This window comes from Fredinandcohnia onubensis, from assembly GCF_002734285.1.
In the GTDB taxonomy this organism is placed as follows: Bacteria; Bacillota; Bacilli; order Bacillales; family Bacillaceae_L; genus Ferdinandcohnia; species Ferdinandcohnia onubensis_A.
In genome coordinates this window covers 1-57,671 of sequence record NZ_NSEA01000020.1, presented here as the reverse complement: position 1 = coordinate 57,671, position 57,671 = coordinate 1, and the positions used below count along the sequence as shown (strand labels likewise).

55 protein-coding genes and 1 riboswitch (1 of these 56 running past the window's edge) are annotated in these 57,671 nt (G+C 39.1%); of the genes, 11 read left to right on the top strand and 44 right to left on the bottom strand.

Annotated features, from left to right (window positions below; all coding sequences use genetic code 11):
* The 4 genes in view from CKJ95_RS18860 to CKJ95_RS18845 are tightly spaced (each overlapping or abutting the next) and all read left to right on the top strand, a layout consistent with a single transcriptional unit that may run on beyond the window.
* Positions 1 to 233 carry the 3' portion of an ABC transporter ATP-binding protein gene (locus CKJ95_RS18860; RefSeq protein ID WP_099354996.1) on the top strand. The gene continues 877 nt to the left of window position 1, outside the view, so only the last 233 of its 1,110 coding nucleotides appear in the window; its start codon lies beyond the left edge, outside the window; its stop codon occupies positions 231 to 233.
* Positions 223 to 1,041: an ABC transporter permease gene (locus CKJ95_RS18855; RefSeq protein ID WP_099354995.1), complete on the top strand. Its 819-nt coding sequence runs from the start codon at positions 223 to 225 to the stop codon at positions 1,039 to 1,041. The genes CKJ95_RS18860 and CKJ95_RS18855 overlap by 11 nt, the downstream gene beginning before the upstream one ends.
* Positions 1,031 to 1,834: an ABC transporter permease gene (locus CKJ95_RS18850; RefSeq protein WP_099354994.1), complete on the top strand. Its 804-nt coding sequence runs from the start codon at positions 1,031 to 1,033 to the stop codon at positions 1,832 to 1,834. The genes CKJ95_RS18855 and CKJ95_RS18850 overlap by 11 nt, the downstream gene beginning before the upstream one ends.
* Positions 1,831 to 2,904, top strand: a complete 1,074-nt coding sequence (locus CKJ95_RS18845) for an ABC transporter substrate-binding protein (RefSeq protein WP_099354993.1) — start codon at positions 1,831 to 1,833, stop codon at positions 2,902 to 2,904. The genes CKJ95_RS18850 and CKJ95_RS18845 overlap by 4 nt, the downstream gene beginning before the upstream one ends.
* 1,242 nt (positions 2,905 to 4,146) lie before the next feature.
* On the opposite strand, the gene CKJ95_RS18840 is transcribed toward CKJ95_RS18845, so the two are convergent.
* From CKJ95_RS18840 to CKJ95_RS18820, 5 genes are all read right to left on the bottom strand, one after another.
* Entirely contained in the window at positions 4,147 to 5,067 is a 921-nt protein-coding gene (locus CKJ95_RS18840) for a nuclease-related domain-containing protein (protein WP_099354992.1), read from the bottom strand.
* A gap of 141 nt (positions 5,068 to 5,208) precedes the next feature.
* Positions 5,209 to 7,317 (bottom strand): MMPL family transporter, encoded by a 2,109-nt coding sequence (locus CKJ95_RS18835; RefSeq protein ID WP_099354991.1) that lies wholly within the window; start codon positions 7,315 to 7,317, stop codon positions 5,209 to 5,211.
* A gap of 106 nt (positions 7,318 to 7,423) precedes the next feature.
* A complete protein-coding gene (locus CKJ95_RS18830; RefSeq protein ID WP_099355017.1) occupies positions 7,424 to 7,999 on the bottom strand; it encodes a TetR/AcrR family transcriptional regulator in 576 nt (191 codons plus the stop codon).
* A gap of 256 nt (positions 8,000 to 8,255) precedes the next feature.
* Positions 8,256 to 9,317 (bottom strand): LLM class flavin-dependent oxidoreductase, encoded by a 1,062-nt coding sequence (locus tag CKJ95_RS18825; RefSeq protein ID WP_099354990.1) that lies wholly within the window; start codon positions 9,315 to 9,317, stop codon positions 8,256 to 8,258.
* A gap of 18 nt (positions 9,318 to 9,335) precedes the next feature.
* Entirely contained in the window at positions 9,336 to 10,187 is an 852-nt protein-coding gene (locus tag CKJ95_RS18820) for a VOC family protein (RefSeq protein WP_099354989.1), read from the bottom strand.
* 193 nt (positions 10,188 to 10,380) lie between these two features.
* Here CKJ95_RS18820 and CKJ95_RS18815 point away from each other — a divergent pair, with 193 nt between their 5' ends.
* The gene (locus CKJ95_RS18815; RefSeq protein WP_099354988.1) at positions 10,381 to 10,695 is read left to right on the top strand and encodes a winged helix-turn-helix transcriptional regulator; all 315 of its coding nucleotides are present in this window, start codon (positions 10,381 to 10,383) and stop codon (positions 10,693 to 10,695) included.
* Between the two features lie 67 nt (positions 10,696 to 10,762).
* On the opposite strand, the gene CKJ95_RS18810 is transcribed toward CKJ95_RS18815, so the two are convergent.
* Positions 10,763 to 11,626, bottom strand: a complete 864-nt coding sequence (locus tag CKJ95_RS18810) for a LysR family transcriptional regulator (protein WP_099354987.1) — start codon at positions 11,624 to 11,626, stop codon at positions 10,763 to 10,765.
* A 146-nt stretch (positions 11,627 to 11,772) separates the two neighbouring features.
* Between CKJ95_RS18810 and CKJ95_RS18805 the strand changes: the two genes are divergently transcribed.
* A complete protein-coding gene (locus tag CKJ95_RS18805; RefSeq protein ID WP_099354986.1) occupies positions 11,773 to 12,744 on the top strand; it encodes a DMT family transporter in 972 nt (323 codons plus the stop codon).
* 60 nt (positions 12,745 to 12,804) lie between these two features.
* On the opposite strand, the gene CKJ95_RS18800 is transcribed toward CKJ95_RS18805, so the two are convergent.
* The 13 genes from CKJ95_RS18800 to gatC form a co-directional block, all read right to left on the bottom strand.
* Positions 12,805 to 13,992 (bottom strand): amidohydrolase, encoded by a 1,188-nt coding sequence (locus CKJ95_RS18800; RefSeq protein ID WP_099354985.1) that lies wholly within the window; start codon positions 13,990 to 13,992, stop codon positions 12,805 to 12,807.
* 61 nt (positions 13,993 to 14,053) lie between these two features.
* Positions 14,054 to 15,493 (bottom strand): MFS transporter, encoded by a 1,440-nt coding sequence (locus CKJ95_RS18795; RefSeq protein WP_099354984.1) that lies wholly within the window; start codon positions 15,491 to 15,493, stop codon positions 14,054 to 14,056.
* A 349-nt stretch (positions 15,494 to 15,842) separates the two neighbouring features.
* Positions 15,843 to 16,079, bottom strand: a complete 237-nt coding sequence (locus CKJ95_RS18790) for a hypothetical protein (RefSeq protein WP_099354983.1) — start codon at positions 16,077 to 16,079, stop codon at positions 15,843 to 15,845.
* A 40-nt stretch (positions 16,080 to 16,119) separates the two neighbouring features.
* Positions 16,120 to 17,493 carry a 23S rRNA (uracil(1939)-C(5))-methyltransferase RlmD gene (gene rlmD / locus CKJ95_RS18785; RefSeq protein ID WP_099354982.1) on the bottom strand — a complete coding sequence of 458 codons (1,374 nt, stop codon included), beginning with the start codon at positions 17,491 to 17,493 and terminating at the stop codon, positions 16,120 to 16,122.
* Positions 17,494 to 17,864: 371 nt separating this feature from the next.
* Positions 17,865 to 18,770, bottom strand: coding sequence for a diacylglycerol kinase (locus tag CKJ95_RS18780; protein WP_099354981.1), 906 nt, complete (start codon positions 18,768 to 18,770; stop codon positions 17,865 to 17,867).
* 218 nt (positions 18,771 to 18,988) lie between these two features.
* Positions 18,989 to 19,942, bottom strand: a complete 954-nt coding sequence (locus tag CKJ95_RS18775) for a hypothetical protein (RefSeq protein ID WP_099354980.1) — start codon at positions 19,940 to 19,942, stop codon at positions 18,989 to 18,991.
* Positions 19,942 to 21,036 (bottom strand): hypothetical protein, encoded by a 1,095-nt coding sequence (locus CKJ95_RS18770; RefSeq protein ID WP_099354979.1) that lies wholly within the window; start codon positions 21,034 to 21,036, stop codon positions 19,942 to 19,944. Before CKJ95_RS18770 ends, CKJ95_RS18775 begins: the two co-directional genes overlap by 1 nt.
* A complete protein-coding gene (locus CKJ95_RS18765) occupies positions 21,033 to 21,476 on the bottom strand; it encodes an anti-sigma factor family protein (protein WP_099354978.1) in 444 nt (147 codons plus the stop codon). Before CKJ95_RS18765 ends, CKJ95_RS18770 begins: the two co-directional genes overlap by 4 nt.
* Entirely contained in the window at positions 21,473 to 22,018 is a 546-nt protein-coding gene (locus tag CKJ95_RS18760) for an RNA polymerase sigma factor (protein ID WP_099354977.1), read from the bottom strand. Before CKJ95_RS18760 ends, CKJ95_RS18765 begins: the two co-directional genes overlap by 4 nt.
* A 140-nt stretch (positions 22,019 to 22,158) precedes the next feature.
* Positions 22,159 to 22,410, bottom strand: a complete 252-nt coding sequence (locus tag CKJ95_RS18755; RefSeq protein ID WP_099354976.1) for a DUF3949 domain-containing protein — start codon at positions 22,408 to 22,410, stop codon at positions 22,159 to 22,161.
* 661 nt (positions 22,411 to 23,071) lie between these two features.
* The gene (gatB, locus tag CKJ95_RS18750) at positions 23,072 to 24,502 is read right to left on the bottom strand and encodes an Asp-tRNA(Asn)/Glu-tRNA(Gln) amidotransferase subunit GatB (RefSeq protein ID WP_099354975.1); all 1,431 of its coding nucleotides are present in this window, start codon (positions 24,500 to 24,502) and stop codon (positions 23,072 to 23,074) included.
* Positions 24,503 to 24,517: 15 nt separating this feature from the next.
* Positions 24,518 to 25,975, bottom strand: a complete 1,458-nt coding sequence (gene gatA, locus CKJ95_RS18745; protein ID WP_099354974.1) for an Asp-tRNA(Asn)/Glu-tRNA(Gln) amidotransferase subunit GatA — start codon at positions 25,973 to 25,975, stop codon at positions 24,518 to 24,520.
* Positions 25,976 to 25,989: 14 nt separating this feature from the next.
* A complete protein-coding gene (gene gatC / locus CKJ95_RS18740) occupies positions 25,990 to 26,280 on the bottom strand; it encodes an Asp-tRNA(Asn)/Glu-tRNA(Gln) amidotransferase subunit GatC (RefSeq protein WP_099354973.1) in 291 nt (96 codons plus the stop codon).
* A 365-nt stretch (positions 26,281 to 26,645) separates the two neighbouring features.
* Here gatC and CKJ95_RS18735 point away from each other — a divergent pair, with 365 nt between their 5' ends.
* Positions 26,646 to 26,963, top strand: coding sequence for a thioredoxin family protein (locus CKJ95_RS18735; RefSeq protein WP_099354972.1), 318 nt, complete (start codon positions 26,646 to 26,648; stop codon positions 26,961 to 26,963).
* Positions 26,964 to 27,019: 56 nt separating this feature from the next.
* On the opposite strand, the gene CKJ95_RS18730 is transcribed toward CKJ95_RS18735, so the two are convergent.
* Both CKJ95_RS18730 and putP read right to left on the bottom strand, forming a co-directional pair.
* Positions 27,020 to 27,475: a GNAT family N-acetyltransferase gene (locus tag CKJ95_RS18730; protein ID WP_099354971.1), complete on the bottom strand. Its 456-nt coding sequence runs from the start codon at positions 27,473 to 27,475 to the stop codon at positions 27,020 to 27,022.
* A 329-nt stretch (positions 27,476 to 27,804) separates the two neighbouring features.
* Positions 27,805 to 29,319, bottom strand: coding sequence for a sodium/proline symporter PutP (putP, locus tag CKJ95_RS18725; protein WP_099354970.1), 1,515 nt, complete (start codon positions 29,317 to 29,319; stop codon positions 27,805 to 27,807).
* A 464-nt stretch (positions 29,320 to 29,783) separates the two neighbouring features.
* Between putP and CKJ95_RS18720 the strand changes: the two genes are divergently transcribed.
* Positions 29,784 to 30,086: a heme biosynthesis protein HemY gene (locus CKJ95_RS18720; protein ID WP_099354969.1), complete on the top strand. Its 303-nt coding sequence runs from the start codon at positions 29,784 to 29,786 to the stop codon at positions 30,084 to 30,086.
* 192 nt (positions 30,087 to 30,278) lie between these two features.
* The gene (locus CKJ95_RS23540) at positions 30,279 to 30,443 is read left to right on the top strand and encodes a hypothetical protein (protein ID WP_180271581.1); all 165 of its coding nucleotides are present in this window, start codon (positions 30,279 to 30,281) and stop codon (positions 30,441 to 30,443) included.
* Positions 30,444 to 30,503: 60 nt separating this feature from the next.
* On the opposite strand, the gene pruA is transcribed toward CKJ95_RS23540, so the two are convergent.
* From pruA to CKJ95_RS18680, 8 genes are all read right to left on the bottom strand, one after another.
* Complete coding sequence (pruA, locus tag CKJ95_RS18715) at positions 30,504 to 32,051, bottom strand: L-glutamate gamma-semialdehyde dehydrogenase (RefSeq protein ID WP_099354968.1); 1,548 nt, start codon at positions 32,049 to 32,051, stop codon at positions 30,504 to 30,506.
* Positions 32,052 to 32,243: 192 nt separating this feature from the next.
* A complete protein-coding gene (locus CKJ95_RS18710) occupies positions 32,244 to 33,449 on the bottom strand; it encodes a CamS family sex pheromone protein (protein ID WP_099354967.1) in 1,206 nt (401 codons plus the stop codon).
* Positions 33,450 to 33,462: 13 nt separating this feature from the next.
* Complete coding sequence (gene ligA, locus CKJ95_RS18705; RefSeq protein WP_099354966.1) at positions 33,463 to 35,469, bottom strand: NAD-dependent DNA ligase LigA; 2,007 nt, start codon at positions 35,467 to 35,469, stop codon at positions 33,463 to 33,465.
* A gap of 18 nt (positions 35,470 to 35,487) precedes the next feature.
* Positions 35,488 to 37,722, bottom strand: a complete 2,235-nt coding sequence (gene pcrA / locus CKJ95_RS18700) for a DNA helicase PcrA (RefSeq protein WP_099354965.1) — start codon at positions 37,720 to 37,722, stop codon at positions 35,488 to 35,490.
* Positions 37,723 to 37,793: 71 nt separating this feature from the next.
* A complete protein-coding gene (locus tag CKJ95_RS18695; RefSeq protein ID WP_099354964.1) occupies positions 37,794 to 38,480 on the bottom strand; it encodes a heptaprenylglyceryl phosphate synthase in 687 nt (228 codons plus the stop codon).
* Between the two features lie 187 nt (positions 38,481 to 38,667).
* Entirely contained in the window at positions 38,668 to 38,970 is a 303-nt protein-coding gene (locus tag CKJ95_RS18690) for a YerC/YecD family TrpR-related protein (RefSeq protein ID WP_099354963.1), read from the bottom strand.
* 28 nt (positions 38,971 to 38,998) lie between these two features.
* On the bottom strand, positions 38,999 to 40,048 hold the full coding sequence (locus CKJ95_RS18685; protein ID WP_099354962.1) for a DUF3048 domain-containing protein: 1,050 nt from the start codon (positions 40,046 to 40,048) through the stop codon (positions 38,999 to 39,001).
* Positions 40,049 to 40,103: 55 nt separating this feature from the next.
* Positions 40,104 to 41,846 carry an adenine deaminase C-terminal domain-containing protein gene (locus tag CKJ95_RS18680; RefSeq protein WP_099354961.1) on the bottom strand — a complete coding sequence of 581 codons (1,743 nt, stop codon included), beginning with the start codon at positions 41,844 to 41,846 and terminating at the stop codon, positions 40,104 to 40,106.
* Between the two features lie 156 nt (positions 41,847 to 42,002).
* On the opposite strand from CKJ95_RS18680, the gene CKJ95_RS18675 reads away from it, so the two are divergent.
* Positions 42,003 to 42,260 carry a YgaP family membrane protein gene (locus CKJ95_RS18675; RefSeq protein ID WP_099354960.1) on the top strand — a complete coding sequence of 86 codons (258 nt, stop codon included), beginning with the start codon at positions 42,003 to 42,005 and terminating at the stop codon, positions 42,258 to 42,260.
* Positions 42,261 to 42,356: 96 nt separating this feature from the next.
* Here the strand turns inward: CKJ95_RS18675 and purD are convergent, their stop codons facing one another.
* The 14 genes from purD to CKJ95_RS18605 all read right to left on the bottom strand — a co-directional run bounded on the left by purD (position 42,357) and on the right by CKJ95_RS18605 (position 56,193).
* The gene (gene purD, locus CKJ95_RS18670; protein ID WP_099354959.1) at positions 42,357 to 43,649 is read right to left on the bottom strand and encodes a phosphoribosylamine--glycine ligase; all 1,293 of its coding nucleotides are present in this window, start codon (positions 43,647 to 43,649) and stop codon (positions 42,357 to 42,359) included.
* A 97-nt stretch (positions 43,650 to 43,746) separates the two neighbouring features.
* Complete coding sequence (gene purH / locus CKJ95_RS18665) at positions 43,747 to 45,285, bottom strand: bifunctional phosphoribosylaminoimidazolecarboxamide formyltransferase/IMP cyclohydrolase (protein ID WP_099354958.1); 1,539 nt, start codon at positions 45,283 to 45,285, stop codon at positions 43,747 to 43,749.
* The gene (gene purN, locus CKJ95_RS18660) at positions 45,282 to 45,878 is read right to left on the bottom strand and encodes a phosphoribosylglycinamide formyltransferase (RefSeq protein ID WP_099354957.1); all 597 of its coding nucleotides are present in this window, start codon (positions 45,876 to 45,878) and stop codon (positions 45,282 to 45,284) included. The genes purH and purN overlap by 4 nt, the downstream gene beginning before the upstream one ends.
* Positions 45,875 to 46,915 (bottom strand): phosphoribosylformylglycinamidine cyclo-ligase, encoded by a 1,041-nt coding sequence (purM, locus tag CKJ95_RS18655; RefSeq protein ID WP_099354956.1) that lies wholly within the window; start codon positions 46,913 to 46,915, stop codon positions 45,875 to 45,877. The genes purN and purM overlap by 4 nt, the downstream gene beginning before the upstream one ends.
* A 23-nt stretch (positions 46,916 to 46,938) precedes the next feature.
* Entirely contained in the window at positions 46,939 to 48,357 is a 1,419-nt protein-coding gene (gene purF, locus CKJ95_RS18650; protein ID WP_099354955.1) for an amidophosphoribosyltransferase, read from the bottom strand.
* Complete coding sequence (gene purL / locus CKJ95_RS18645) at positions 48,333 to 50,561, bottom strand: phosphoribosylformylglycinamidine synthase subunit PurL (protein WP_099354954.1); 2,229 nt, start codon at positions 50,559 to 50,561, stop codon at positions 48,333 to 48,335. Before purL ends, purF begins: the two co-directional genes overlap by 25 nt.
* Complete coding sequence (gene purQ / locus CKJ95_RS18640) at positions 50,545 to 51,234, bottom strand: phosphoribosylformylglycinamidine synthase subunit PurQ (protein ID WP_099354953.1); 690 nt, start codon at positions 51,232 to 51,234, stop codon at positions 50,545 to 50,547. Before purQ ends, purL begins: the two co-directional genes overlap by 17 nt.
* Positions 51,231 to 51,485: a phosphoribosylformylglycinamidine synthase subunit PurS gene (gene purS, locus CKJ95_RS18635; RefSeq protein WP_099355016.1), complete on the bottom strand. Its 255-nt coding sequence runs from the start codon at positions 51,483 to 51,485 to the stop codon at positions 51,231 to 51,233. Before purS ends, purQ begins: the two co-directional genes overlap by 4 nt.
* The gene (gene purC / locus CKJ95_RS18630; protein ID WP_142353962.1) at positions 51,485 to 52,201 is read right to left on the bottom strand and encodes a phosphoribosylaminoimidazolesuccinocarboxamide synthase; all 717 of its coding nucleotides are present in this window, start codon (positions 52,199 to 52,201) and stop codon (positions 51,485 to 51,487) included. Before purC ends, purS begins: the two co-directional genes overlap by 1 nt.
* A 54-nt stretch (positions 52,202 to 52,255) precedes the next feature.
* Positions 52,256 to 53,548 (bottom strand): adenylosuccinate lyase, encoded by a 1,293-nt coding sequence (gene purB / locus CKJ95_RS18625; protein WP_099354951.1) that lies wholly within the window; start codon positions 53,546 to 53,548, stop codon positions 52,256 to 52,258.
* 12 nt (positions 53,549 to 53,560) lie between these two features.
* The gene (purK, locus tag CKJ95_RS18620; RefSeq protein WP_142353961.1) at positions 53,561 to 54,700 is read right to left on the bottom strand and encodes a 5-(carboxyamino)imidazole ribonucleotide synthase; all 1,140 of its coding nucleotides are present in this window, start codon (positions 54,698 to 54,700) and stop codon (positions 53,561 to 53,563) included.
* Positions 54,693 to 55,181: a 5-(carboxyamino)imidazole ribonucleotide mutase gene (purE, locus tag CKJ95_RS18615; protein WP_099354949.1), complete on the bottom strand. Its 489-nt coding sequence runs from the start codon at positions 55,179 to 55,181 to the stop codon at positions 54,693 to 54,695. Before purE ends, purK begins: the two co-directional genes overlap by 8 nt.
* Before the next feature lie 99 nt (positions 55,182 to 55,280).
* Positions 55,281 to 55,382: riboswitch (purine riboswitch) on the bottom strand.
* A gap of 74 nt (positions 55,383 to 55,456) precedes the next feature.
* Positions 55,457 to 55,654 carry an NETI motif-containing protein gene (locus CKJ95_RS18610; protein WP_099354948.1) on the bottom strand — a complete coding sequence of 66 codons (198 nt, stop codon included), beginning with the start codon at positions 55,652 to 55,654 and terminating at the stop codon, positions 55,457 to 55,459.
* The gene (locus tag CKJ95_RS18605; protein WP_099354947.1) at positions 55,651 to 56,193 is read right to left on the bottom strand and encodes a DUF2179 domain-containing protein; all 543 of its coding nucleotides are present in this window, start codon (positions 56,191 to 56,193) and stop codon (positions 55,651 to 55,653) included. Before CKJ95_RS18605 ends, CKJ95_RS18610 begins: the two co-directional genes overlap by 4 nt.
* 187 nt (positions 56,194 to 56,380) lie before the next feature.
* Here CKJ95_RS18605 and CKJ95_RS18600 point away from each other — a divergent pair, with 187 nt between their 5' ends.
* Positions 56,381 to 56,815, top strand: a complete 435-nt coding sequence (locus CKJ95_RS18600) for an Hsp20/alpha crystallin family protein (protein ID WP_099354946.1) — start codon at positions 56,381 to 56,383, stop codon at positions 56,813 to 56,815.
* A 36-nt stretch (positions 56,816 to 56,851) separates the two neighbouring features.
* Here the strand turns inward: CKJ95_RS18600 and CKJ95_RS18595 are convergent, their stop codons facing one another.
* Positions 56,852 to 57,157, bottom strand: coding sequence for a DUF3784 domain-containing protein (locus CKJ95_RS18595; RefSeq protein WP_099354945.1), 306 nt, complete (start codon positions 57,155 to 57,157; stop codon positions 56,852 to 56,854).
* Positions 57,158 to 57,671 lie beyond the last annotated feature (514 nt).

The window sequence follows — 57,671 nt, the reverse complement described above, 5'->3', positions numbered from 1 at the left end:
TACAAGTTGTAGTGGATTCCCAGTTATTTAGAGGGGTACACTATGAAATTTGTGGTTTGGATAAGGATGGAAACGAGTGGCTTGTGCATTCAACAAAGAAGGCTAAAGTTGGCGAAGAAATTGGACTTTATTTTGACCCAGAGGCAATCCATGTTATGCGTCTTGGTGAAACAGAAGAAGAATATGATCGTCGCTTAGAGGCATATGTGGACGGGGAAAGCCATGGAAAATAAGGTATCCCGTAATCTTGTTTTTATTCCTTATGCTTTATGGATTCTCATATTTGTTATCGCTCCAGTTACACTTGTTCTCTATTATTCTTTTTTTGATATTGAGGGAAATTTATCTTTAGTAAACTATAAAACATTTTTTACACCCGTTTACTTAAAAATGACGCTAAGTTCTTTTTGGTATGCGTTCTTAATTACAGCTGTAACTCTATTGGTTGCATATCCTACAGCATATCTAATTACAAGAACAAAGCATAAACATCTTTGGTTATTATTAATCATTGCTCCATCTTGGATTAATCTACTCTTAAAAGCCTATGCTTTTATCGGGATTTTTGGAACGTATGGAACAGCAAACGCTATTCTTGAAGTGTTTGGTATTGGCTCTAAACAATTATTATTTACAGATTTTAGCTTTGTGTTTGTATCTGTTTATATTTTTATTCCGTTTATGATTTTACCCATCTTCAACTCACTAAATGAATTGAATCCTAGTCTGCTAGATGCTTCTCGCGACCTTGGGGCATCTAAATGGACTACGTTTCGTCGTGTAATTTTTCCACTTACGATTCAAGGGGTAAAATCAGGCTGTCAGGTTGTATTTATTCCTGCTCTATCACTATTCATGCTGACACGACTAATTGCAGGAAACAAAGTGATTACACTTGGTACTGCTATTGAACAGCAGTTTCTAGTCACTCAGGATTGGGGCATGGGTTCTACAATAGCTGTCTTCCTGATTATTTTTATGGTATTAATTATGGTCGCAACAGGAAACCGCAAGAAACGAGGTGCTAAAAATGAGAGATAAACTGGCTATTTCTTCTAAGGCGTATCTATTTATTATTTTCTTCATTTTATATGCACCGATTTTCTATCTCGTGTATTACTCATTCAATAGTGGTGGCACGATGAGCAATTTTGAGGGCTTTACCTTGGATTGGTATAAGGAGCTATTCGGGGATACTAGGCTTCTAATCATCGTGTTAAATACAATTGTGATTGCCTTGCTTTCAGCTCTTGTTTCAACCATTATTGGTGTGCTCGGAGCCATTTGGATTCATTCTATTAAACAAAGACGGACTCAAAATACTTTACTATCTTTAAATAACGTCTTGATTGTAAGTCCTGATGTCATTATCGGTGCTTCCTTTTTGATTTTATTAACAATGGCTGGAATTAAATTAGGTTTTTATTCTGTGCTACTCTCACATATTGCCTTCAGTATTCCAATCGTTGTACTTATGGTACTGCCAAAATTAAAAGAGATGAGTCCTTCTCTAATTGATGCAGCGAAAGATCTTGGAGCAAGCCACTGGCAGGTTCTAACAAAGGTAATTATTCCTTACATCACACCTGGAATCTTTGCTGGATTTTTCATGGCCCTTACGTATTCCTTCGATGATTTCGCTGTTACATTTTTCGTAACAGGAAATGGATTCTCAACCCTATCTGTTGAAATCTACTCCCTTGCACGGCGCGGAATCTCGTTAAATATTAATGCATTGTCAACTCTACTCTTTATCTTTACAATGCTGCTTGTTGTCGGTTATTACTTTATCGCACAACGAGGAAACACACGTGGATTGGGGGTTCGAAAATGACGAAACTCATCCGTGCCTTTATCGCAATTGCACTAGTATCAGGTGGGTTACTCTACCTTATCCACCATTTAAATTCATCTCAGGGTCTCGCTGGTGGGAACACCTTAACGATTTACAACTGGGGCGACTATATTGACGAAGAACTGATCGGTCGTTTTGAAGAAGAAACTGGAATCAAGGTTATTTATGAAACCTTCGACTCGAATGAAGCGATGATGACAAAAATCGAACAAGGTGGAACCACCTACGATATCGCAGTTCCATCTGAATATATGATTGATAAAATGCGCCAAGAGGACCTACTCATCCCTCTTGACCATTCAAAACTATCAAATTTAAAAAACATTGATGAACGATTTATGGATCTTCCTTTTGATCCAGGTAATCAATACTCTGTCCCCTATTTTTGGGGAACAGTTGGCATTGTCTATAATCCAACTATGCTTGATGGAAGAGAATTTACAAGTTGGAACGATCTCTGGGATCCTTCCCTAAAAAATGAAATCATCTTGGTTGATGGCGCTAGAGAAATCATTGGAATGGGGCTTAACTCTCTTGGTTATTCTTTGAATGATACCAATCTTGACCACTTAATCGAAGCAAAGGAAAAACTGATTAAGCTTACACCTAATGTAAAAGCCATAGTTGGCGACGAGGGAAAAGTACTTATTCAAAATCGCGAGGCTGCAATTGGAATTGTTTGGTCTGGTGATGCAGCCGATATCATGTGGGAAAATGAGGATTTAAACTATGTGGTGCCAAGCGAAGGCTCTAACCTCTGGTTTGATAATATGGTCATTCCGAAGACAGCCAAAAATGTTGATGGCGCACATCAGTTTATTAATTTTATGTTGGATGCGGAAGTAGCAGCGCAAAACACAGAATACGTCAGCTACTCCACTCCAAACAAAGAGGCTCTTCAATATATGCCTGAAGATATGGTGTCAGATGAGCGTTTCTATCCATCTCCGGAGCTAACCGAAAAGCTTGAGGTGTATGAAAACCTAGGGAAAAAGAACCTCGCCATTTATAACCAGCTTTTCCTAGAATTTAAGATGGGCCAGAACTAACAGTAAAGCTCAAGGTGCCCTTAATTCAACTGAAGACAGGCGTTATTGTGCCTAACTCCGGCATCCCTAGCCGTCCTGTCGTGGTAAGAACAACACTGAAAGAAGGTGTGTTTTGCCTTCAGGAGCGATTGGCTACAAGGTCCGTATCATAACCGATACGGGCCTTTTTTTACGTTGAGCAGTTTTTTCCTTTTGTTGGATGTTGCGAATGGTTTTGTGTTGCCAATCCTCAAAAAAGCATTCGTATCCCCTTTTTGCGTATGCCTTTTTGTGCTTCTCGCTTAAAAACGATACGGAAGTGGAATTTAATTACAGTTCTAATCGATTCTAAAGTGACTTTTTCCTTTTATTGGATCTTGCGAATGGTTTTCTGTTATCTATCCTCAAAAAGGCATTCGTATTCCTGATTTGCGTATGCTTTTTTATCATTTTCGCTTTAAAACCATACGGAAGTGGAACTTAATTACAATTCCAATCGATTCTAAAGTGACTTATTCCCTTTTATTGGATTTTACGAATGATTTTGTTTCACCCTTCCTCAAAAAAGCATTCGTATTCCTGATTTGCGTATGCTTTTTTATCATTTTCGCTTTAAAAGCATACAGAAGTGGAATTTAATTACAATTAATTCCGATTCTAAAGTTACCTTTTCCTTTTATTGGATTTTGCGAATGGTTTTGTGTTGCCCATCCTCAAAAAAGCATTCGTATTCCTGATTTACGTATGCTTTTTTATCATTTTCGCTTTAAAACCATACGGAAGTGGAACTTAATTACAATACCGATCGATTCTAAAGTGACCTTTTCCTTTTATTGGATCTTGTGAATGGTTTTCTGTTATCTATCCTCAAAAAAGCATTCGTATTCCTGATTTGCGTATGCTTTTTTATCATTTTCGCTTTAAAAGTATACAGAAGTGGAATTTAATTACAATTCCAACCGAATCCAAAGTGACTTTTTCCTTTTATTGGATTTTGCGAATGGCTTTCTGTCATCTATCCGCAAAAAGCATTCGCATCCCATACTTCCGTATGCTTTTTAAGCATTTTCGCTTTAAAACCATTCGGAAGTGGAATTTAATTACAAATAATACCTATTCTAAAGTGACTTTTTCCTTTTCCTGGATCTTGCGAATGCATTTTTCTAGCCTATCCTCAAAAAAGCATTCGTACCCCATATTTACGAATGCTTTTTTTATCCTTCTCGCTTAAAAATAATACGGTAGCGGAATTCCACTACTACTTTACTTAAAACGGTAATACGTTGATTTTCCTCCCTCAACCATTACAAGATGCTCCTTCAATATTTTCTGCATTCTAAGTCTATTTATATCAAGCCCACACCAATCATTGGCCTCAGAAACGGTTAGTAACCTATTTGGAAAGAGCACTCTATATTCTTCAAGTGTTCTTATAATACCTATATGTAAATCTTCCTTTGCCTCGCATCTCTCACACATTAGGCATCTTCCATTCAAACGAACCGATAGTGACCCACAATCAACGCAAGCGATTCCCTTTTTCACAGATTCATAGGTATATTCAGGGATAAGCCTATCATTGAATGGAGAAGTTTCACTGTGAAGTAAGGCTAGTTCTTTTGCCGAACCTATTAAAGATCCACTAGTCTTCATAGAAACCGAACCTAACTTCTTTAACAGAGAATTAATTTGAGTGGGTAGGATGATTGGAAGGTGTCTATCTGCCTGAAATAGAGTAAAGTCGGGATTAACAAAAATGATATTCGCTTCAATGGGAAGATTAATACCTAATGATTGCATGAGTGGTCTTAGAAGAGCTTCAGAGCGCTCAAGTTGAGGAATTGGGTTCTTTATTTCATAACCAGACGAAAAGTACCATCGGTTACCCTCAATATAAAATTCTCCTTCAAAGTTTTTAACTTCGAAAAGATAAATTTTGTATGGACATATTAGGAGTGAGTCAATTTGAAAAGTTGCGTTTCGCCATTCAAGGAGGAGGTCATTGAGTTGAAGATAGGTGGATGCAGGGGATTTAGCTATTAGTTCATCGAAATTGCATTCGCCTTCGAAACCTTTTTCGTCAGTTAGTAACTTTTTTAATTGCCCATCAGTAAACACGATTCGGGGCTTTAAGAATCGCCGTATTTGAAGGTGAAGAGGAATCTTTCTTGCTTTAAGTATCATCTTTTAGCCTTCCTTTTCTAAATTTTTTCAATTTAATAGTTTCATAATTCAAAAATCTTGTCAACCACCTTTTCGAGTGTGCGATACCATATACTATTTACAAAGGCCTGTATCAAAAACGATACAGGCCCTTTTCTATCACTAATTTTCTTTACTTACCGCCTTATCCTTCTCTAAAAGTACAATTAACCCAGGTAACAATACTCCGCGGATTAAGAATGTGTCTAACAAAATTCCTACTGCTACAATAAAGCCGAAGACAAATAATAATTGAACCGGCTGTGTCATGAGAACCGCAAATGTGGCAGCTAAAATGACACCAGCAGATGAGATGACTCCGCCTGTTTTTGCGACAGCAATTTGTACCGCTTCTTTTACTGAATGGTTTCTTCTTTCTTCCTGGAATCTTGAGATAAGCATAATATTATAATCAATTCCAAGTGCAACTAGGAACACAAATGCGTACAATGGAACACGATTCGCGATCGTGTCGATATCAAAGAATAAGTTTGTTAAAAACATACCTAATCCTAATGCTGCTAAAAATGAAACTAAGATTGTACCCATCATATAAATTGGCATTTTAAATGATTTTGTAAGGACAATTAGCATAGCAAAAATTAAAATCGTTTCAAGTATGACGATCAAAATAACATCTCGATTATTTGTTGATCGATCATCCACTTTAGTTGCCGTTTCACCTGCAAAGTAGAGTTCCCCATCTATATTTGCATCTGTCAAAATTGTTTCAGAGTTCGAAATCATCTTCTCCATTGCGTCAATTGTTTTAATATCATATGGTCCTTCCTCAAACGTTAAAGAGAAGTTTAGAACCCGATTTTCTTCAGCAGTTCCGTTGATTCTAACTTCACTTACAAGATTTTGAGCTAGTAATTCATCGCGTAGTGCATCCTGCTCTTCCTTTGTAACAGCCTCTTTCCCTTCAAACAAGACTGTTGAAGGTGCAAGCTCACCTTTTGCAAATTTCTCCTCGATGAGTTCATATCCTTGTCGTGATGGCATATCCTCTGGAAATGACTTCATCGTATCGAATTCGTAATTTAAGTTAAACATATTGGCTGCAGAAATAAGAAGAAAAATCCCTACAATTGCGACATACAAACCTGGTTTTTTAACAACCATTCTTCCGATTTTGCTCCAGATGGAGTTATCTTTTACTTTCGCTTCACCTACTTTTGGTACTTTTGGCCAGAATGACTTTCTACCGAAAAGTGTAAATAGTGCTGGCACGAGTGTAACAGATGCAATCATGATGATCACCATTGTTGTGCCGAAGGTTGGTGCAAAGTTACGATAATCCCCAAGGTCTGCGAAGAATAAGACTAGCATCGCTGCTAATACAGTCCCACCTGAGAAAAAGACAGGCATGCCTACCTCTTTCATGGCAGCTCTCATCGCATCATATTTATTTTCATAATTCTTAAGCTCCTCACGAAATCGAGAGAATACAAATAACGAATAATCAATAACAGCCGCAAATAAAAGAATCGACATAATCGAGATTGTCTGATTGCTTAATTGTAAACCAGCTTTTCCTAGTATACCTAATGATTGCATAGTTACTTCATAGACAAAAACTGCTGCTAATAACGGTATTAATGCTAACAATGGTGAACGATAAATCACAATTAATAAGATAAGGATTAACCCTACCGTAGAGAGTATTAACACTAGATCTGCCCTTGAAAATAAATCCAGTGAATCTGTTGCAATTCCCGCTGGACCCGTTACATACAAAGTTAAATCTGAGTTATCTTCAACAACCTTTAAAATCTCATCCTTGGAATCGCGGATTTCTGTTGTTTCTAACGATGAATCAAACATGATTGGGAGGATAGCAGTTGATTGATCTTCTGAAAAGAATCCTGCAGCAGCCTGCGGTGGTAAGGTTGATAAAGGAACTACCTGCTCTACCCCAGGAATTTCCGCATTCTGAATTTGGCTAGATACATCTACAAGATCTTGAAATGAGAATTGTTCTTCATTTGATTGAAAGACCAAGATTGCTGGAGTCCCATTACTATCCTTGAAATACTCATCCACCTTACTTTGGGCAATTACCGACTGTGCATCATCAGGAAGTGAGTCAATCCTCGAGACCTCATAATCCTTTGCGTTTGGCGCAAAAACTGCTAATAATATCGTGATAATAAGCCAAGTTACTAATGTAATCCACATTCCTTTTTTTGTGGTGACTCTATCTGTAATGGCTTGTAACATGTTTTTCAAATTTTATCCCACCTCTTCTTTCAAAAGTAACACTCGTGTCACTTTCCTCAAAAAAAATTGACACTGTTGTCACGATAATTATCTTTTAAAGTGACACCCGTGTCAATTATAAGTCTTTGACGATTCCGTGACAAATCATTTCTTTAATCGACTGAACCCACTTATCATGAGGAATGCCAAAATGATTTGGAATCGCGACTGATTGAAAAATATAACCTAAAACGACAGGGTCAGGGATATTCGGATTCAATTGTTGTTCCCTTTTACCCGATTCAATTAAGCCCTGCACACAACGGTACATCTCAATGTGGTAGTTTCCAAGTTTTTCCTTGTTTTCTTTTACCTTTTCATTTATATGGACCGGAACACGCTTCCCAATTTCTATAAGTTGATAAAGTTCCGGATTCTTAAACATGAGGTTTAGAAGAAAATCAAATTGAGCATGAAAGCCTTCAATTGAATTAATTTCCTTTAGCTCATGGAGAAATTGCTCCATTTTAAAAAGCATATATTCCGTAATCAATTCTTCCTTGTTTTCAAAGTACTTATAGATTGCTCCTCGAGAAACATGCAAATGATCCGCAACCAAACTAAACTGGAACCCTTCATAATGATGTGTTAGAAGTAGTTCCTCAGTTGTCCTATATAATTCCTCAGTTGTAAATTTACGTTCACGCGCCATGTCTTTCACCCCACCACCATTATAGAACAAGATATTAGGAAAGAGAAAGAGTTGACTTCGAATTGACACATTACTATTAATAATGGACTAGTACAGCCCACCTTTTAACCTGCTCAACAATACGAAATACATTCAAACAAACGTTTAATTGAATTCGCAAGTTATTGATACAAAAGGAAAAACCCATTAAACAAACGATTGTTTGAAAATGGGTTTTCTCGAAAATAGCCGATTAGTACAGATTGTTTCGTATCCATTACTTACTTGTTTCTCTTACAACGATTGGAGCAACCTCCGTTGCTAACAATTCAATCCCTTTTGCTACATTTTTAAAAGGTTGTCCACCTATATCTAACTGGGCAAGAAATCGTTTGTGCCCAAAGAGCTCGTATTGTGTGAGGATTTTTTCAGCGACTTGCTGTGGACTTCCTACGAACAAAGCTGTGTCTGGACTAGCCATATGTTCAAAGTCATTCCTTGACATCCTTGTTCCCATTCCACGCTGACGGTTTACATATTCCCAGTAATTGGAGTAATAAGGGTAAAACTCATCCTTTGCTTGCTGAGTTGTTTCAGCTAGATACGCATGGCCTGTTACACCAACCTTCAAGTCATGAGGGTTATGTCCAGCCTCTACTCCTGCTTGACGATAAAGATCGACAAGTGGCTTAAATCGTTTTGGATGACCTCCTAAAATTGCTAAAGCCATCCCCACCCCAAATCTTCCAGCACGAACAGCACTTTCAGGTGTACCACCCACTCCAATCCAAACCGGTAGATTTTCCTGCACTGGTCTTGGGGAAATTTCAGCATTCCTTAAAGAAGAACGAAACTTTCCCGACCAAGTGACAGTCTCACTTTGAGTTAGTTGTAATAATAAGTCCATATGTTCTTCAAACAACTCATCATAATCATTTGTGCTATAACCGAAAAGAGGAAATGATTCGATAAAGGCTCCTCTACCGGCCAGTATTTCTGCACGACCATCCGAAAGTAAGTCCAATGTGGCAAAATCCTCAAATAGTCGAACAGGATCAAGCGTACTTAATACACTCGTTGTACTCGTTAATCTAATTTGTTTAGTGCCTTGTGCAATAGCAGCCAATATAACCGCAGGAGATGAAGAAGCATAGTCTAGACGATGATGTTCTCCTATTCCAAAAACATCAAGTCCTGCCTCATCCGCAAGTTTTGCAGCTTGTATAATTTCTTTCACTCTTTCTTTAGCGGTAATGGTCTTACCGGTAAGGGGATCTGGCCCAATATCAGCAAGAGTATAAATCCCAATTTCAAAATCACTTTTCTTGTCTTGAGTCATTAAGATATCCTCCCTTCACTAGATAGCTAGCTCAATTTGATTTCCAGAAGGATCAAACGTGATAACCGTATTGTTCTCTTCGACCACATCTGCACCAATCTTTTTCAAATTATCAACGATTCCATCACGGGCTTCTTCAGTTGGCAAAATGAGTGTATATGATTCAAGCCCAACACCATTTTTAGGTGGCTTGGGTGCCCCTACTCCATTCCATGTATTAACCCCAATATGGTGGTGGTACTTTCCGGACGAAAGGAATAAAGCCTGTGTACCGTAACGATTTACAACATCCAATCCAAGTCCTTTCACATAAAACTCTTCGGTCCTTTGTAACTCAGCTACATGTAAGTGAATATGCCCCATTAGCGTTTCCTCTGGCATCTCTTTCCATGTCTTACCTGGTACAATGTTTTTTAATAATCTTTCAAAATCTAGCGGATCAACAGCCATATCCACTTCTTCACCCTTCCAATCCCATTCAGAAGGATCACGGTCAATATAAATTTCAATTTGGTTGCCATCAGGATCATTAAGATATAAAGCTTCACTAACTAGATGGTCAGAAGAGCCAAAGCGAATTCCTTTTTCACTTAGATGAACAACGATATTAGCCAAATCTTTTTTTGTGGGTAAAAGAAGAGCAAAATGATAGAGTCCAGTTGTTCTTCCTTGCTTTGGTACAACATTTTCAGGTTGTTCAAGTGATAGAATACTTGTTTTTCCATTAGTCGTTAATTTTGCTGATGAGTCTGATCGTTCCAAAATATCAAATCCAAGTATATCCTTATAAAACTGTAATGAACGTTCTAGCTTTTCAACCTTTATTTTGACATGTCCCACAAATGTGGTTGGTTTTGTGTGATATCCCATCATTATCCTCCTTGATAATCCATACTCTTTTTTATAACTTTCCCTTTTACATATCATTTCATATTTAAAATTAAGTTACTTTATGTAAGTAAGTTTATTTAGATAATTAGTTATTGTCAAGTAATTAAATTTCCAATTGTAATTAATTTTTCATTTTAGTACAATGATGATTAAGAGAGGTGCATTTAAAAAAATGAAACAACCTACAATCTGCCCGAAATTTGAAAAAGCGATGTCTCTATTAAGTCAAAGATGGACAGCTTTGGTTATCTATCAATTATTAGTAGGGCCACAAAGGTTTAATGAGATACAATCTTCAATTGGTATAAGTGGAAAGGTATTATCAGATCGTTTAAAAGACCTGGAGCACCAAGGATTGGTTAAACGTGAGGTTATACCGGAAACGCCTGTTATTATTGAGTATTCACTAACAGAAAGAGGGCAAAGTATCGAACCCATTTTAAGGGAAATTGAAAAATGGTCGCAAGAATGGGTAAAAATTGAATAAGGCAAAGAAGATAATAAAGGGTTGCCCCACAAGTCATTTCTTGACTAGTGAGAACAACCCTGTTTTTTTATATTATTATTTGATTATTCGTTTCGATGGTTTCTATAAACTTTTCCATCGTTGAGGTTAAGTACGTATCGGCTCTTCTTATAAAAACGGTTTTGATTTTGCTGTATTGATCTGGAAGGGTATAACATCTGATCAGTCCACTTTGCTCCAAATGGGTAACTGCTGACTTCGGGACGAATGCCACACCAAGTCCAACGACTACGCTACGCAAAATCGTTTCTAATGTACCAAATTCCATCACTTTTCGTGGTGTGAGATTTTGGTCTTTATACCATGCTTTAAATCTCGCTCGGTATCCGCAGCCTTCACTAAAGCAAAGAATGGTCTCTTCTTTCGACTCTTCTAATGAGGTTGTACGAATATCCGATATTAACACAAGCTCCTCTTGCAATACGTCATGCGACACAAGGTCAGGATGAAAGTCTAATTCTGAAACGAATGCTCCATCCAACTTATGATTTAACACACGTTCCTCTAAATCTTCGGTGACACCCGTAAATAATGACAGATCCACATTTTTATATTTTTTAGTATAGGTAGATAATATTTTTGGTAAATGAATGACCGTCTCAACTGTTCCAATTTCTAACTTACCAGACGGCTCATTTTTATTTTGAACAGCTTTTTTCATTTCGTCTGTTAACAATAATATTTTTTTACTATAAGTTAATAGTTTCTTCCCCTCAGGTGTCAATGTCATCCCCCGACGATGTCGGTTAAACAAAGGTGTATTCAGCTCAGCCTCGAGCTTCTGGATACGAGAGGTAATATTGGATTGAACGTAGCTCAACTCTTTTGCCACTTCTGTAATCGTTCCTTTTTCTGCTACCATCTGAAAAATCTCTAAGTCTTTGAATTCCACGGTTTTCCCCTCCTGTACGTACATTTATCTCTATATCTATGATATCAATAAAAATGATATTAATCATTGTTTTTATTCATTTTACAGGATACCCGAACAGTTTTATTATAATGATTATCGTAACTTTTTGAAAGAGGTAGAGGAAAGTGAAAAATAGTGTACTACTCGGAGCGATTTTATGTTTTATTGCTGCAGTATCATGGGGAGCAATGTTTCCTGTAGCTCATGCAGCATTTAAACATCTTGATCCTTTTTATTTTACAATCATTCGTTATGGCGCTGTAACGATTATCTTGGTGGCCATCTTATTATGGAAAGAAGGAAAACAAGCTTTCCGCTTTGAGGGAAAAGGACTTCAATTATGGTTTTTCGGCACGATGGCTTTCACCGTCTATAACCTTTTTATCTTCTGGGGCGAAGATCTATTAGGAGCTTCCGGAGTAATGGTCGCATCCATTATGGAATCCCTAATGCCGATGATTTCCGTTGTAATTGTATGGATGATTTTTAGGAAACGCCCGCATCTATTCACATTAGGATGTGTAATCGTGTCATTCATTGGCGCAATGCTGGTAATTACAAAAGGTGATGTTAAAGCTTTTCTTGGGGCAACTGATGACTTTATACCTTCAATACTAATCTTTATCGCCGTGATTGGATGGGTCATTTACACGATGGGCGGTAGTGAATTCAGCGGTTGGTCTGCTTTGCGTTATTCAACTTTAAGTTGTTTGCTTGGAACAATTACTGCTATTGTAATTACATTTGGTGCAACTTTGTTCGGATATTTATCCGTCCCAACAGTAGAAAATATGATGGCTGTAAGCCCTCATTTATTATTTATGATCATTTTCCCTGGAGTGATTGCATTACTCGGTTGGAATATTGGTGTGAGCATATTATCACCGCTAAACGGGTTACTGTTCATTAACTTTGTTCCCGTTACAACGCTCTTAATTTCGATTTTTCAAGGTAATCAAGTAACGATGTTCGATCTTCTTGGTACGATTTTAATCATCGTTTCACTTTTATCTAACAATATCTATTTAAGAATGTCACAAAAGAAAAAATCAGTTCAACAGGTTCGTACAAAACTAAGAGAAATGCCTTTATCGTAAATAGGTTAAAGCCCATCCAACATACCACTTGTTGAATGGGCTTTGTTTTGAATAAGTACCTTAATCTAACTCATAAAATCCACAAACGACAGTTCCCACTGCTTTTGCAGCGACAAGGAGGGCATCTTCATCAATATCAAATTTAGGATGATGATTGAAATAAGGATCCTTTTCCCCCTTTGGCGTACATGCAATATAGAAGAAACAAGAAGGAAATTTTTCCGCATAATAAGCAAAATCTTCAGATGGTGCCATTGCCGGGAACTCCTTCACTTCTTTAATGTCTTTGTCATTTGCATTGTTTAGATACTCCGCAACTTTTGCTGTTAATTCAGGATCATTGTATAGAGGCGGATAATCCGTTTCGTATGTTAGCTCACATGTTACTCCGAATTCTTCTTCAAGTCCACCAGCAAGTCGTTTCACTTCTTTTTCTATTTTTTCCTTTGTTTCATCCGTCATATAACGAATGTCACCTTCAAGCTCAACGCTATCTTTGATAACATTAAATGTGCCTTTTCCATCAAATGAACCTATCGTAATAACACCATTTTCAAACGGGCTTAATCGACGGCTAATGATTGTTTGAACGGCTGTTACAAAATGTGCCCCTGCCACAATCGCATCATTTGCCAAATGTGGTGATGAGCCATGTCCACCCCTACCTTGAACTTTTAATTTCATATACGCTCTTCCGTTGAATGAATATCCTGCATGATACCCTACTGTCCCTGTCGGACCTAATGGAAGTAGATGGATGCCGAATACATGATCTAAATCATCAAGAATACCAGATTCTACAATGCTTTTTGCCCCACCCGGTGGAACCTCTTCGGCATGCTGGTGGATAATCTTGATTGTACCCGGTATTTCATTTTTTAATTGAATTAAACAATCCGCTAATACTAACAAATATGCAGTATGACCATCATGACCACATGCATGCATCACACCTTCAGTCTTTGATTTAAACGGTACATCTGTTTCTTCGACAATAGGAAGCGCATCAAAGTCTGCACGCAGGCCAATGTTTTTTCCTGATTTACCGCCCTTTATTGTCACGACAATTCCATAACCATTCCCAACATTGGATTGAACCTCTACATCTTTTCCTTTATAAAACTCTAGAATATACTGAGCGGTTTTTTCTTCCTTAAAGGATAGTTCAGGATTTTCATGTAAATGTCTGCGAATCTCAATGATTTCATCCTTTCGCGATTCTAACATATCCATTAATTGATCTTTCATAATTTTGCACTCCATTTCGTATGTATGAAAACACTACGTTTTAGTGCTTTTCAAAACATATTTATTCGGTAACAGGGTCATTCGCTGTTCTTTTTTTAGACGCATTCTTTGGTTTAACTGCTTGAGTAGTTTTTCCTGCATCTTTTGGTACTAGAATAATGATCGATAGGATCGATAAAACACCGAAAATGACGTTAACAATGATTCCCACTGTAGCTGCAAATTCAAGATTTCCATTTGCTGCTATTGCCGCGTAAGCTGATGCTGAGATCGCAACACCAAATGCACTGCCAAGTGAACTTGCCATTTTATAAACACCAGCTGCTTCGCCCACTTTTTCCGCTGGTGCATTCGATACAGAAGTATCTGTTGAAGGCGTGGCGTAAATTCCCAGCCCTAGTCCAAATAATGCAAATCCAATAAACACAACAGTCGTATAAGCAAGGTCTGGTAAGAATGTTAAACCCATAATTCCTACACCAACTGTTGTAATTGCGGCACCCCACATCATCGGTGATTTTGCACCTACTCTTTGTAGGATTTTTTCACCAACGCGAATCATTGCCAGTACTGCTACTAAATAACCGAGGGACAACATTCCTGATTGAAATGAGTTAAAGCCTCTACCTACTTGCACATACGTATTTGCAACAACTAAAGTACCAGCAATCGCATTGAGTAAAAAGTTCGAAACAGTAGCACCTGTATATGGTGCATTTTTAAATACGTCAAAATCAATAAGAACGATTTTCTTACTCTTCTCTACTTTAATAAAAACCAGTATACCTATAATCGTTACAGCAATAAGACCAAGTGAAATCGGGCTTGTCCATCCAATATCTGCTCCATATGTAATAAACACATTCAGGGCAATCATCGTTACAATAAAGATCGCTAATCCAGCGTAATCGAATTTAAAAGCACCAGAAGAGGGTTGTTTGCTTTCTGGTGTATCCTTTAGTAAAAACATACCGACAATTGCAAAGACAATCGAAAATACGAAAATCCATCGCCACCCTAATGAAGTCGCGATTGTTCCACCTGCAAAAGAAGCAACCCCTGATCCTCCCCAAGAGCCAATCGACCAAAAACTGAGTGCACGTTGACGTTCTGCCCCTTCAAAATAAGCTTTCATTAACGCAATTGTTGAAGGCATAATACATGCTGCCGATATACCTTGAATAATACGTCCAATAATTAGCAATACAGAGCCTTGAGCTAGTACCAGACAAAGCGAGCCGGCAATACTTAAAATAAATCCAAAATAGGCAATCTTTTTACGTCCTATTTTATCGGCTAGACCACCCGCAGCCACGATAAACAATCCTGAAAATAAAGCTGTTAAACTTATAGCGATGTTCAGCGTCCCAAGTGAAATCCCTAAATCTTCTTGTACAGCAGGGACTATATTGACCATTGCTTGCGCAAATAACCAAAATGTAATTACACCAAAAACAATTCCAATTATCATTTTGTTTGTACCTTTATACGCTGATTCCATTGATTGACCCCCTTTTAATACTATAGTTCCCTTACGTAGTGACATCATGCTGTAATTGAGCCATACTTTATTCCAAAAATTTTCGACTAGTACAGTTCGTATTTCTACTTGCTCAACGCGATCAACTCCGTTCAAACAAACGTTTATTTGAAATGGTAAGTCGTTGATATAACTGAGGTAATCCGTTAAACAAACGATTGATTGAAAATGGGTTTTTACGAAAATGGTCGATTAGTACAGATTGTTTATGACGGGTAAGAAGCTTGGCATCAAAAAAAACCCGCAATAAACAAGATAGTTTAATGGGGGCTTTCGGAAAAATTTCTTTCATTTTATCAGGGACAGAACCCTACTGAAGCATACTTAATTTTTCTGCATAACGCTTTTCATTAAAAGGAACTTGGTTTTTCAAAAGTTCGTACATTTCTTCAATAAGCACTCTGCCGATCATTTCTTTAGACTCTATTTCTGAGAAACCTGAGTTGACCAATCGCTCCAAAGTTTCTTTCGTACACTTCGGGTCATTGATGTTAATCTGATTATCCACAATTTCGAGAATTTTAGCTTTTAATTTTTCTTTTACCATCAGCCTTGTCCTCCCACTTCCATGTTTATTTACTAAGCATTTATTTTAAAATTAGCTTTGCGACTGCTTCACAGTGAACAGTGTGCGGAAACATATCTACAGGTTGTACCTCCGCTGTTTCATACCCACCATCTTCTAAAATCCGAAGGTCTCTTGCAAGAGTTGCTGGATTACAAGAAACATAGACAACTTTCTTCGGCTTCATTTTTAAAATCGTTTGTAATAACGCCTCATCACAACCCTTACGAGGAGGGTCAACGACAATGACATCCGCTCTAACTCCGTCTTTATACCAATTTGGGATGACCACCTCTGCCTCTCCAACTGCAAATTCTGCATTATCGATCTGATTTAGGGCTGCGTTTCGCTTCGCATCCTCAATCGCTTCAGGAACAATTTCAACTCCATACACTCTCTTTGCTTTCTGGGCTAAAAACAACGAAATGGTTCCAATTCCACAATAGGCATCAATAACCGTCTCTTCCCCTGTTAACCCTGTATACTCCAACGCTTTATCATACAGTACCTTTGTTTGTTCAGGGTTAACTTGATAAAACGACCTTGCTGAAATCGCAAACCTGATATCACCAATATTATCGTAAATATATTCTTCACCCCAAAGGACATTTGTTTCATTTCCAAAAATCACATTCGTCTGTTTGGAGTTAATGTTTTGTACAATCGATTTAACACCTGGTAGGTTATCAGTAATCTCTAAGATGATTTTATTCTTATGTGGAAGCTCCCTCGTTCTAGTGACAAGTACGACCATAATTTCTCCAGAAACCAAGCCATAACGTGCCATAATGTGACGAAGCGTACCTTTATTATTTTTCTCATCATAGGCTTGAATTCCATATTTCTCACAGATTGTCTTCACTGTTTGTACAACCAGATCATTCTTCTCTTGCTGGATGAGACAAGCTTCCATATCAATGATTTCATGACTTCGCTGTTGATAAAACCCTGCAACTAGTCCGCCTTCTCGGTCCGCTACTGGAACCTGTGCCTTATTCCGATATCTCCATGGGTTTTCCATTCCAAGTACAGGATGAACCTTGATATTTTGTAGCTTACCGATGCGTGTTAACACTTCCTGAACCTGTTTTTGTTTCGCAACTAACTGACCTTCGTAACTGAGATGTTGAAGCTGACAGCCTCCGCATTCTTTATATATCGGACACGGGGCATCGACGCGGTATTGGCTTTTTTCGTAAAGCTCTATTAGACGGCCAAAGCCGTAGCCTTTATTGACCTTGGTAACTTTGATTTTTGCTTTCTCATCTGGTAGACCGTTTGGAACAAAGATTGGAAAGCCTTCAATTTTAGCCACACCCGCTCCATCATGGGTAAGATCTTCAAATGTGACATCATAGTATGTATTTTTTTCAACTGGCGGTTTCAATTTTGTCATTGTGTCTTCTTCCTTTGCGTTCAAAATGCTGAACTGATTGTAACATATCGGGGGGAGGTTATGCCAATGTCGGTGGAGGATAGGTTCGGGTTATTAGTAATGGGTGGTAGTTAGCAAAACGTATTCAAGCTGAGCATCGTCCATGCCCAATTCGATTAGGCAGGCTTCTTCTGCTTGCGTTCCCTTTTTCCTTCCTCAACCGCGGGATCGGGCCTGATTCACTAGCTTTCGTTCCCCTTTTATCTTCCTCTACCGCGAATCGGGCACGATTTACTCGCTTGCGTATCCTTTTTGCCTTCCTCTACCGCAAATCGGGCACGATTCCCACGTTAGCCCTATTGCAAACAAAAAAATCTGGCTCTCGCCAGATTTTACTCCATCTTTTCTGCTTTTTCTTTCGATACTAGCACATTAATATGTTTGTACAAATTTACGAATTCACCTGGTAGTAAGCCACCGTATTCACCATCTAGATTGATTTGCATCTTTTCAGTTGGATTTACTTTTACGCGATTTGCTTTTGTGTAAAGAACATGTGGGTCGTTAATATGCTCTCCACGAATTGCCAAAGTCGCGACCTTAATAAAATCGGCAAGGTTTGCCTTTTTTAAAATTAACAAATCAAACAAGCCGTCATTCATTGAGGAGTCTGGTGCCAGCTTTTCAAAGCCTCCGACAGAGTTTGTTAAGGAAACGAGGAATAACATGATCTCGCCCTCAAACAGTTTCCCATCATACTCAATACTCACTTCAGTTGGACGGATTGATGGCAGCATCTCCATCCCTTTTAAATAATAAGCAAGCTGCCCAAGCATCGTTTTCAGCTTACTTGGCACCTCATAGGTTAGCTCGGTTAGCCTTCCTCCACCTGCAATATTAACGAAATATTTATCTTTTATACGGCCAATATCAATTGGAACAGAGTTTCCTTCTACAATCACGTCACAAGCACCATCAATATTTCGAGGAACCCCTATTGCGCGTGCAAAATCATTCGTTGTTCCAACAGGAATGATTCCAAGTGTTGGACGATACTCCTGCTCAGCCAACCCATTTACAACCTCATTAATGGTTCCATCTCCACCTGCAGCCACTACTAGGTCATATTTTCTCTCGACCGCAATTCGGGCTGCATTTGTTGCATCGCCAGCACCAGTTGTTGCATGACATGAGGTTTCATACCCTGCTTTTTCTAGCTTCTCTAACACCTCGGGCAGATGTCTCTTAAACAATTCTCTACCAGAGGTTGGATTATATATAATACGAGCTCTTTTCATTTTCATCATCCTAAAAAAAGATAATCTTAACATTTCATTTACATCATAGCTTATCCATTCGATTTAATCAATTTGAACTATTAGCAAAATAATCCAATTCCGTCGCACCTATTTAATATATCATTTATATTCAAAAAACACTATTATGTTGCCCATCTTAGCTTACGCCTATTACTCAAAAAATGCGCTTAGCCGAAGCTAAAGCGCACAACTCATCCTTACATTTTTTCAACTAGATTCACTGTTACAAGATCACTATTAAAAATAGATAACTTATAGGTACCTTCGCCCAACTTTTTTGTACCTTTGTATAATTTTTCGGTTGTACTCTCCTCGTAAACCTCTTCAATTCCACCACGTTCGGTTGTATCGATTTTATCCCATGCCATATTTCCATTCTCAAGCACATTATTAGAAACAGCTGATAGTAAAATGTCACTCTTATCATTCATATTAACCGATACATTTGACGCTCCATCTACAACCCAGTTATTTTCAAGGGAGCCCGGATAAAGTGATACATGATTATGCTCACCTCGCACCTCTAATCTAATCGAACTTGGCACAATAATCGTGGGTTCAATTGTTGCATATGTAGAAAATGGTCCCGTTTGATCTGCAGGTTCCTTTAATGTCACGTACATAGTATCCCCGACAACCTTCGTAAATACATAATCCTTGGCTTTTGCAATGATTGGGTCTGCCTTCGGGTGAACCGTTGCACGGTACACGCCAAATACATGAAGTTCATTCGCAGTTGATCCTTCGATTTTACTTGTTACTCCGTTCGTTTCAAGGACCACACGCTTGACGTCACTTGCCAACTTTTCCTCAATTGCTGGCAAATCCATCGTACGGTGCTCCGCCCCAATCACGCCTTGAACCTCATCAACAAGCCCAACAGATGATAACAAGGTAAACCCGATTCCAATTGTTCCGATAATCCCAACAAAAAGAAGACTTAAGAAGTCATATTTAACAACTGGATTTTCCTGCTTTGACATAAATAGATATACGACAATTTCAATTCCCAACACAATCAGAATGATTGGCCACCACACAAGCAGTGGCTCCATCATTTGCATTCCTTTTAGCTGTGATAGGAAAAGAAGAACACCCAGCAAGACTAAAGACAACCCCATCGAAACTGAACCAACCCGCCATTTTCTCATTACGCATTCTCCTTCCGTTTTTTACTTCCTACCATCAACTTCAAGCCACCGCCAATGAGTAAGATACAAATGATCGTGCCTTGGAAGTAATTGTAGTAAAAATATTGAAGATCAAAATTAAAAACTCTCATAATCGTAGGACCAACCGTAGGAAGGACAACATTTACTAGTAAATAGTAAATCCCTAATGCAATTAGCCCAAATCCGACCCACTTTTGGTGATTGACAATATAGGAAACGACCGGAACATCCTCAAGGTCCTCTTCTCCATGCTTTGACACCTTTTGAAGGGCATCAAAAAAGCTGTAAAACCAAATAATTGGGATTAAAAACAGGAATAATGACAACCTGAGAACGTCTAAAATATAAATTGCGAATAAAAAGGCAGCCATTAGCTGTATGCCGCGTTTTTGTAGGCCAAGATACAAATGCCCCGCTCCTGGGAAAATCGCCAAAATTGTGGCTAGCGTTTTGCTTTTACGCCCTTGCTCACGTCTTGTTTCTTCAAAATCCTCGATAATGGTCTTATCGACTAACTCTTCTCCTCTATGTTTTTTCCCTATCAATTGAATCGCATCAAACATGTTATATACCCAAAGAATCGGTAGAATCCCTAAAAACACCAAGAATGCTCCTTGATCTGTAAAAATGGAAATAAACACAACCATGGTTCCCAATCCGAAAAATCCGATTAGAAAGGTTAATCCACGGTTCAACAAGCCTAGTTGAAAATGCCCTAACCCCGGGATAAACGATAGAATAATGGTATAGAAACGTTCTGAGTCATCCGTTCGTGTAACAATTACTTGCTCATCTCCCGTTTGAATCACCTGTTCCTTTTGATTGTGCTTATTATTTCGTAATAGAAAGATAACCATATCGAATACATTAATAACCGTTACAAAAAATGCAATGATGAACCCAACTAATAATGGATCTTCAAAACCCGTCATCATCCATCCAAAGATTCCAATTAATATAGATCCAACTGCTCCCACTCCATAAATAAACCCTCTTATCTTTCGATTTATATAAAAATGGCCAACACCTGGAATAAATGATAGGAAAAATGCTAGCACTGGATTATAATTCATTTTTCTCCCTCCTCATGATCTGTATTGATTATGTCAAAAACCGATAATGCTTTTTCCATCAAACTAGTTGAAACAGATTGTTTTTGCTTTGAAAAGCTGGATGCCTCCACCGTACCCACTATACCCGTCATACTTTGGAAGACCCCAGTTGACATTAGTGTTAAAGTCACAACCGCTGCAATTCCATAATGGAAAATCGGACTGTGTAAAATCGACTTCTTTTGTTTTTCCTTTTTCACCCGAAGCTTCATTACTACCTCGTCAGTAAAATGATCATTTTCAAGATCTGGGAGCTCCTCGGCTTGGTCCTCTACTAGATTCATATATATTTCTAAACATTGGTCACAGGAATACAGGTGATCTTCGAGTTCTTCCCGCCTTGATTCTGCTAATTCATCCTTCACGTACATGAACCATTCTTCGTCTCTGTAATGTCTCACCTAAAATCATCCTCCTTCCAATGTTTTTTCATCCAATTTCGGGCTCGGTATAGCTTTGTTTCGACCGTCTTTACTTCAACCTGCTGTTCCTCTGCAATTTGTTTATAGCTTTTTTCTGCTATGTAATAAGCTTCAATCACTTGACGATAATTCGCAGGCATATCGTGTAACCGACTTTTGACCAGTTCTCTTTGTTCTTTTTGTAAAAGTGGCAATACGACGTTTTCTTCTGGGGAAGAGAGTGTCGGGATATCATCCGGTTCAAGTACCATTTCTTGCTGCCGCTGTTTCTTCCGCTTCACATCAATTGCATGGTTCACCGCAATTCGTGTTAGCCAAGCTTTCATGCCCTGTGAACTGTATTGGGGGAGGGCATAATAGATTTTCAGAAACACTTCCTGTGTCGCATCCTCGGCATCCTTTTCATGACGCAAAACTGAATAAATCGCCTTGAATACTAGATTCTTATATTTCTCAATAAATAACCGAAAGGCATGCTCATCGCCCGCTTTTGCCTTTTCAATCAGAATCTCATCCTCCAATCGTGCTCTCCCCCCTTCTCTCTTCTCTACCCTATTAGACGAACTTACCCCTACTATACCCTACAGTTTTTATAAAAAAATAATAAAAAAATTTTAAATCACGAAAAAAGACCCTCAAAACTTGAAGGTCTCAAAAACAATTATTTATCTCGATGACGTAATTTATAGATTAATGTTGCGATTAATGTTGATGGTAGATTTAACAAATTCCCTTGGAGGTTATACTGTAATTGTTGCTCCTCGAAGGACATGTCTTCATACGTTTCATTATGTGTCTTTTTCGTTTTCTTTAATTCTTCCTTCGTTGCCGCTATATTTCGATATTGGAACGGAATCATTATTAAAATATAAAGAACTACAACCGCTCCAAGTATCATCCATATTAAATCCATCTTCGCACCCCCTTGAGAGAAAACGCTTATATTTAGTTTACGATTAAGCCCTTAAGAAAGTTTCATGTGTTTTGTAAAAATATATATTTTTTTATGTTCGACCAATGGTGTATCAATAAACACCGATTGCGGTACATGCCTCGAACTATTTCTGCCAAAGCGTGTACCGGTAAAACTCGCTTGCAGTACATGTTTCGCGTTATTTTTCCCCAGTGTGTACCAGTAAAGCTCTCTTGCGGTACATGCCACGCACTATTTCTGACGAGCGTGTACGAGTAAAGCCCTCTTGCGGTACATGCCACACACTATTTCTATCCAGCGTGTACCGGTAAAACTCGCTTGCAGTACATGTTTCGCGCTATTTTTCCCGAGTGTGTACCAGTAAAGCTCTCTTGCGGTACATGCCACGCACTATTTCTGACGAGCGTGTACGATTAAAGCCCTCTTGCGGTACATGCCACGCACTATTTCTGACGAGCGTGTACGAGTAAAGCCCTCTTACGGTACATGCCACGCACTATTTCTGACGAGCGTGTACGAGTAAAGCCCTCTTGCGGTACATGCCACGCACTATTTCTATCCAGCGTGTGCCGGTAGAACTCACCCTTGCTTGGTGAACGAAAAAAAGACCTACTTTTTATTATAAGTAGGCCTTCATCTTTTATAATTTATTCATTTCTTCAGCAAGAATTTTGTTTACCATTTGTGGGTTGGCTTGTCCTTTTGTTTGTTTCATTACTTGGCCAACTAGGAAACCAATTGCTTTCCCTTTTCCACTTTTAAAATCTTCTACGGATTGAGGGTTGTTACCGATAACTTCAACGATAATCTTTGTTAGGGCACCCTCATCAGAGATTTGAACAAGCCCTTTTTCCTTCACGATTGTTTCCGCATCTCCGCCTTTTTCAATTAGCTCTTTAAAGACGGTTTTAGCAATTTTAGAAGAAATCGTTCCGTTTTCGATTAGCTTGATCATACCTGCAAGTCCTGCTGGAGTTAAGGCAATTTCATGTAATTCCTTCTGCTCGGCATTTAGGTACCCTGAAACTTCACCCATAATCCAGTTTGAGGCTTGTTTTGCATCCGCGCCATTTGCTACTGTTTCTTCAAAGAAATCAGATGTTTCCTTCGTTACAGTTAGAACAGATGCATCATATTCAGGTAGACCGAGTTCTTCAATATATCGTTTTTTACGAGCATCTGGAAGCTCAGGGATTTCTGCACGAACTCTTTCCATCCACTCATCGTCAATATAAAGTTCGACTAAGTCTGGCTCTGGGAAGTAGCGGTAGTCGTCTGAACCTTCTTTTACACGCATTAGAATAGTTGATTTTGAAGATTCATCATAGCGACGTGTTTCTTGTTCGATTACGCCCCCTGCAGATAGAACTTCTGCCTGACGAATCTCTTCATACTCAAGACCATTTTTAACAAAGGCAAATGAGTTTAAGTTCTTAAGTTCGGTTTTTGTACCGAACTCTTCTTGACCGATTGGACGTAACGAGATATTGGCATCACAACGAAGTGAGCCCTCCTCCATTTTACAGTCAGACACACCTGTATATTGAACAATTGATTTTAATTTTTCCAAGTAGGCGTACGCTTCCTCAGGTGTACGTATGTCTGGCTCAGATACGATTTCAATCAATGGTGTTCCTTGACGATTCAAGTCAACCAATGAATAACCTCGACCAGAGTGAGTAAGTTTACCCGCATCTTCCTCTAGGTGAAGACGAGTAATCCCAATCTTTTTCTTTTCGCCGTTTACTTCAATTTCGATCCAGCCATTCTCACCAATTGGCTTATCAAATTGAGAGATTTGGTAGGCCTTTGGGTTATCCGGATAAAAATAGTTTTTACGGTCAAACTTTGTTTCCTGGTTAATCTCACAGTTTAAAGCCATGGCAGCCTTCATAGCCCACTCAACAGCTTTTTTATTTACAACCGGAAGAACACCTGGGTACCCTAATTCAACGACACTTGTTAATGTATTTGGTGCAGCCCCGAATTCATTCGGTGCGCTTGAAAATATTTTTGATTCGGTTTTAAGTTCAACGTGAACCTCCAACCCGATAACTGTTTCAAACTTCATCTCTGTTTTCACCCCTTACAATTGTGGTTTTTGTTTATGATGTTCGGTTGCTTTTTCAAACGCATCTGCAACGCGATAAATTGTACTTTCATCAAAATGCTTACCAATAATTTGGAGACCAAGCGGTAATCCATTTGAGAATCCGCATGGAACTGATATTCCTGGTACACCCGCAAGGTTCACTGGGATAGTAAGAATATCATTCGCATACATTGTAAGTGGGTCTTCCATGTTTTCACCAATTTTGAATGCTGGTGTTGGTGTAGTAGGTCCAATGATAACATCATATTTTTCAAATACATCTTCAAAGTCTTTCTTGATTAATGTACGAACTTTTTGTGCCTTTTTATAGTAAGCATCGTAGTATCCTGAGCTTAATGCAAAGGTTCCGAGCATAATACGACGTTTTACTTCATCGCCAAAGCCCTCGCTTCTCGATTGCTTGTACATCTCAATGAGATTTTCTGCATTATCTGTGCGGTATCCATAACGAACGCCGTCAAAGCGAGCAAGGTTTGCTGATGCTTCTGAAGATGATAATAAGTAATAAGTTGCTAATGCATATTTTGAATGTGGAAGTGAAACCTCTTCCCATGTCGCGCCAAGTCCCTCAAGAACCTTAAGCGAGTCAAGAACAGATTGACGAACTTCCTCATCTACACCTTCACCTAGGTATTCCTTAGGCACAGCAATTTTCAAGCCTTTAACATCACCTGTTAAAGCAGATACGTAGTTTGGTACGTCGACATTCGCAGAAGTTGCATCCATTGGATCAACACCAGAAATGGCCTGTAATAGGAAAGCATTGTCCTCAACAGTGCGAGTAACTGGTCCGATCTGATCTAATGACGATGCAAAAGCAATTAAACCAAAACGTGAAACTCTTCCGTACGTAGGCTTTAATCCAACCACACCACAAAAAGCTGCTGGTTGACGAATGGAACCACCGGTATCGGAACCAAGTGAGAATAATACTTCTCCAGCCGCAACTGCTGCTGCAGAACCACCACTAGATCCTCCTGGAACACGTTCTAAATCCCATGGATTTTTCGTTACTTTAAAGCTTGAGTTTTCATTTGAAGAACCCATTGCAAATTCATCCATGTTTAACTTACCAATCGTAACTGTTTGAGCTTTCTGGAGCTTTTGAACGACCGTTGCATCATAAATTGGATCAAAGTTTTCTAGTATTTTACTTGCTGCCGTTGTACGAACACCTTTGGTTACAATATTATCTTTGACACCGATTGGCATACCGAATAATAGACCTAAGTCATCATTGCTTTCAAGTGCTTCATCTAATTGTTTAGCGTATTCTTTTGCATTTTCTTCATTCAATGTTAAAAAAGCTTGTACCTTATCATCAACCGCGTTGATACGCTTGAATGATTCATCTACAAGATCTGATACTGAAATTTCTTTTTTATGTAAGAGTGAATGTAATTCTGAAATTTTGTGATCAAAAAGTGACAAGTTTTCTCCCCCCTTTATTCAATGATAGATGGTACACGGAACTGACCATCTTTCGCATCTGGTGCGTTTTTCAATACTTCTTCAACCGGTAATCCTTCTTTTGCAACATCTTCACGCATTACATTTTTCACGGAAAGAACATGTGAAGTTGGCTTCACATTATCTGTATCTAGTTCATTTAATTGTTCAGCAAATGAAATAATCGCATCTAACTGTTGTTGGAACATCTTCGCTTCGTCCTCTGTCACGGCTAAACGCGCTAAGTTAGCAACATGTTTAACTTCTTCAATCGAAATCCTCGACATTTTTCCTTCACCTCCACCGTCCATACCCTAAATGTGTGTTCAAAAAGGAGGATGAAGAGGACCGAGAATTTCGAGGCGGCGCAGCTTTGAGTACCGGAACGTATGCACTTAATACGTGAGGAACGGAAAAGCAAGTCAACGAAGAAACTCGATGCTTCATATTCACCGGACTTTTTGAACATCATCCTATAGGTAATATACTGATAATATCAAAATTTTCACCGTTTCGGCAATAGTTCCTCTCTCATTCTTCCCGATTTCGACAAGAACCAACGCGAAACATCTAGTTGGGCAGATTATTTCTCTTTTAGATGGGGAATTTGATATAGTAGGATTGATAAATTACAGGATGTGGAGTGATTGGAATGGAAAGGATTACTTCTGTTGAACAATTTAATGAGATTATTCAATCTGAAGGTGCAATTGTTAAATTTGATACAACTTGGTGCCCTGATTGCCGACGACTTGAAGCGTTCATTGGTGAGATTCTTGAAACTCACAATAGTGTTCCTTGGTACAGCATGGACAAGGACGAGTTCCCAGAGATCGCTGAAAAGTATAATGTAATGGGAATCCCAAGTCTCCTATATTATAAAGGTGGAGAAAAGCTAGGTCACTTACACAGTGCGAACGCAAAAACACCTGACCAAGTCAATGAATACCTTGAAGGGTTAGGAATCTAATATTGCCAAAGAAATGCCGTTAATTGTTTATACAAGCAACTAACGGCATTCTTTGTCTAGTTTAGATTTAATTCTAAAATAATCTCTGTTCCATCTAACACCTCACCCGTATTTACAAATCCGATGGATTCATAAAATCGTAAAGCTACTATGTTGTCTGGCTCTGTTGATAGACGGATACACTCACAATCTTCATTTGTTCTTAATTGATCAATAATCTTTTTCATCGCGGATTTTCCATAGCCTTTTCCTTGATATCGAACATCAATCATCAACCTCGGAACCCAATATTTATTTCTGGGCTCAAGTGATGGATCATAATCCGTCATGACAAATCCAATTACAACTTCATCCAAATAAATCGCATACGGTGTATAACAAGGATTTACCTTAGACTCTGCAATTGAAAGTACATTAGGCGCAATTTTCCTATCCTGCCCTTCGCCCAATTTTAAGCTAATGCACTCATAAAAATTTTCGATTGTAATTTCTTTAATCTTTATTGGTGACATATCCTGGCCCCTCGCAACTTATTATCCTATTAAAATATTATGGGTGACCTCGCTTACTTAGGCAACAAAAGAAATGTCCTTCATTTTATCCGAATCCATCTTAATCGGACTCACTTCAGGCTCTTCCCTGTCAGCTTGTCCAAATCTGTACCGTTTTCCGACTCATTTTTGGATTTCACTACTTGGCCTGTCAGAATCTTATTACGAATTACATTTTAATTTCTAACATCCCAAGTATGATATAAGGAATTAGAAATCTAATAAAGTAGGCCGTTATTTGCTACAATGCAAATAACGGCCTCTCATTTTCAATCTATAAAAATACTTTTCTATGCTTTTTTCAATTTCTCTTTTACCGCGTCAAATTCATCCTGGATTTCTTGGGATGGTGCCTTTGTAACTAAGCTGACAACGATAATCGTAATTGTGGCAAGTAGGAAACCTGGAACAATTTCATACAAGCTAAATGGAATGACAGCTTCTTTTATAACCTCGCCGGCATCATTCAATTTAGGTGTAGAAAGAATACTCCAGACAACAACTGTAACTGCTCCTACGATCATTCCGGCTAGCGCTCCCCAACGATTCATCCGTTTCCAGAACAGGGAGAGAATGATAACAGGACCAAATGCAGCTCCAAATCCTGCCCATGCATAACCTACAAGGTCTAATACCTTACTTTCACGGTCATACCCTAGGAAAATAGCAATTACTGCAATGACAAGCACCGCAATTCTACCAACCCACATTTCCTCTTTTTGACTAGCTTCCTTTCTAAAGATAGCTTTATAGAAATCTTGTGTCAATGCACTTGAAGAAACAAGTAGCTGGGAATCAACCGTACTCATAATAGCTGCTAAAATCGCGGCTAGTAAGAATCCTGCAACCCATGGGTTAAATAATACTTGTGAAAATACGATAAATACTGTTTCCGAGTTAGCTAAAGGTGCGTCAGCGAAATAGGCAATACCCGTAAATCCGATAAAGATGGCTCCAAATAGTGATAATACCATCCAAGTCATCCCGATAAAACGTGCTTTCGGAATTTCTTTTGTTGATTTAATTCCCATAAATCGAACAATGATATGTGGCTGACCAAAATAACCTAGCCCCCACGCTAATAATGATATGATTCCAAGTGTAGTAGCACCAGACATGACATCTAGATAAGATGGGTCAATTGCACCGATTTGATTGACTGCATCACCCCATCCACCAAGCTCATAAATCACGACGATTGGAATAATGATTAATGCTAGGAACATCAGAATTCCTTGAACAAAATCAGTCCAACTTGCTGCTAAGAAACCACCAAAGAAAGTATAGGAAAGTATGACGGCAGCTCCAACCCAAAGGGCGAGTTCATAGTCCATTTTAAATGAGCTTTCTAAAAGAATGGCTCCACCTACAAGACTTGCAGAAGTATAGAAGGTAAAAAATACCAAGATAACAACCGCGGAAATAACACGTAGAAGCTTTGATCCATCACGGAATCGATTTTCAAAATAGTCAGGAACCGTTATTGAATCATTTGAAACCTCTGTATACACACGGAAAGGCTTCGCAATGAATTGCCAGTTCAGATAAGCACCTATTGCCAAACCAACTGCAATCCATATTTCACCCATTCCACCCGCATACATCGCACCAGGTAAACCGAGCATGAGCCAACTACTCATATCAGACGATCCAGCACTAAGGGCTGCAACCCCTGCACCTAGTCTTCTTCCACCCAGTACATAGTCTGTTAAATTTTTTGTCATTCTTGCAGCCAGGATGCCGATGACCAGCATTCCTACAAGATAGATAATAATTGCTGTTAACGTTTGTACGTTAATATCCATGTTTAGACATCCTCTCCTTTGTCAGTAAATAATGTGATAGCTGATAGAACAATTAACGAAATCATTGGCACGAATAGCCAAAAATATGTGGTACCTGTTAAACTATATTCCACACCTTCACCCCCTCAAAGTTTTCGTTATTCCTATCCCTATGCAGTCATATACAATTTCATGATAATTCCCATTTTTCGATAATAGCTGCATCTCAAGATAAACACTTATAAATCTTAACATATGATAATGTACAGAACAGATTGAATATTATAAAAATAGTTACGCAATGTATATTTATTCATTATTTCGGTGTAAATTTGCAATATGAATCTAATAATCTAATAACTATTCATCAAAACTAATAAAATTAAGTCGAACTTTTTTCAGAAAAAGGCTATATATTTGTTATTTTTCAGAAATACTGAGAAAATAAGTAGTATAAAACTTTAATAAAAAACAGGAGAATCGACATGAATGTAAAAATTAATCGTAATGCTGCAAAAACAATGAAGAAAATGCTCGAAAGTGATGAATCAGAAGGCAAAATGCTTCGCGTTGTGATCACAGAAATGCACGGTGACCACGCCCATTACGCTCTTCAATTTGATAACCCAACTGAGCATGACGAAATTGTTAAAACGGATAAAGATATTGAAGTCCTTCTTGATACGAGAGATGCAGAATATTTAGATGGTGTATGGATTCAATTCTTCTACGTTCCAGAAGAGCAATTTGTAATAACAAACCCGAAAAAAGGACATCATCATCATTAATAAAAGCGTGGAGAAAACTCCACGCTTTTTATATGCCTTTTTTTCAACTTCATTACTTTTTCTAGTTAGTGTAAAGAATCTGTTTGTTTACTGTAAATCAAGTCTTTAAGCGATTTATCTGTTGTATATTGTTACTAGATTGGATGCTTAGACAACCAATCAATCCACAAAATATCTGGAGGTATAGTAACAATGAAAAAGAATTTATTGTTTAAAATTGGAGCATCTTTACTTGCCATTTTCTTGATGACAGCATGCAGCAGTGAAGATACTGATCAACAGCCAGATACCGAAGAAACAGAAACAGATACAGATTCAACAGAAACAGAGGATGGAGCAGAAGAGGAAACAGAATAAGCATCTATCAACAACAAAAAAGTCTAAACGCCCTCTCATTTGATGAAAGGGCGTTTATTTTTATAGCATTTCAGATATTGTTTTAGCCTGCATGTGAAGAGTGAGATAGTCTGGGCCACCTGCTTTTGAATCTGTTCCAGACATATTAAAGCCACCAAATGGTTGATAGCCTACAATTGCTCCTGTACATCCACGGTTAAAATAAAGATTACCCACGTGGAAGTCTTCCTTTGCTTTTTCGATATTTGCACGGTTGTTTGAAATAACTGCACCTGTTAATCCATACTCTGTGTTATTTGCGATGTCAATTGCGTGGTTAAAATCGCGCGCCTTAGAGAATGCCACTACAGGACCAAATATCTCCTCTTTCATGATGCGTGCCTCTTCATTCACATCAGCGAAGATTGTTGGTTGGATGAACCAGCCTTTGGAATCATCACCTTCTCCACCATGAAGAAGTTTCCCTTCCTTCTTCCCAATCTCAACATAGCTCATAATCTTGTCATAAGCACCTTGGTCATTAACTGGACCCATATATGTTGATTGTTGAGTAGGGTCACCCACTGTTAGTTCTTTTGTTAATTCAACAGCACGACTTAGAACCTCATCATATACATCTTCCACAATAACTGCACGCGAACACGCTGAACATTTTTGACCAGAGAATCCAAATGCTGATGCAACGATTGATTTAGCTGCTAATTCTAGATCAGCTTCTTTATCAACGACGATTGTATCTTTACCGCCCATCTCAGCGATAACACGTTTTAACCAGATTTGGCCATCATTCAATTTGGAAGCACGCTCATAAATACGTAAACCTACGTCACGTGATCCAGTAAAGCTGATAAAGCGAGTTTTTGAGTGATCTACAAGGTAGTCACCCACTTCAGAGCCACTTCCAGGGATGTAATTGACAACTCCTGCAGGTAATCCTGCTTCTTCAAGAACTTCCATGAATTTCGCAGCAATTACTGGAGTTGTACTAGCTGGTTTTAGTAACACAGTATTACCTGAAACCAATGCAGCCGTTGTCATACCAGCCATTATCGCAAAAGCGAAGTTCCAAGGAGAAATGATAACCCCAACACCTAATGGGATATAAGTAAAACGATTATGTTCAATTGGACGGCTTTCGACCGGAATTCCATTCTTTATTTTTAACATTTGTCGTCCGTAGTACTCCATAAAGTCGATAGCTTCTGCTGTATCTGCATCTGCTTCATTCCAAGGTTTACCCGCTTCTTTTACGAGTATGGCAGAAAACTCATGCTTGCGACGACGAACGATTGCTGCTGCTCTAAAAAGAATATCAGCTCGCATTTCCGGGCTTGATTTTCTCCACGTTTGGAATGTTTTATCTGCAACTTGCATAGCCTTTTCAGCTAGCTCTCGGTTTGCTTTTGATACACGGCCAACTACTTCCTCTTTGTTAGCAGGGTTTACAGAGACGATTTTGTCTTCGGTTGAGATGCGTTCACCACCTATGATCAGGTCGTAATCATTGCCTAAATATGATTCTACAGTCTTCAGACCGGCCTCAAACGCTTTCTTATTTTCCTCAATTGAAAAATCCGTAAATGGTTCATGTTTGTAAGGTACTACCATTCTACTTCGCCTCCCTTTGTAATCTTAAAAGATAACAATTCCATTCTACTAAATTAAAGCGCTTTCGTGAACCCGAAAGACTTATATCACAATATTCTATCTTTTATAAAATTCGACAATAATTGTACGTTTGCGTGATAAACAATAAAAAAAACAAGACCTAACTTTAATGGTTAGATCTTGTTTTCATCGTTAATTATAGACGTGTACAGATGGTTCGTTTTCACCTGCATCCCGTATGATAACACTCTCAGCTCCACTTTCAGATTCGATATATACCTGAAGCGAAATATAGTTATCAAAATGCTCCATTATTAGACCCGTAACGTATTGTGTAAAACCAATAACCTCTGCTTTTCCATAGAATTGCATCGGGATTGTAAGAGTTAACTCCTGTAGTTCATCGTCCTTATAAAAGCCTTTTCCGACGACTGCTGTAAAATTAGGGAAGAAATCCGCAATGGCATCAGAAAAATTTTGTACCATTAATGAATCCTCACGATAATTATTTTTTGCCTCGTTTGATGGAAAGAAGTAATACTTTTCATTAATTGTTTCCCATTTTCCGATATTGGATGAGTTCGCATCCACTTTTGCCTTCATGATAAAATTCCCTGGGGCAACTGCACTTACGGCTTGCTGTTTAAACAAAGCTACGACAATTGGAATATCACGTATACTTGCATACTCTTTTTCGGTTCGAATTCGATTAATGATTTCCTCTGCTGCTTTTTTGCCTTCTCTTTCGATTTCAGCATCTGAAATCTCAACGTCCCTTGGATAGCCACCCATTTTAGCCGGAAGATTGTAATAGTGATGGGAGTTCATGCCTATCCCAATGACAATTCCTCCAATTTCTAATTTGTCTTCATTATTTTTAATTAAATAGTTCTGTTCCGTAATCGCAGCAACATACATTGGACTCTTCTCCATAGCCGCCTCATAGCCCGGGTCTTCATTTGATGTATCAAAAATCGGATTTAATCCTTCGTTTGGTAGATTCTTTTTCTCTAATGCCTTTTCATATGCTTGCTGCTGGGCAGATGACCTTTTCCGCTTTAACCAGTCTTGAACCGTCTCTTTTTCTAGATGCTGGCCTTCCTGGAAAAAATATTTGTCAGATGGAAATGAATCCTGAGCGATTCGCATTAATCCCGTTTCGAATTCATCGATATCTAATCGATTGTTAATATATGACGCAACAATCCCCCGCGCTTTTCCTGTCTTATAAGGGAGGACCGCTTTATAATAGGAATCTGAAATATTATATCTAGGAATAATCGCTTTCTCCGCTTTCTTATCTGAATCCTGAACGACCTCTGTCTCTTGTTCAAATTTAGGGGCACACCCAGATAAAAGAAGCAAAATCGCTAAGCCTAGAAGATATAGGTTTCTCAAGTTCGAACACCTCTTACTTCCTTAGTTCTTGTACCAGTCTTTCCTCATCCCAAATCTCAATTTTTAAATCCTGTGCTTTTGTAAGCTTCGAGCCAGCTGCTTCACCTGCAATCAGAAGATCCGTGCTTTTACTTACACTTCCTGTAACCTTTCCTCCAAGTGCCTCAATCTCAGCTTTTGCTTCATTTCTTGACAATTGCTCAAGCTTACCCGTAAGAACAATGGTCTTCCCAGCAAAATAGGAATCACTATCTTCTACAGATACAAGCTTAGGACCTTTATATTCTAAATTTACTCCATACTCACGTAGTTCATTTAGAAGTTCATGAACCTCTGAGAGCTCAAAATAAGTGACAACTGCATCAGCCATTTTTTCACCTATTTCATTGATCGCCGTAAGTTCTTCCCTTGTAGCAACCTGTAGCTTCTCCATCGTTTCAAAATGCTGGGCCAAAGTCTTTGCTGCCTTCGCTCCAACATGTCGGATTCCTAAACCAAATAGTAGCTTTTCTAAGGAGTTAGATTTTGAATTTTCAATTGCTGCAAGGAGATTATCTGCTGATTTCTCACCCATACGTTCAAGGCTAATCAGCTGTTCCTTTGTTAATGTGTATAGATCTGCAACATCTGAAATCAGTTTTTCGTCAAATAATTGTGAAATAACCTTTTCTCCAAGCCCATCTATATTCATCGCATTTCTAGAAACGAAATGGATCAACCCTTCCCTTATCTGAGCTGGGCATTTCGGGTTAATACAACGTAATGCAACCTCTCCGTCTAAACGGACCAATTCACTTTCACATTCCGGACAATGTGTCGGCATGTAGAACTCTGGTTCATCACCAGTTCGTTTTTCAACAAGGACATTCACAACCTCTGGAATGATATCTCCTGCTTTTTTTACGACAACAGTGTCCCCAATCCGAATGTCCTTTTCACGAATTAAATCTTCATTATGAAGAGATGCGCGCTGCACGGTTGTCCCTGCCACACGAACAGGTTCAAGGATAGCCGTAGGCGTGATTACTCCTGTTCGGCCGACACTTAACTCGATATCAATCAACTTAGTTGTAACCTCTTCTGCTGGAAACTTATAGGCGATCGCCCAACGCGGACTTTTTGCAGTAAATCCAAGCTCGTCCTGCTGGTCAAATGAATCTACTTTTATAACAATCCCATCAATATCATACGCAAGGGCTGGACGCTTTTCTGTCCATTCCGTAATATAATCGAGAATTTCCTCTACACTAGCACATCTTCTGCGTTCTGGGTTTGTTTTAAAGCCTACTTCATCAAGCATATCCAGGCCTTCACTATGCGAATCGACACCTAAATTCGTTGAATCCGCAATAGCATACAAGAAGATATCGAGATTGCGACTTGCTGCAATTTTCGGGTCAAGCTGTCGCAATGAACCAGCAGCTGCATTCCTTGGATTCGCAAAAGGTTCTTCTTCATTTTCGAGTCGAGCCGCATTTAGCTTTTCGAATGATTTTCTCGGCATAAATGCCTCTCCGCGAACCTCAACATCAATCGCCTTCTTTAAACGAAGAGGAATAGAACGAATCGTCTTTAGGTTAACAGTGATGTCTTCTCCAATCGTCCCGTCACCGCGAGTAGAGCCTTGAACAAAACGACCTTGCTCATAACGTAAAGACACGGCAAGACCATCAATCTTTAACTCGCATACATAAGAGATAGAATCACCAACAGCTTGGCGTGCACGGCGGTCAAAATCACGCAAATCCTGCTCATTAAATGCATTACCGAGACTTAGCATTGGAATTCGATGCTCTACTTTGTGAAAGGATTCGAGAACCTGCCCACCAACGCGGACAGTAGGAGAATCTCCTGTTTGTAACTCCGGAAACTCCTCCTCAAGCTGAATCAACTCCCGCATTAACCGGTCATACTCCGCATCTGGTACAGAAGGTTTATCCAGTACATGATATTCATAATTGTACTGGTTTAAAAGTTCATGAAGCTCCTGAACTCTTTCTTGTGCTGCCACTTTATCCATACACCAAACCTCTCTTTCCTAATTTGCCTTCGTGATTGGTGCAAACTTTGCAAGCAATCGTTTGATTCCAGTTGGGCTAGGGAATGCAATATCCAATTCCTTCGATTCCCCTTCTCCCTTTACACTTACAACCGTTCCAATTCCCCACTTTTTATGCTCAGCCTTGTCGCCAACCTTCCAACCAATTTCATCTCCGCCAGTGGATTGTGCAACTGGTCTTGAGAAGACCCTTCTTTCTGGCTGTTTCGCAGGTGAAGGTGAGGATGACGATGAAAATGGAGTACGCATTTGCTGTCTACGTTGTTGACCCAAATCTTCAAGAAGTTCCTCTGGGATCTCAGCAATAAAACGTGAAACTGGATTCATTGATGTTCGTCCATACAAGGTCCTCATTTGTGCATTCGATAGATACAACTCTTCTTCCGCTCTTGTAATCCCTACATAAGCAAGGCGGCGTTCTTCCTCCATCTCCGCTTCTTCCATAAGAGAACGACTATGTGGAAAGACTCCTTCTTCCATTCCCATCAAAAACACTACCGGGAACTCAAGTCCTTTCGCAGAGTGAAGTGTCATTAGGACAACTGCATTGTTTTTATCATTTTCATCTTCTTCTAGTTTATCAATATCCGCCACTAGTGCTAAATCTGTTAAAAAGGCTACAAGACTTTTGTCATCGTTTGTTTTCTCAAAGTTTTGTGTAACAGATAAAAATTCTTCGATGTTTTCAATTCGGCTTTGAGATTCAAGTGTTTTTTCAGCCTTTAATATTTCAACGTATTCCGTCTTCTCTAAAACATTCTCAACCAATTCAGTGACCGATAAATAGTCCTGCATTTGGACCCAATTATTAATTAGATCTCTAAATTCGCGTAAAGAATTTGTGATTTTTGCACTTAAACCAATCTGTTCAACTTCTTGCAACGCTTGGAAAATGGAAAGGTCTTGTGCAATCGCATAGTTTGCAATTTTATCAATAGAAGTCGCACCAATTCCACGTTTCGGTACATTGATAATTCTCGTTATGCTAATATCATCATCTGGATTCGCAATCGTGCGCAAGTACGCCAAAATATCCTTAATTTCTTTCCTATCGTAGAACTTAATTCCGCCAACAATTTGGTAGTTGATATTGGATTTAAGTAATACTTCCTCCATCACACGTGATTGGGCATTGGTCCGATATAAAATTGCAATATCTTTATAGGCCCGTTGTCCACCATCTACAAGTTCACGTATTTTCCCAGCGACAAACTGTGCTTCCCCAGATTCACTATCAGCACGGTAGTATAACAGCTTTTTCCCTTCGTCATTTTCCGTCCATAGATTTTTCGGTTTACGATTCATATTGTTTTGGATGACTACATTCGCTGCCTGCAAGATTCGTTTTGTTGAACGATAGTTTTGTTCAAGCAAAATCACTTTTGCATTTTTATAATCTTTTTCAAATGAAAGAATATTGGCGATATCCGCGCCACGCCAACGATAAATTGACTGATCCGAATCACCCACAACACATAAATTCCTAAAACGTGAAGCCAGAAGCTTAACCAGCATATACTGGGCACGGTTTGTATCCTGGTACTCATCCACATGGATATATTGAAATTTACGTTGATAGAATTCCAACACTTCCGGAACCCGTTGAAAAAGTTGAATGGTAGTCATAATGAGATCATCAAAATCAAGCGCTTGGTTTTTGCGCAGTTTCTTTTGATACAACTTATAGACATCACTTACAATCTGCTCATACATGCCACCCGCTGTTTTTTCATATTCTTCGGGTGTTTGCAATTCATTTTTCGCGCTACTAATTGTTCCTAGAATCGTACGTGGGTCAAATTTCTTTGGATCAATATTTTTTTCTTTTAAAATATTTTTAATAACCGAAAGCTGATCAGTAGTGTCCAAAATTGAGAAGTTTCGATTGAACCCCATGCGGTCGATGTCTCTCCGTAAAATTCGAACACACATTGAGTGGAACGTTGAAATCCAAATATCTTCAGCTGCTCCTCCTAGAATTGCTTGAACACGATCTTTCATTTCTCGAGCTGCCTTATTTGTAAAAGTGATCGCCAAGATATTCCATGGTGCAACTTGTTTTTCCACCATTAAATAAGCAATACGGTGTGTCAAAACTCGAGTCTTACCACTCCCCGCTCCTGCCATAATTAAAAGTGGACCATCTGTTGCTTTAACCGCTTCTTGTTGTTGTTCGTTTAATCCCGATAACAATTTATTGCTGATAAATTGCAATTCCTTCACCGTCCTATTTCAGTATCGTACATACGTTCTATTTTATCCGATTTTCGTTTGGATTTCCATTCTTATCCCTTTACAGCTTGTACTGTTTTTAAAGCGGCATTCATATCTTCATATATAATATTTCCTACAACTACAGTATCGGCAAACTGTCCCATTTCCTTCGCCTGTTCAGCGGTCTTTATTCCACCGCCGTAAAACAGTCTTGTTGTTTCTAATGTGTCTCTTACAGCTGAAACAATCTCCTTATCCCCATAGGCTCCACTGTATTCTATATAAAAAATAGGGAGGGAAAACATTTTTTCTGCCATTGTGGCATAGGCTACAACATCATCCTTATCCAAAGAAGCATTTGCACTCGTCAGCTTAGCCGCTTTACAGTCTTCATTAAGAATGCAATAGCCTTGCATAATCATTTCTTCCCAATTCATAACATCTCCAAATTCCTTTACCGCCTCATGATGCATACCCATCATCCATTGTGTGTCACTACTGTTTAATACAGTTGGAATAAAATATAAATCAAAGCCAGGTGTAACTGACTCAATATTTGAAATCTCTAAAACGGCTGGTACGGTATAACGTCGGATTCGAGACATTAAGTGAAGGACATTGTCCAATGTCACCCCATCACTTCCACCAACAATAATCGCATCCGTTCCAGATTCACAAATTGCATCTAAATGTTCATCACTGATTTCCTTATTCGGATCCAGCTTAAAAACATGTCTCCATTCTCTAAAGTCGTACATGAAGATCCTCCATTCATCATTCCATTTCTCCATTATATCAAAACTACATCCATCTATTAATACCTAGGTCGATTTCATAATGTTTCATTTCTAATAACGGTGTCTTTAGCCATAAATTACTGTTTTTAGCACTTTTCACAATAACAAAAAAGCCGAAACTCAAGGTTCCGACTTTTCCACACAATGTTTATTGTTTTTCCGTTTCTTTGACACGATCGAGTGCCATTTGATAGGCATCGTTACCGTAGTTTAAGCAACGTTTCACACGAGAAATAGTTGCTGTACTAGCCCCTGTTTCTGTTTCGATTTTATGATACGTATTTCCTTCTTGCAACATTCTTGCGACTTCAAGCCGTTGCGCAAGTGACTGGATTTCATTTACAGTACATAAATCATCGAAGAATCGATAGCACTCCTCAAGATCGTTCAGTGATAGGATTGCATTAAATAATTGATCAAGTTCTTTACCACGTAATTTATCAATTTGCATGTGATTTCTCCCTTTTTAGAAAGTTTTTCTAATTTCCAAACGAAACGGCACCAGCGATTCCAGGTGATGTTGGAATGATATTAATCCACGTTTTTCCTGGGACTAAGCCGATTTCTTCCCCATTTGCGAACGGCACAATTCTTCCCTCTACATTTTTCCACTCAATTTCCTGTGCCTTTCCTTTTTGAAGTAAAAAGCCTTTACCTCCAGTTGTCACATCAATCGCACGTCTTCCATAATCATCGATAAAGCGATGATTCATTTCGACGATTAATACATTGTCGAGTAACACTGGTGTACTTGTCTCGCGGTCTACTGTTTGGTCGCCTCCGCTATAACGCTCATACTTACTTTTTTCAGCATTATAATCGTAGACTGCTGAAAATATATCTCTTGATGAATAGGACACTCGAACATGTTCAGCTGTTGTTCCTTCAATGCCTCCTATCTCATTTTCAGATAAGAATGAAAAACTTGGTACCTCATCTTCCATGGAATACCCTTGTTTATCTGCCCCTTTTACAATATTTTCAAATGAAATATATGAATTATGTGGAGCAACATTGTGGTCAGCACGCCAAAAAAGAGTGCCATCGTAAACCATTCCATTTATGTTGTCTATCTTGCCGCTGTTAAGGATTTGTTGAGCCTCAGGGCTCCAGCCATGTGCTACATATAGAGCATCAAAGCCTTTACTCAACTCAATATAATAATCTCTAGCACTTCGAACTGGTCCAATAGTTTCTGGTTTCTCACTTTGGAACACAGCTAGGAAACGAGTTACATCTCCCTCCGCTAACACCTCATACACTATATCAGCCATATGTAGTCCTGACTGCGGACGTGCTTTTGGATGATTGTTAACCATGACTGCAAATGGACGACTATTAACATCCTCATTCGTTTCAATCCCTGTTAAAGGAAATACATGATCAAACTCTTCCTTTGGTTCATCCTTTGTTACAGGCTGGGTCTGTTTCGGTTCATGCTCATCCTGTTGCTTTGCTGCTTCCTTATTGCTACAAGCTGCTAAAATGAGTAAAAGAAGAATTCCTAGAATGTATATAGTCTTTTTCATATTTGAGCACACAACCTTTTTAATAGAAAATCAAAAATCGAAATCCTTTTATATTTTAACGCATTATTGACGGAAAGAGTACCATTTTATTCATGACATCATAAATTCCCTGTGGTGTAATGCGAATATAAGGTAAATGAGTAGACGATAAAAAGCTTAATGTATATATCGGATCACTGTGATTATATCCACGTTCACGCACTAAACGAACCAATTCCTTTTCAAGAGTACTTAGTTCTTCAACAGATTTAGACGAAGTGATTCCACCAATATCTAATGGAACCTCATGTAAAATGTTACCGTTTTCAACCAAAACTATTCCACCACCAAGTTCCTTCATACGGTTGAAGGCAAGGAGCATATCCTTTTTATTTTTACCAATTAATACAAAATCACCCGTATTTGAAAAAGAACTTGCAAACCCTGATATTCGATTAGCGAAACCTTTGATCATTGTGTTGACACGCCATTTCCCTTCCCGGTCTACTAACATCAAGAAGCTCTCATCATGTTCCATTGAAATTTCATCATAGGATGCATCAATGGAAATCGAATATGGTTTCATAATAACCGCATTCTCCATCTTCATTCCAAACGGCATTGAAAACTGTAAGTCATCAAGCGTTAACTCCCAGTTTGTAGCTAGGTTTGTAAAGCCCTGACTCTTCCACGGAAATTCTGGAAATGCATGTTGATCTTTGTTTTCACGTTTCACCCAAACCCCTTTAGCAAGGACGGATTCAGGGGTCGGATTTTCTCTTGATGATAAAATATTTAGATTTGCAATTCTTCCCGTAGCTATCATACCATGGAGGTTATCCATGTTATAGTGCCTTGCTACATTGATCGTTGCCATATTGTATGCATCAATTATCGGTACACCTTTATCAATTGCGATTTTTATCATGTTATCAATAATTCCCTGTTCATAAAACGCTGGTGGAGAACCATCTGTTGTAAAAATGAACTTATCATACTGATCAATACCTATTTCATGTATTTCGTCCAAAATTTTTGGCAAGTCCGGACGAATCGATGAATTGCGTAATGAAGTTGTGTAACCTTGCAGAAGACGATTCAATACATCTGTCCCCGTCATCGACTCATGATCACAATCCGAACCTAATAGCATCATTTTAGCTAATGTCTTTTCAGAAGCACCTGGAAAATGTCCTTCGACTTTTTTTCCAATCCGTTTCGCTTCTTGAATCCAATGGAGCATGAGGTCATCTCCATCAAGCAATTTCGGCCAACCTGTCAATTCACCACCTTGAACAACAGCATCGTGCTCAAGCCAGCTTAGCACATTTCCATTGGAAAAAGCTTGTTCTTCATGATGAATTTCTGTCTGAGGATCGAACCTACACCACCAGTACATTGTGACTGGAAGGTTCTTCATTTCCTCCAAGAAAGAAAACGCTTTCTTTTTACTCGTTTGTAATGCGAGCACTAAGTTATCATTTATGATTGTAGTCGTCCCTGTTTGGGATGCATATTGAGCAAATGAGTGGGGATTATATAAATGAAAAGAATGTGCATGAGGTTCAATGTAACCTGGCACTACAAATTTCCCATCACACTCTACAACTTCACAGTTGGTAAGTTTTGATGGTAGCTGTTGACCCACGTACACAATGCGATCTTGGTAAATCCAGATATGTGCGTTGATCCATTTTTTTAACATTTGATTTAAATATGTGACATTTTTCAATAGAATTGTTGGTGATTTTTTTCCATCTATGACAGCAACATGTTCTCGTAGTTGCTTATTTTTCCAACGGTAACGTTGCCCAACCATTAACCATCTCTCCAATCTCTGCCTTAAGCTATGGAAGCGCTTTATGCTATAGTAACATATTAATCGATTTAGTGCATTAAAGACTTTAAGAAAAAATTGTAAAATTTTTTGACAATTTTTGAGAGAAGGTAAAGTTAATTAAACGGGGGTAAAAAAATGAAACCGAATATAGGGATGATCAATGCTTTAGTCCGGATTACATGTGGATTTACAATGCTTGCCTGGGCTACCGCTAAAATGGTAAAACGTCCGTGGCGCGAAAGTTTCATTATCGTGGCAATGCTTGGGGGAATGAAGGTGGCTGAGGGTATTACTCGTTTCTGTCCACTTACAGCTCTCTTTCAAGAATATGTCGAGAAAAAACAAGAGGAATCAGCACCACTAAAAGAACTTCCTCCTATAAACCCATCATAAAAAAAGGGTAAGAGGATAATCCTCTTACCTTTTTACTAGTCGAATTGCGTGTTATTTTTAGGAATTGCGTCAATAAATATCGTAAATGCGCGATAATTACACGAATTGAGCGTTATTCTTATTATTTGCGTTATATGAGATTGCCTTGTTCCCAATATCTTTCCGGTAAAATAAATTTGTGCACTGAATTTTTTCTGCTTCTTGGTAAACAAAGTCCTGTGCTTGTTCAAGGGTTTCGCCACTAGAAACAACGGTTAACACCCTTCCACCATTCGTAACAAACTGATTGTTCACCATATCAGTTCCGGCATGGAAAGCTGTAATTTTCTCATCGAGGTTATCTAACCCTTCGATGACTGCACCCTTTTCATAGCTTTCTGGATATCCCTTTGATGCAAATACGACTCCAAGAGTTGCTTTATCTGACCACTCTAGGGTTATCTCCTTTTGATCAAGTAATCCTTCAATAACTTCAATGAAGTCCGTTTCTAAACGAGGAAGGACAACCTGAGTTTCAGGATCTCCGAATCGAGCATTGTATTCAATTACTTTTGGTCCATTATCAGTTAAGATAAGCCCCGCATAAAGGACACCAGTAAAGTCTCTACCCTCTGCTTTCATCGCTTTAACTGTTGGATTAATGATGGTTTCGACTGCTTCTTGAACAGTACTATCTGAAATTTGCGGGACTGGAGAATAAGCACCCATTCCTCCAGTGTTAGGACCTTCATCATTGTCAAAAGCACGCTTATGGTCCTGTGAAATCACCATCGGATAGGCCGTTTTCCCATCGACAAAAGCCATTAATGAGAATTCTTCCCCTTCAAGAAACTCTTCAATAACAACTTGAGCACTTGCTTCACCAAATTTATTTGCTTCAAGCATGTCGTACACACTTGTTAATGCAGCATCCAAATTAAGAGCTACTGTTACACCCTTTCCAGCAGCTAGGCCATCCGCCTTGATCACGATAGGTGCGCCTTTTTCAAGGATATATTGTTTCGCTTCTTCATAAGAAGTGAATGTCTCGTACTCTGCGGTTGGGATATCGTACTTTTTCATGATTTCCTTCGCATAGGATTTACTACCTTCAAGTAGGGCAGCATCCTTTGTTGGGCCAAATATGGCGAGGCCTTCAGCCTGGAATCGGTCCACGATACCATTAATTAATGGAACTTCAGGTCCAACAAGGGTAAGGTCGATTTGTTCTTTTTTCGCAAACTCAATTAATCCGTCGAAGTCATTTTCGTCGATGTTTATTAAAGTTGCGATCGTCTGCATGCCTGGATTTCCTGGAGCAACATAGACTGTTTCTACTTTTTGGCTTTGCGCGACCTTCCAAGCAAGCGTATGTTCACGGCCACCGCGGCCAATGACTAGTACTTTCATTTTTTCACCTCATCAAACGAATTTGATTAACTTATATCTACAATATCTAGCTCCAGCGCCTAGCCCCTCGAGGTCAAGGCGCTTGCGCTTTTCCTAATTAGTGTTTAAAATGACGTACTCCTGTAAAGACCATTGCGATTCCGTATTCATCGGCTTTTTGAATGGATTCTTCGTCACGAATGGATCCGCCAGGTTGGATGATAGCTGTGATGCCAGCTTTTGCCGCAGCTTCAACTGTGTCACCCATTGGGAAGAATGCATCTGATGCAAGTGCTGAACCTTTTGCCTTTTCACCTGCTTGGTTAATTGCGATATTTGCTGATCCTACACGGTTCATTTGACCGGCACCAATTCCAATGGTCATGTTGTCTTTTGCTAACACAATCGCATTCGATTTAACATGCTTTACTACCTTCCAGCCGAGCTTTAAATCTGCCCATTCTTGTTCAGTTGGTTCACGTTTAGTCGGAACAGAGATAGTTGCCTCTTCAAATCCGTAAGTATCTTCATCTTGAACAAGTAATCCGCCACGAACGGACACAAGCTTCTTTTCAACCTTCTTGTCATCTGAAAAGTCAACAGTCAATAAACGGAGATTTTTCTTTGAAGAAAGAATTTCAAATGCTTCCTCACTGAATGATGGTGCAATAATAATTTCAAGGAAAATTTCTCGCAATTTATGAGCAGTTTGTGCATCAACTTCACGGTTCACTGCGATAATCCCACCAAAAATTGACGTTGAATCTGCTTCATATGCTTTTTGGTATGCTTCCTCTAAATTAGCGCCAACTCCAACTCCGCAAGGATTCATATGCTTAACAGCAACTGCTGCGGGCTCTTTGAATTCTTTAACTATTTGAAGGGCAGCATCTGCATCGTTAATATTATTGTAGGATAATTCCTTTCCGTGTAATTGTGTTGCAGACGCAATCGAAATGTTCGTTCCTAATGGCTTTTTATAAAATGCAGCCTTTTGATGAGGGTTCTCCCCATAACGAAGGTCTTGTTTCTTTTCATAAGTAACGGTTAAGGATTCTGGATTTTCCTCACCCGCTGCATTTGTTAAAAATTCAGCGATAACTGCATCATAAGCAGCAGTGTGTCGGAATACTTTTGCTCCCAATCGAAGCTTTGTTTCAGCTGCAACTTCACCTTTTTCAGCAATTTCCGCTAATACAGTATCGTAATCCTGTGGATCAACCACAACTGTTACATATTTGTGGTTTTTTGCAGCAGAACGAAGCATAGAAGGTCCGCCAATATCGATATTTTCAATTGCATCCGCAAACTGGACATCTGGTTTTGCAATTGTTTGTTGAAATGGATATAGGTTGACAACAACTAAATCAATTGGTGTAATGTCATGCTCTTGAAGTTGTTTAACATGTTCTTCATTTTCTCGTACTGCAAGAAGACCACCATGAATATTTGGATGTAGTGTTTTTACACGACCATCCATGATTTCTGGAAAGTTTGTTACCTCTGAAATTCCGATGACAGAGAGGCCTGCTTCCTCAAGAGTACGCTTTGTACCGCCTGTTGAAATAACTTCAACCCCATTATCAATTAAACCTATTACAAATGGAACAAGTCCCTGTTTATCTGAAACACTGACGAGTGCTCGCTTGATTGTCACTTTGAATCGCTCCCTACTCTAGAATTCTTTGCTGTTACAAGTGATTGCAGGATCTGTGGATAAAATTCATGCTCAATTTGATGAACTTTTTCTTCAATGAGTGCTAATGTATCTCCTGGTTCAATAGATAGTTCCCTTTGTGCAATGATTGGGCCTGTATCCATACCTTCATCGACATAATGAATCGTAACACCAGTCGTCTTCACGCCCGCTTGAAATGCCTGACCAACTGCATCCTTACCTGGAAAGGCAGGTAAAAGAGAAGGATGGATATTGATAATTTTATTGCGATACGCCTTTAAAAGCGTATCGCCAATTAATCTCATGTATCCAGCCAATACAATTAATTCTACATTTTTCTCACGTAAAACTTCCACAATTTCGGCTTCGAATAATGATTTTTCTTGATAGTCTTTTGGTGAAAAAACAAAAGTGTCCACCCATTCCTTTGAAGCACGTTCGATTACTTTTGCACCTGGCTTATCACAAACTAGTAATTCAATTTCTGCTGCAAGTCTTCCTTCTTTTATCGAATCTGCAATAGCTTGAAAGTTTGTGCCACTCCCTGATGCAAAGACAGCTATTTTCTTCATACAAGTGCTCCCCCACCAAAGGTTACACCATTACCTTCTTTAATTCGGCCAATTATATATGCTTTTTCCCCTTGCTCCTCAAGTAGTTGAAGAAGTTCGTGGAGGTCAGCCTCATTGATAGCTAGCACCATTCCGATTCCCATATTAAATATATTAAACATTTCTTCACGATTAAGGTTTCCGGTCTCTTGGAGCAGATCAAAGATTGGCGGAATTGGCCATGAACCGTAATCAATTTCCGCCCCTACACCTTCTGGAAGCATACGGGGAATATTCTCAACAAAGCCCCCACCTGTAATATGGGACATTCCCTTTACTTCAAACTTCTCCATTGCTTTTAATAAAGACTTCACATATATTTTAGTCGGTTGAAGAAGTTCTTCACCTAATGTACGCTCGATTTTTCCGTACGTTTTGTGAAGGTCTAATCCACCATCCTCTAGTAGAACCTTCCGTACGAGTGAATAGCCATTACTGTGTATTCCGCTTGAGGAAAGACCGATTAGAACATCACCAGGCTTGATTGAAGCACCGGTTACAAGCTTAGACTTCTCTGCAACACCTACTGAAAAACCAGCAAGGTCATATTCATCCTCACTATACATTCCTGGCATTTCAGCAGTTTCACCACCAATTAACGCACAGCCTGCTTGCTCACAACCGTCCGCAATTCCTTTTACAATTTGCTCGATTTTTTCAGGTTGTGCTTTTCCGCATGCAATATAATCTAAAAAGTATAAAGGCTCAGCTCCCTGAACCACAATATCATTTACACACATTGCAACCGCGTCGATCCCAATGGTGTCGTGCTTATCCATCATAAAAGCCAACATCAGTTTAGTGCCAACACCGTCTGTGCCTGAAACCAAAACAGGCTCTTTTACGTTTACCTTAGATAAGTCAAACATTCCACCAAAGCTGCCAAGTCCACCCATCACTTCTGGGCGAACTGTTTTTGCAACATGCTTTTTCATTCTGGAAACAGCCTCATAGCCTGCTTCAATGTCTACTCCAGCTTGCTTATAAGCATTTGCCATCGTTATGAACACCTCTACTTTTTTTAGCTGAATACTTTTTCATGCGGCAATACCGTATCTGGGAAGATCTCCGTTGGATATTTCCCTGTAAAGCAAGCCATACATTGACCGCGATTTTCTCCTTCAAACGGTCTACCAATTGCTTTTACAAGCCCCTCAGGACTTAAAAATGTTAATGTATCCGCCCCAATGATTTGACGCATTTCTTCAATTGAATGTGAAGAAGCAATCAATTCCTCATGTGTTGAGGTATCAATTCCGTAAAAGCATGGATTCTTAATTGGCGGTGAACTAATGCATACATGCACTTCTAAAGCACCTGCATCGCGAAGCATTTTTACAATTCGTCGGCTTGTTGTTCCACGAACAATTGAGTCATCCACCATGACAACGCGCTTGCCTTCCACAACCCCATTAACAGGTGAAAGTTTCATTTTTACACCTTGTTCACGTAATGATTGGGTTGGCTTAATAAACGTTCTACCGACATACCGGTTTTTGATGAGACCTAACTCATAAGGAATTCCTGATTCTTCTGCGTAACCAATCGCTGCTGAAATACTAGAATCCGGTACACCTGTTACAATATCGGCATCAATTGGTGCTTCAAGAGCAAGCTGTTTACCTAAATTTTTTCTTGCTGTATGAACATTCACACCGTTAATATTACTATCCGGACGTGAAAAATAAATATATTCCATGCTGCACATTGCACGATTTGCCATTAATGAAAAACGTTCTGATTGAATGCCTTCATCATTGATCACAATTAGTTCACCTGGCTCAACATCTCTTTCGAATTTAGCCCCGATTATATCAAATGCACAAGTCTCAGAGGCTACTACCCAAGCATCACCCAGTTTGCCAAGTGATAACGGACGAAGACCATTTGGGTCCAGAGCAACAATCATTTTCTTTTCAGTCATGATCAAAAAGGCATAAGCCCCTTTTAACATTGTTAAGGCATTTTTGACACGGTCTTTAATTTTTGTATAGCCGCTTTTTCTAGTTAAGTGTGCAAGAACTTCTGTATCAGAGGAAGTTTGAAAGATGCTTCCTTGGTTTTCCAACTGATGCTTTAAGTCATTTGCATTTACAAGGTTTCCGTTATGCGCAATCGCTAGCCCACCTACTTGAGAATGAAAGAGGAGGGGCTGAACATTTTGAATGCCCCCACCCCCAGCTGTTGCATAACGAACATGCCCAATCGCTGCATTTCCTTCTAGTTGTTCGAGTTGGCCATTGCCAAATACTTCATTTACAAGGCCTTCTCCTTTTACAATTCGAAGCTTTTCGCCATTACTGACAACAATACCGGCACCTTCTTGACCACGATGCTGTAAGCTGTGTAATCCATAGTAAGTTAGTTTTGCTGCATCTGGATGTCCCCAGATACCGAATACACCACATTCCTCATTTAAGCCTTTGAGTTCAGCAAGCATGGGATAGCTCCTTTCCATGTGCGTCTTAGATCATCGACTGGAAGATTAATAACTTCCTTTCCAGTTTGATCCTCAACAATAAATGATCCAGCGCCTGTTACTTCTCCGACCAGATTTGCTCTTACAAGCTGTTCAAACTTTTCTTTGTTTTCTTTCTTCACAGTTACGATAAAACGAGATTGTGTTTCACTGAATAACTCAGTTACTACATCCCCTTGAATTTTCACCTTTACACCTAAACCTTTTGCTCCAAATGTGCTCTCTGCTAATGCAACTCCGAAGCCACCCTCTGCCACATCATGTGCAGAAGCGATAACACCTGCACGAATGGCAGTTAAAACTTGTTTTTGTCTTCTTTTTTCAATCTCTAAATCTAGTTCAGGAACGGGACCAAAAATCTCGCCATGAATTAATTTTTGTAGCTCGCTGCCTGCAAATTCTTCTTTCGCTTCTCCTACTACATACACGAGGTCGCCTGCTTCTTTAAACTCCTGAGTCGTAATATGAGCGACATCATCAATCAATCCAACCATTCCGATAACTGGTGTTGGATAAATAGCTTTACCGTTCGTTTCATTGTTAAGAGACACGTTTCCTCCAATAACTGGAGTGTTTAACACACGGCATGCCTCACTAATTCCATCTGCTGCTTTTTCAATTTGCCAAAAAATTTCTGGATTCTCTGGATTCCCAAAGTTCAGGTTATCAGTAATCGCAAGCGGTGCGCCACCAGAGCAAACAATATTTCTTGCTGCTTCACTAACAGCAATTTGCCCACCAACCTCAGGGTCTAGATAAAGGTATCTAGAATTACAGTCTGTTGTCATCGCAAGTGCTTTCTGAGTATCACGAATTCTTACAACCGCTGCATCTGACCCCGGAGCCACAACCGTATTTGTACGGACCATGTAATCATATTGATCATAAACCCATTCTTTACTTGCGATTGTTGGTTGTGCAAGTAAATCCAGTAGAGTTTGCCCTACATCTTCAAGCTTAGGAGCTTCAACCTTCATTTCCTTAAATTCACGATACATAGCTGGCTCACTTGAAGGCTTATGATAGATAGGTGCCTCTTCTGCTAGTGCATCAACCGGAACATCCGCGATAACTTCACCCTTGTGTACTAATCGAAGTTGTTTATCATCTGTAACTTTACCGATCGCTACAGCTTCAAGGTCATATTTATTCACGATATCTTGGATTTCTTGCTCTCTTCCTTTTTCAACAACGATTAACATACGCTCTTGTGATTCAGAGAGCATCATTTCATACCCTGTCATCCCTGTTTCACGTTGTGGAACAAGATCAAGGTTCATTTCAATTCCTGAGCCAGCCTTACTTGCCATTTCCGCGGAAGAGCTTGTTAATCCAGCTGCACCCATATCTTGAATTCCGACTAATGCATCACATTTTACAAGTTCTAGGCATGCTTCAAGCAATAGCTTCTCCATAAAAGGATCTCCAACTTGTACAGCTGATCGTTTTTCATCAGATTCCTCAGAGAGTTCCTCAGATGAAAAGGTTGCACCGTGGATACCGTCACGGCCTGTTTTCGCACCAATATACATCACTGTGTTGCCGATACCTTTTGCCTGACCCTTTTGAATATCTTCGTGGTTAATTAGCCCAACACACATAGCGTTAACAAGGGGATTCCCTTCATATGAGGAATCAAATTGAATCTCTCCACCAACCGTAGGAATTCCAATACAATTTCCGTAGCCAGCGATTCCTGCGACTACTTCTTCAAACAAGTATTTCACTCTTGGAGAAGTTAGCTCTCCAAAACGAAGTGAGTTTAATAGAGCGATAGGTCTTGCTCCCATTGAAAAAACGTCACGAATTATTCCACCAACACCCGTTGCTGCCCCTTGATATGGCTCAATTGCAGAAGGATGGTTATGACTTTCAATTTTAAAAACAACCGCTTGGTTATCACCGATATCAACGATCCCAGCACCTTCACCTGGTCCTTGAAGAACGCGCTCACCAGTTGTCGGAAACTTTCGTAACACAGGCTTTGAGTTTTTATAGCTACAATGCTCAGACCACATAACTGAAAATAAACCTGTCTCTGTATAATTTGGAAGTCTACCAATAATCTTTTCGATTAATTCAAACTCAGAATCACTTAAACCCATTTCACTATATATTTTTTGTTCTTTAATTTCGTTCGGACTTGGTTCAAGAAGTAACGACATGTGCTGCCAACCTCCAATTTTTCACAATTGATTGAAATAATTTGATTCCATCTGCACTACCTAATAACTCCTCAACCGCTCTTTCCGGATGAGGCATCATTCCTAGAACATTTCCACGTTCATTTGTAATACCTGCGATATCTGCAACACTACCATTCGGATTTGTTCCGTTATATGTGAATGCGATCTGATTATTTTCTTGTAATCTAGCTAGTGTTTGCTCATCACAATAATAGTTTCCTTCACCGTGGGCAATCGGAACTGTGATGACTTCACCCGCTTTATATTCAGATGTAAACATTGTTGTACTGTTTTCAACTCTTAGCTCAACCGGACGACACATGAACTTTAGTTTCTCATTACGGCGCATCGCACCTGGCAGAAGCCCTGCTTCTAACAGGATTTGGAAGCCATTGCATACACCAAGGATTGGTTTACCAGCCTCAGCTGCTTTTACAACCTCGTCCATGACATTTGAAAAACGAGCAAGTGCACCTGTACGTAGGTAATCTCCATAAGAGAAGCCTCCAGGAAGTAGAATACCATCGAACTCTTCAAGATTTGTTGCAGTATGCGATACATACTCGACTTCTTCACCAAGGGCATCTTTTACAGCATGATACATATCAACATCGCAGTTAGAGCCTGGAAACACGATTACGGCAAATTTCACTGTGTGACAACCTCCTCAACCTCATAACGATAATCCTCAATTACCGTATTTGCTAAAAGCTTTTCACAAATTTCCTTAACCGTTGTATCAAGGTCAGCTACTGTTTCATCAATCATTAACTCCATATATTTTCCGATACGAACATCATTTACTTCTTTATAATTTAATTGGTGCAAAGATCCTTTCACAGCACTTCCTTGTGGATCTAAAACACTCTCTTTTAATGTTACATAAACCTTTACCTTGTACATCATGCAATTTGTCCTCCTAGTCGATTTAAAATTTCCGTATAAGCGTCTGTTACATTTCCGAGGTCTCTGCGGAATACGTCTTTATCCAATTTTTCATTTGTTTCAATATCCCAGAAGCGGCAGGTATCAGGTGAAATCTCATCAGCTAATAAAACCTCTCCGTCTTTCGTAACACCAAATTCAAGTTTAAAATCTATTAATCTGATTTGAAGGTCTGCAAAGAAAGAACGTAATACACCATTGATTTTTAGTGCTTGTTCTTTAAGTTCTAGCACTTGGTTTTTTGTTGCAAGACTAAGAACTTCAATGTGATCCTCGTTCACGAGTGGATCACCTAGGTCATCATTTTTATAGTAAAATTCAACAATTGGTTTTATTAAATCCGTTCCTTCTTCAATTCCAACTCGCTTTGAAAAACCGCCAGCAACCACATTTCGTACAACAACTTCCAACGGTATGATTGATACATGCTTGACGAGTTGTTCATTTTCTGAAAGCTTGCCGATAAAATGTGTTTTGATTCCTGCAGTATGGAGCTTTGAAAAAATGAGGCTTGTAATCTCGTTATTCAATCGACCCTTGCCAACGATCTGTGCTTTTTTTTCCCCATTAAACGCTGTGGCATCATCCTTGTATTCAACTAAGACGATGGAGTCTTCAGCAGTTTGATAGAGTTTCTTAGCCTTTCCTTCATACAGTAAACGAAGCTTTTTCACGTCCATCTGGACTCCCCCTAAAAGATTCAGATTAAGCGACATTATATATTTTATTTATAAACCTAAGCGTTCAAAAATCATGTCTACATGCTTAAGGTGGTAATTATAATCAAAGCAATCCTCAATTTGTGCTGGAGATAAACGGCTCGTGATTTTTTCTTCAGCCTCAATTAACCCGCGGAACGGAACTTGTTTTTCCCAAGCTTCCATTGCCTTAGGCTGTACCGTATCATAAGCCTCTTCTCTTGTTAAACCTGAGTCAATCAGCGCTAGTAGCACACGTTGCGAGTAAATCAATCCAAGTGTACGGTCCATGTTGCGTTTCATGTTCTCTGGGAACACAGTTAGGTTCTTTACAATATTTCCGAAGCGATTAAGCATATAATTCAACGCAATCGTAGCATCCGGTAAAATAATGCGCTCTGCAGATGAATGTGAAATATCACGTTCATGCCAAAGGGGCACATTTTCATAGGATGTCATCATATATCCACGAATCACACGAGCCAATCCTGTCATGTTCTCAGACCCAATTGGATTTCGTTTGTGTGGCATGGCTGATGAACCTTTTTGACCTTTCGCAAAAAATTCTTCTACTTCTCTTGTTTCACTCTTTTGCAAGCCACGGACTTCAACCGCAAATTTTTCTATTGAAGTTGCGATAAGGGCTAATGCGGACATATACGCTGCGTGACGGTCACGCTGTAATGTCTGTGTAGAAATCGGTGCAGCTGTAATGCCAAGCTTTTCGCACACATACTGCTCAACAAACGGATCGATGTTGGCATAAGTTCCAACCGCTCCTGAAATCTTCCCAAACTGAACACCCTCCGCAGCATGCTTAAAGCGTTCAAGATTACGTTTCATTTCCTCATGCCATAAAGCAAGCTTTAAGCCAAATGTTGTTGGTTCAGCATGAACGCCATGTGTACGCCCCATCATAACGGTATGTTTATGTTCTTTCGCTTTTTCCGCTAAAATATTGATAAAGCGTTCTATGTCTTTTTGTAAAATGTCATTGGCCTGTTTTAACAGATAAGATAGGGCTGTATCTACAACATCAGTAGACGTTAATCCATAATGAACCCATTTTCTTTCTTCACCTAGTGTTTCTGATACGGCACGTGTAAAGGCCACAACATCATGTCTTGTTTCTTCTTCAATTTCTTTAATTCGATTCACATCAAAGGATGCATTTTTACGGATAAGGGCAACATCTTCTTTTGGGATATCACCCAACTCCGCCCAAGCCTCACAAGCTAAAATTTCCACTTCGAGCCAAGCACGGAAACGATTCTCCTCCGTCCAAATAGCCCCCATTTCCTCACGAGTGTAACGTTCAATCATGTAAAATCCTCCTTAAACGCGAATATGTGAATCATTCCAAATTTGTAAGGAATCTGACTTTTTTAAAGCCTCTTCCACTGTTTGTCCTAAGACGGTAACATGCCCCATCTTTCTCTTCACTTTTGCTTCTGCTTTGCCATATAAATGAACCTTCACACTTGATAAAAGAGATACTTTTTCAAGTAATGGCTGGACATGCTCACCAAGAATGTTTGTCATCACAACAGGACGTAAAAGAGTCGTTTCTCCAAGCGGCCAATTACAGACTGAGCGAACATGCTGCTCGAATTGTGAAGTTTCGCACGCATCAATTGAATAGTGTCCAGAGTTATGTGGTCGTGGTGCCAGTTCATTGATATAGATTTCACCATCCTCCGTCACAAACATTTCAACCGCTAATGTTCCTACTAATTGAAATTCGGAAGCAAGCTTCATTGCCATTTCTCTTGCCTTAGTTTCTCTTATTTCAGAAATTCTAGCCGGAACAATTGATTGGTGTAGGATATTCTCAACATGAATGTTTTCCGATACTGGAAAAGCTTTTACCTCACCTGCTATATTTCGTGTAACAATGACAGAAACTTCTTTCTGAAATGGAACCCATGCCTCCAAGATACAACGCCCAGAAGCTAGAAGTTTTCCTGCTAATGCTATATCTTCCTTCTGTTTTAAAACAAATTGACCTTTTCCGTCATAGCCTCCACGGCAAGTTTTTAACACAGAAGGAAATCCAATTACCTCAACTGCCTCAGCTAATTGCTCTTGATTTTCCACAAGTTGAAACGGCGCAACTTTCAAGCCAATCTCCTGAATTGCACTCTTTTCAGTACCACGATCTTGTGTAATTTTTAATAGGTGGCTTCCTTGTGGTAGATTTGCATTTTCTTCAAGCCATGTAAGAGCCTCATAATCTATATTTTCAAATTCATACGTAATTACATCACTAACGCTTGCCAATTGCTTGATAGCCTCTAGGTCATCATAATTGGCCGTAATTTCAATATCAGCTACCTGCCCACACGGTGAATTTGGCGTTGGGTCTAAAACAGCCACAAAAAATCCCATTTCCTTAGCCGAAATGGCCATCATTCGTCCAAGCTGACCCCCACCAATAATTCCAATCGTTTGGCCCGGTAAAATTTGCTTATTCAAGTTCATCACTACTTTCTAGTACTTGAATTTTTTTATTTTCTCTTATATCAACAAGCTTCTGATCCCACTCTGGATTAGATGTCCCAAGAATCGAAGCTGCTAGTAATCCAGCATTTGTAGCGCCTGCTTTCCCAATTGCAACCGTTGCAACTGGTACCCCACCAGGCATTTGAACAATTGACAATAAAGAATCGAGTCCATTTAATGCACGCGATTGAACCGGAACCCCGATTACAGGTAGGGTTGTTTTTGCTGCAACCATGCCTGGTAGATGTGCAGCACCACCAGCTCCCGCAATGATGACCTTAATGCCTCGCTCCTTTGCGTTTTGAGCATATTCAAACATAAGATCCGGAGTACGGTGAGCAGAAACTACCTTTTTTTCAAAAGGAATTCCAATATCCTCTAAAACATTGCATGCTTCTTTCATCGTTTCCCAATCTGAAGTACTTCCCATAATTACACCAACTACTGGATTCATAAGATCCTCCTAAATTGTCATAAAAAAATGCCCAGGCAAAAGACTGATTTCCAAAAAGGGAAAGCAATCCTACCTGGGCATTCTATATCAAGAATAGGTAAAATTATACTTTTCCCTCATAGTCCAATAATTTACGGTTATCGGGTAGAAACTTATGGGCCATATTCCCAAGATTATATGAGGTATTTTTTCTAACCTAATCTTATCAACATTGCTATTCAATTGTCAATTAATATCGAACGTTTTACAAAAATTTCATTTTTAATGTTCGTGTTTTACTGCAACTTCCCTTCAAAAACAATCCTTCTCCCACAAGGTTCGACGATAATCTCTCCATTACGCGTTACCTCCTGAAAGACAGGTTCCTCCATTCTTCTAACAGGAAAATACCCTTCTGCCTTCATTCGGTCGAGGCATTGATCAATCGTTTCATTTTCTTTCACTTCAAATTTTTGCTTTTTTGGTTTACTCATGTTTCAAGCTTTCCTCTCCTAACAGCCCTGACCCAGAATCCGCCATGAATGGATTTTGGTTCATACGTAATCACAAACGCCTTCGGATCCATATCAGTAATGGTTTTATATAATTTCATCTCATATTTGCGTGGAGTTAAAATCGTCATCGACAATCGGTCTCCCTCTCTACCTTGGGTTTGCCATGTCGTAACACCGTATCCCTCATCGCGCAATTTTTTCGGCAAATCCATCTCATATTCCTTTGTTATTACATTTACCGTAATATATCCGAGCGCAAGCTTCTCTTCAATTTTCATCCCTACAATGACACCGATTCCGTAACCAACTGCATATGCCACTAAATTTTGAATCTGGTTTAAATTATCTAACACCAAACCAAGACCTACTACATAAATAACAACCTCAACCGTACTTATTAACGCAGCTAAATATCGCTGCCCCTTCAACGTCAAGATCATTCGAATCGTAAAAAAGGACACATACACAATATTAATCACTAAAATAATGAAAACCATTACATACGCATTCGATAACAAATTTACTCCCCCTTAGGAACCTTTCCTTCTCTTAGCTTACCAAAGTATTCATTTTACTAAACATTTTCCCTAAAGAATACTACCCAAAACATATTTTTTCATGAATTTTTCGTAGGCACATACCTATTTGAATCCTCATATACTACTTTAGTGGAATTATGTATTTTTGAGGAGGGAACAACAGCCCATGAAAATGGACCAATTTAAAAATATGAATAATTGGCGAAAACAATGGGACCATTTTTTTGGTGATGAATTTTGGAATGAATTTACCCCATTTTTCGACAACGCCCATTCTCAACTAAATCTTTATCAAGGTGAAAATGAGCTACTGGTTGTCTTAAGCCTACCAGGGTTAACAAAAGTCGAGGATGTCGACATTTATGTAAATCATCAAACACTCGAAGTACAAGGAAAAATCAATTTGAACTTTAAAGGCTTTGATATCATTCAAGAAGGTATTTTTCAAGGTAGCTTCCAACGAGAAATACAACTCCCCTACACGGTAAAAGAAGATCGGATTAAAGCAAGCTATAAAAGAGGGCTCCTACTCATCCACCTTCACAAACAAATCCCCGATGACTCCCGTAAAAAAGTCGAGGTAGTAGATGGAGACAAATAACTGGAAAAATCCCTCACGGTTCAGTGGGGGATTCTTTTACATAGGGTGATTTAGTTTATTTACATAAATAATTAGGACGATTGTTCCAACAAGAGTAATTGCGCCGAAAAGTAGTCCTACCCATTCACTTAAGTATTCTAAGCCAAATGGAAGTAAAATGGTAAGAAGACCGATAATAATTGTAAACACACCGACTGCTTTTGCTAACTTCTCCTTATCTCCTTTAAACGTTTCTTCATTATATCCAGCGATTAGAGAAAGCATCTTCTTCTTCCATGTCAAATACCCCATAAAGATACATAAAAGCCCAACAAGAAAGCAGGTAATGAATCCAGCAAGCATTGGAGGTCCTCCTTTGTTATTTGTTATGTATAACGGTATATACGGTTTTACGGGGTGGGAGGTTTCAGGAATGGTAGTTTTAGGTTAATATATGGGTCGGTTATTTGTCCTATGTTCAGCTTATTTTTTTAGTTGGGGTACACGCTTTGTGGTGTTGCGGGGTTTGTGGGGTTATTTACGGTATAGCATTTATTGTTTCTCAATATGGCGATATACTGTTTAAGCTATTTGCGGTATAGCATTTATCGTTTTGCGATGTGACGATATACCGATTAAGCTGTTTACGGTATATCCTTTATCGTTTTTCGATATGACAATATACCGATTAGGCACTTATTGCTTTTCGAGTTTTCCTAATTTCATCATAAAGCGATCACCATACTCACAATTACATTCCTTTTATCTACCTATTAGAAGAAAACCCACCACGATTTTCAAATTACTCTTTCCAAACACAAAAAAAGACCAACCATAACGGCTGATCTTTCAGTTGCCTAGCGACGTCCTACTCTCA

Bases quoted from the DNA above. Each gene is read 5' to 3' on its own strand.
- purD (WP_099354959.1), bottom strand. From the start codon at position 43,649: ATGAAAGTACTAGTCATTGGCCGCGGTGGCCGTGAACATACGCTTGCT.
- CKJ95_RS23540 (WP_180271581.1), top strand. From the start codon at position 30,279: ATGAAAAAGAATTTATTGTTTAAAATTGGAGCATCTTTACTTGCCATT.
- CKJ95_RS18680 (WP_099354961.1), bottom strand. From the start codon at position 41,846: ATGGTTGGGCAACGTTACCGTTGGAAAAATAAGCAACTACGAGAACAT.
- CKJ95_RS18830 (WP_099355017.1), bottom strand. From the start codon at position 7,999: ATGGCGCGTGAACGTAAATTTACAACTGAGGAATTATATAGGACAACT.
- purB (WP_099354951.1), bottom strand. From the start codon at position 53,548: ATGATTGAACGTTACACTCGTGAGGAAATGGGGGCTATTTGGACGGAG.
- CKJ95_RS18735 (WP_099354972.1), top strand. From the start codon at position 26,646: ATGGAAAGGATTACTTCTGTTGAACAATTTAATGAGATTATTCAATCT.
- putP (WP_099354970.1), bottom strand. From the start codon at position 29,319: ATGGATATTAACGTACAAACGTTAACAGCAATTATTATCTATCTTGTA.
- CKJ95_RS18695 (WP_099354964.1), bottom strand. From the start codon at position 38,480: ATGTACGACTTTAGAGAATGGAGACATGTTTTTAAGCTGGATCCGAAT.
- CKJ95_RS18755 (WP_099354976.1), bottom strand. From the start codon at position 22,410: ATGGATTTAATATGGATGATACTTGGAGCGGTTGTAGTTCTTTATATT.
- CKJ95_RS18815 (WP_099354988.1), top strand. From the start codon at position 10,381: ATGAAACAACCTACAATCTGCCCGAAATTTGAAAAAGCGATGTCTCTA.
- CKJ95_RS18825 (WP_099354990.1), bottom strand. From the start codon at position 9,317: ATGACTCAAGACAAGAAAAGTGATTTTGAAATTGGGATTTATACTCTT.
- CKJ95_RS18720 (WP_099354969.1), top strand. From the start codon at position 29,784: ATGAATGTAAAAATTAATCGTAATGCTGCAAAAACAATGAAGAAAATG.
- CKJ95_RS18800 (WP_099354985.1), bottom strand. From the start codon at position 13,992: ATGAAAGATCAATTAATGGATATGTTAGAATCGCGAAAGGATGAAATC.
- purF (WP_099354955.1), bottom strand. From the start codon at position 48,357: ATGCTTGCTGAACTCAAAGGCTTAAATGAGGAATGTGGTGTATTCGGT.
- CKJ95_RS18850 (WP_099354994.1), top strand. From the start codon at position 1,031: ATGAGAGATAAACTGGCTATTTCTTCTAAGGCGTATCTATTTATTATT.
- CKJ95_RS18790 (WP_099354983.1), bottom strand. From the start codon at position 16,079: ATGGTAAAAGAAAAATTAAAAGCTAAAATTCTCGAAATTGTGGATAAT.
- rlmD (WP_099354982.1), bottom strand. From the start codon at position 17,493: ATGACAAAATTGAAACCGCCAGTTGAAAAAAATACATACTATGATGTC.
- CKJ95_RS18795 (WP_099354984.1), bottom strand. From the start codon at position 15,493: ATGGAATCAGCGTATAAAGGTACAAACAAAATGATAATTGGAATTGTT.
- purE (WP_099354949.1), bottom strand. From the start codon at position 55,181: ATGAATCCAGTAGTTGGTGTAATTATGGGAAGTACTTCAGATTGGGAA.
- gatC (WP_099354973.1), bottom strand. From the start codon at position 26,280: ATGTCGAGGATTTCGATTGAAGAAGTTAAACATGTTGCTAACTTAGCG.
- purN (WP_099354957.1), bottom strand. From the start codon at position 45,878: ATGAAGAAAATAGCTGTCTTTGCATCAGGGAGTGGCACAAACTTTCAA.
- purS (WP_099355016.1), bottom strand. From the start codon at position 51,485: ATGTACAAGGTAAAGGTTTATGTAACATTAAAAGAGAGTGTTTTAGAT.
- purM (WP_099354956.1), bottom strand. From the start codon at position 46,915: ATGGCAAATGCTTATAAGCAAGCTGGAGTAGACATTGAAGCAGGCTAT.
- CKJ95_RS18730 (WP_099354971.1), bottom strand. From the start codon at position 27,475: ATGTCACCAATAAAGATTAAAGAAATTACAATCGAAAATTTTTATGAG.
- purL (WP_099354954.1), bottom strand. From the start codon at position 50,561: ATGTCGTTACTTCTTGAACCAAGTCCGAACGAAATTAAAGAACAAAAA.
- CKJ95_RS18775 (WP_099354980.1), bottom strand. From the start codon at position 19,942: ATGAGAAAATGGCGGGTTGGTTCAGTTTCGATGGGGTTGTCTTTAGTC.
- ligA (WP_099354966.1), bottom strand. From the start codon at position 35,469: ATGGATAAAGTGGCAGCACAAGAAAGAGTTCAGGAGCTTCATGAACTT.
- CKJ95_RS18595 (WP_099354945.1), bottom strand. From the start codon at position 57,157: ATGCTTGCTGGATTCATTACCTGCTTTCTTGTTGGGCTTTTATGTATC.
- CKJ95_RS18780 (WP_099354981.1), bottom strand. From the start codon at position 18,770: ATGAAAAGAGCTCGTATTATATATAATCCAACCTCTGGTAGAGAATTG.
- pruA (WP_099354968.1), bottom strand. From the start codon at position 32,051: ATGGTAGTACCTTACAAACATGAACCATTTACGGATTTTTCAATTGAG.
- CKJ95_RS18610 (WP_099354948.1), bottom strand. From the start codon at position 55,654: ATGAGTAAACCAAAAAAGCAAAAATTTGAAGTGAAAGAAAATGAAACG.
- CKJ95_RS18770 (WP_099354979.1), bottom strand. From the start codon at position 21,036: ATGAATTATAATCCAGTGCTAGCATTTTTCCTATCATTTATTCCAGGT.
- CKJ95_RS18685 (WP_099354962.1), bottom strand. From the start codon at position 40,048: ATGAAAAAGACTATATACATTCTAGGAATTCTTCTTTTACTCATTTTA.
- CKJ95_RS18690 (WP_099354963.1), bottom strand. From the start codon at position 38,970: ATGCAAATTGATAAATTACGTGGTAAAGAACTTGATCAATTATTTAAT.
- CKJ95_RS18820 (WP_099354989.1), bottom strand. From the start codon at position 10,187: ATGGGATATCACACAAAACCAACCACATTTGTGGGACATGTCAAAATA.
- CKJ95_RS18600 (WP_099354946.1), top strand. From the start codon at position 56,381: ATGAAAATGGACCAATTTAAAAATATGAATAATTGGCGAAAACAATGG.
- gatB (WP_099354975.1), bottom strand. From the start codon at position 24,502: ATGAAGTTTGAAACAGTTATCGGGTTGGAGGTTCACGTTGAACTTAAA.
- CKJ95_RS18840 (WP_099354992.1), bottom strand. From the start codon at position 5,067: ATGATACTTAAAGCAAGAAAGATTCCTCTTCACCTTCAAATACGGCGA.
- CKJ95_RS18675 (WP_099354960.1), top strand. From the start codon at position 42,003: ATGAAACCGAATATAGGGATGATCAATGCTTTAGTCCGGATTACATGT.
- CKJ95_RS18855 (WP_099354995.1), top strand. From the start codon at position 223: ATGGAAAATAAGGTATCCCGTAATCTTGTTTTTATTCCTTATGCTTTA.
- CKJ95_RS18845 (WP_099354993.1), top strand. From the start codon at position 1,831: ATGACGAAACTCATCCGTGCCTTTATCGCAATTGCACTAGTATCAGGT.